A 53800-nucleotide genomic window follows, 5' to 3' on the forward strand; every position below is an offset into this window, starting at 1 on the left:
GGAAAGTATAAAAATGAAGAGTTTTAAAAATTTTATTATTATTAATGGATATAAAGAATTGAACAGTAAAGATTCAGATATTGATATTTTATTACGAAAATCTGATTTTAAAAGAGTTGAAAAGCTTTTAAAGGAAAATTTTAAAAATGAAAAATTAGTTCAAATATATCATCATGATTTATATGCTAAGAATTGTTTCTTATGGAATAAAGAAAAAAAAGAACTGTTAAATTTAGATATTTACGGAAGGCTTGAAAGAAGAAAAGTAGTGTTTTTTAATGAAGATGAGATTTTTGAAACTCTTAGATTTTATAAAAAAATTCCAATATTGTCATCGGAAAAGGAATTTATTTATTATTTAATAAAAAAACTTGATAAAAATGATTTTAATGAGAAAGTTTTTAATTATTTAAAAGAGCTTTATTTTGAATCAGAAGAAAAATCTATAAAAGTAATTAAAAAATTTTTAAAAAATGAAGCGGTGAATATAATAAAAGCATTTGAAAAAAATAATATTAATTTAATTAATAGGGAAAAAATTTTAAAGGAATTTGATAAAAATAAAAAGACTAATTTTTTTGAAAAAATTTTAAATTTTTTTAGAATAATAAAAAGAATTATAAGACCAACTGGGATTAGTATTGCATTTTTAGGACCTGATGGAAGTGGAAAATCCACTATTATTAATGAATTAAAAAAAAGGCAGTTACCTTTTAGAAGAATTGATTATTTTCATTTAAAACCTTTAAAAAGAAGAAATAATGATCTACAAATTGTGGAAGAACCTCATAAGTATCCTCCATATAGCAAAATTAAATCGTTTGTTAAATTAGTTTATTTTGTTTACCAATACAATATAGGCTGGATAAAAAATATTTTGCCTCTAAAAATTAGATCGTCTCTTATTATTTTTGATAGATATTATGATGATATTTTGGCGGATAAAAAAAGATATAGAATTAGTTTGGGTGACTTTTGGATTAAATTTTTTAGAAATTTTATTCCAAAGCCTGACTTATATTTTATATTGGTAACTGAGCCTGAAATTGTTTATAACAGAAAACAGGAAGTTTCTTTTGAAGAATTAAAAAACCAAGTAAAAAAATATGAACGATTAGTAGATAATAAAAAATATATAAAAATCGATGTAAATAAAAAGCCTGAGGAAATTGTAAATGAAATAATAAATATTTTAATGGAGAAAATGAGTGAAAGATATAAATAGTTTTTTTTCAATCAATAAATATATTGTTTTACCTTCGCCGAAAAAACCAAAAGTATTTTTGGTTGTTGATAATGATTTAATTGCTGACAATTCATTTAGGTTATATAATCCGTTTAGTAAAAAAGCTAAATTTTTGAAAAGTTCTGTATTTAAAATATTGCCTTTTATTAGGCCTTTTTTAAAAAGAAAAAAAAGGGGTGATTTTATTGAATTTTTAGAAAATGAATTTAAAAAGCCGTTGATTTCATCTGTTTATATTGCTACGGATAATAATAAAGTTGTTTTGCAGCTTCAAAATAAGGGTATTTTAGGATATGTGAAAGTTCCTTTAAATAATGAAGGAGAAAAAAATATTATAAATGAAATAAAAGCTTATGAAATTTTAAGAGAAAAAGAAATTTTAAATTATAAATTTTTTCATTTGAAATATAACCAAAAAAATTGTTTGTTTATTGAAAATATTGAAGGGCATAGCGAATTTATACCTATTGATTTGGACTTTGAATTTTTAAAAAGACTTAAAAGAAATAAAAAATATGTCCTTAATAAACATCCGAGAATAAGAGGTCTTTTAGAAAATAGTGAAGAGTGGTTAAAAGAGGTAATTTTAAAAATTATAAATAATTCTAAAAATGAGTATGAGTTGGTGTATGAACACGGAGATTTTGCTCCTTGGAATATTAAGTTTAAAAATAATAGGTTTTATATATTTGATTTTGAATATTTTATTGAAGATGGCATAGAATTCTTTGACTTTATAAAATACTATTATCAATATCTAAAACTTCTTGAAAATAAGCAAATTGATGAAATTTATAAATTTCTAAATAAGAAATTTAAAATTCCAAAAGAGATTTTTGAGCTGTTTGTAATTAAGGAATATTTACAAGAAAGGGGAGAAATGGAATTAAAATATTTAAGGGGGCTTAGTGGAAAATAAAAATATTTTGCTTATTGCTTATGCTTGTGAACCTGATAATGGAAGTGAGCCTGAAGTTGGATGGCAAGTAGTAAATCATATTGCAAAGCAACTACCAAAGTCAAATATTTATGTAATTACAAAAGCAAACAATAAAGAAAAAATAGAGCAAAAGCCATATCCCAAAAATATAACTTTTTTATATTATGAACTTCCGAAATGGGCATCATTTTGGAAAAAAAAGCAAAGAGGTATCAGAACATATTATTATTTGTGGATGATTGGTGCTGTTAAGTTTCTTAAAGGTAAAAATATAAGATTTGATTTAATTCATCATGTGACATTCGTAAATGATTGGCTTCCTTCTATTTTTATTTTATTGAAAAATCAAAGAAATAAATTTATTTGGGGACCGATAGGAAGTCATGATTTTATAGATTTTAGATTTTTAAAAACAAAAAAACAAAAAATTGTGGAATTTATAAGAAGAAGTTTGCAATTATTTTTTAGAAATTTTGATCCGTTTTTTTATATGTGTAAGAAAAAAAGCGACTGTGTAATTGGCATAAATCAAAATGTAAAAGAGAAAATTGGATTAAAAAATAAATGTTTTATAGCTGAACCGGCAATAGGGGTTGAGAGGGAATTGGTAGAGAGTATCAAGTGTAAAGAAAAAGATGAGTTTAATATTATTTCAGTAGGGAGATTAATATATATTAAAAATTTTGAGATGAGTATAAGAGCGTTTAGTGAATTTATAAAAAGAAATAAGTTATCAGATATTAAACTTAATATTATTGGAGATGGTTCGGATAGAAAATATTTAGAAAATTTAGCAAAAGAATTAAATATTGAAAAACAAGTGGTTTTTAAAGGAAAAATTCCTTTAAAAAAGGTTTATGAGGAGTTTTCAAAATCTTCTGTTTTTATTTTTCCGACTTTTGAAAATGCAGGTTTTGTGTTTTTGGAGGCTATGATGAATTGCTTGCCTGTTGTGGGATTGGACTATGGCGGAGCTTCTCAGTTTGTTATTTCTAAGAAAGAAAAACAATTAGTAGATATAAATCAACCATATGAAAAAATAGTAAAAGATTTGTCATTAAGGCTTGAAGATTTTTATAAAAATGAAAATTTAAGAAAAAAAGTAGGGCAAAAAAACAGGGAAGATGTTTTAAATAATTTTACATGGGATAAAAAAGCACAAAAATTTATTGAAATTTACAAAAAGGTTTTAAATGAAAAATAAGATACTTTTTATTTTACATTTACCTCCTCCAAATCATGGAGCTTCAAAAGTTGGTGAATTTATAAAAAATTCAAAGATTAATAATGTTGCAAAATGTGAATTTATCCCGATAAAATCATCTGAAAACATTGGAGAAATAGGGAAATTTAATTTCAAAAAAATCTATTATATGGCTGAGCTTTATTTTAAGACTTTAATAAATATCTTGAAGTTTAGACCAAACAAGGTTTATTATACGGCTTCGATGGGGAAAATTGCTTTTTTTAGAGATTATTTAGTTACATCTCTAATAAGAATTTATCAAGAAATAAATCCAAGTGTAGAAGTATATTATCATTATCACACAAAAGGTCTTGATAGATTAAAAAATAATAAGTTGACAAAATTTTTATTAAGAAGATTTTTGAAAAACAGTAATTTAATTTTACTTAGTCCTTTATTAAAAAATGAATTTGAAGAGTTTGAATATAAAGAAGTTTATTATTTACCAAACGGGGTGGAAAATAATTTAAGTGAAGAAGAATTTGAAAATATTTTGGAAAATAGATTTAATAGTGAAAAAATTCAAGTTTTATATCTTAATCATTTAATTGATATGAAGGGATATATGGAAACACTTTTTTTGGCAAAAGAGTTTCGAGATGTAATTTTTAACTTTGCTGGAAAGTTTGGTACTAAAGATGATGAAAATTATTTTTATGATTTTTTGAAAAAAAATAATATGGAAAACGTAATATATCATGGGTTTGTGATTGGAGAAAAGAAAGAGGAGCTTTTAAAGAAATCACATGCTCTTTGTTATATAAGTAAAAATGATGCTTTTCCTTTGACATTACTTGAAGCTTTTTCTTATGGTATTCCAGTTTTTACTACAAATGAAGGTTCAATTTCTTATATTGTTGATGAAAAAAGCGGGATGATAGTTAATAGTTTGGATGAAGAAAATTTAAAAAATAAATTCAGAGAATTTTTAGATAAATATATAAATAAAGAAACTTCACAATATTGTAGGAAAAGATATTTAGAAAACTTTACATTGGAAAAATTTGAAAAAAATTTAATAAGGATACTTGGATGAAATTAATGGGGTATGAAGTTTATGATAAAACTCTGGATAAGTTAAATTTGGATATTAAAAAATTGAATAGATTTATTATAAATACTATTAATCCACACTCTTATGTGGTAGCAAAAGATGATGAGTTATTTCAAAAAGCTTTAAAAAGAAGTGATGTATTAGTGCCTGATGGCAGTGGAATTGTACTTGCGGCTAAATTTATTAATGGAAAAAGAATACAAAAAATAGCAGGAGCGGATGTTCATAAATTTTTGCTTGAAAAAGCCAACAAAGAAAGTATTAAGGTTTTTTATATGGGTTCAAGCCAAAAAACACTTGATAAAATAAAAGAAAAATTAAAAAAAGAATATCCAAATATACAAGCCGGTTTTTATTCTCCTCCTTTTAAACCAGAGTTTGATGAAGAAGATAACAAAAAAATAATTGAAGCAATAAACAATTTTAACCCTGATATTTTATTTGTCGGTATGACGGCTCCAAAACAAGAAAAATGGCTTTATACACATAAAGAAAAAATTAATTTTAAAGTGGCTTCATGTATTGGAGCTGTATTTGATTTTTATGCCGGGAATGTAAAGAGACCTCCTGAATATATTATAAATTTGCATTTGGAGTGGTTATTTAGATTTATACAAGAGCCAAAAAGACTTTGGAGAAGGAATTTTATTTCTACTCCTTTGTTTTTGTGGGATATGATTAAATATAAATTTAAAAAATCATAACCCCTTTCTCCCAAGCATTACCAAAATAGTTTTAATAATAGTTTTTATTTCAAGAGCTAAATTCCAGTGTTTTATGTAGTAAAAATCGTACATTAGTTTTTGTCTTGTATCTTCGATATTTCTGCCGTAAGGATAATTCACCTGAGCCCATCCTGTAATTCCGGGAGCCACTTTATGTCTTTCGTGATAAAACGGGAACGTTTTTTCGTATTCTTTTACGAGTTCGTCCCATTCAGCTCTTGGTCCTATCATATGCATTTCGCCTTTGAATACGTTGATTAGCTGAGGTAGTTCGTCGATGCGCGTTTTTCTCATGAATGCACCCCAAGGAAAGATTCTCGGGTCGTTATCTTGTGTGTAATGACTAAAAAACTCAACATCCGTTCTCATTGAGCGGAACTTGTAACATTTAAATGGCTTGCCGTCTTTTCCTATTCTGTATTGAGTAAAAAATATTGGTCCGTCCGGGGATTCTTTTTTTATTCTAAATGCCGAATATGCCATAATAGGAAATGCCAAAATAAAAAGAGTTCCGCCTGTCAAAAAATCTATGATTCTTTTTTGTAAATATTGAAATTTTGTGTATGGTTTCATAACGGGAAAGTATTTTTCACTTTTGAAAGGTACGTAGTATTTTTGAAATTCTTTTTCTAAATATTCTTCAATAGTTATGACATTGGGATGATCTATTTGAGATAATATTTTTTGAGTAAATTGATAAGGAGTATTTAAAATTATTGTTTCATCAGGATTTTGTTTTATTATCTCTAAAACCTCTTCTTCACTGTAAAAAATCTGTTTTTTTAATCTTTCTTTTTTTTCGATTATATTTTTTTCGTGTTCTAAAAAGCAGTATTTATTACCTATTACTATCATCCACCCTCTTTTTCATCCTTTTTTCATTGAAATTATATTATAATTTTATGAATTTTTGTTTAGATGAGAAAGGTGGGGGTATATGAAAAAATATTTTTTATTTGTAATTGGGACTATTTTATTTTTAGGTTGTAGTGCGAAAAAAGAATATCTTCTTTTTCAAGATGTCAATAAAACCACCAAGCAACCTCAAAAACCAATAAAAAAATCGACTACAAAATATATTTATGAATATAAAATTTTGCCTGGCGATAGATTAAGTATTACAGTCTTTAATCATCCGGAACTTAGTACCGATAATAAAACCGATTTGAGTGGAATTAATGTTTTTCCTGACGGTACTATTAATTTACCTCTTGTAGGAAATGTAAAAGTTGCAGGTTTGACAGAAGAGCAAGCTACGAAAAAGCTCGAAAAATTATATTCCGAATATCTTAAACATCCTTATATAAAACTCGAAGTTTTAACTAAAAAAGTATATGTTTTAGGAGAAGTAAAACAGCCGGGAGTTGTGCAAATCAGCGGGAATTACACTACTTTGATAGAAGCGATTTCTCAAAGAGGCGGTTTTAACGATATGGCGAGGAGAAATAATATTTTGATTATAAGCGGGGGGCTTAATAATCCTCAAATTCGTCAGATTGATTTGACTAAAATTTCTTCGTTAAACTACAAAAATCTTGTATTAAAACCGAATGATATCGTATATGTACAACCTATGAATATGAAACCGCTTGACGTTCAAATTCAAGGAGTTAGTCCTATTGTTAGTTTTGTGAATTCAATATTATCTACATTTGTTAATGTGAAAATTTTAAGTCAATAAGGTGAATAATGAGTAGAGAAATTCAAAATACTGAAGAGATAGATTTAAGGGAACTTTTTTCTATTCTTAGAAATAATAAACTTTTAATTTTTTTATTTTTGTTTTTGGGAGTTTTGTTTAGTGCGATTTTTGTTTATTTTGCTACACCTCAATATAAAACAAACGCTACCATAGAAGTTACTCCGGCACCTAAACAATTGAATGCGCAGGATTTAATATCTCAGGCATTAGGTATGGATAATTCTGCATCTTTAGAAACGGAGCAATATATTATTACATCACGTTCTATGATAGCAAAAACTCTTGATAAAGTGAATTTTACTAAAAGATATTATATAACTAAAAATTTGAAAACAACCGAAATATATTATAAAAATTCTCCGTTTAAAGTCGAAATAAAAAAAGGGAAAAATTTAGTATTTAAAATTGTACCTTTAAATGATGTAACGTTTGTTTTGAAAGTAAAAAATGATAAATTGAATATTGATTTTAATAATGAATATAAATTTAATGAATGGATAAAAACTCCATATTTTGAATTAAAAGTTATAAAGTTAAAACCTCTTGACGATAGTGCTACTTATAAATTTGTATGGCTTGATAAGATTGAAACTGCAAAAAATTTACAAAAAAAATTGTCGGCTTCTCCCGTATCAAAAAATGCTGATATTTTAAATATAATTTTTAGTGACAATATTCCGCAAAGAGCGGCAAATTTTGTAAATGAGCTTATTAATATTTATATTCAACAAAGTGTAAAATTAAAGACAGCTCAAGCAAATCAAACTTTAAAATTTATTGATAATCAATTGAAAATCATTTCAAAAAAACTTGCAGAATCCGAACTTGCTCTTGAGAATTTTAAAAAGAAAAACAAAGTTGTTGATTTAACGATAGAAGCTCAAGGAATTATTCAAAAACTTAATGATTTGGATACGAAAATTAATGAACTTATATTAAAAGAAAACACTATTGACTTTATTGAAAAACAGATTCAGGGAAATAATGATATAAAATTAATTTCTTCAGGACTTGTTGATGATCCGATTTTAAGTGATTTGATTACTCAGCTTCAACAGTTGATTTTGAAAAAAGAGACTCTTTTAATAGAATATACTCCTAAACATCCGGATGTAATAAAAGTAAATGATCAGATAAGAAGTCTTGTTGAGATGATTAAAAATAGAATTAACTCTATAAGAGTATCTATTCAAAATCAAATGCAAACTCTTCTTAAAATAAAAAAAGAATATACAAAAATGCTTGAAAATCTGCCTCAAAACGAAAGAAAACTTGCAGACTTGCTTAGAACATACCAAGTAAATGAAAAAATTTATTCATATCTTCTTGAAAAAAGAGCTGCTACAGCAATAGCAAAAGCGAGTATTGTAAGTAATAATAGAGTAATTGATCCGGCACTTGTTCCACAAAAACCTTATAAACCTAAAAAAGTTTTAATTCTTGTAATAGGATTTATTTTAGGACTTATTTTAGGAATTGTAGTAGCATTAGTAAAAGAATTTTTAAGTACTAAAATAAAATCAAAAGAAGATGTTGAAAAATTAACTGATGTACCGATTGTAGGTACCGTGCCTCATTTTAAGAAAAAAGATACCGTGTTAAAAACTCTAAATGCTCCTAAATCCGCGGTTGCAGAAGCTTTTAGAGCAATTAGAACTAATTTGAAATTCATATCCCCTGAAAAACTTCAAGTGATTGTAGTTACATCAACTATCAGTGGAGAAGGAAAAACTACAGTGGCATCAAATTTAGCAGGTATTTATTCGTTGAGTGGTAAAAAAACGCTTTTGGTTAATCTTGATATGAGAAAACCTACTCTTCATAAAGTTTTTAATGTTGATAATAATATAGGTATCAGTAGTGTACTTGTTAATGAAAAAACAGTTGATGAAGTAATTAAAAAAACTAAATATTCTAATTTAGATATTATAACTTCCGGACCTATTCCGCCAAACCCTGGAGAACTTATTCAAAGTAGAAAAATGGATGAGGTAATAGAAGAATTGAGAGGAAAATATGATATCGTAATATTCGATACGCCGCCGGTCGGACTTGTAGTGGATGCTATGCATTTGTTGGAAAAGTCGGATGCAAATATTTATCTTTTTAGAGCTGAGTATTCAAAAAAAGATTTTGTAAAAACACTTAATGATTTAAAACAAAAAGGCTTTAAACATCTTTCAATTGTAATAAATGATATCAGTAAAAAACACGGAAATTATTACGGATATGGATACGGATACGGAGGGTATGTGGAAGAATGATATTTTTTTTTAAAAAAATAGAACCTTTAAAATTGAAAGTGGATATTCACTCTCATTTACTTCCTGGTATTGATGACGGAAGTAAAGAGATGAGTGAGAGTCTTGAAATAATCGAAAAATTCTTAGAATTGGGGTATGAGAAGTTAATAATAACTCCTCATGTTATGGAAGATAGTTATAATAACTCTACCGATATTATTTTAGAAAAATATAAAAAACTACAAAAAGCCGTAAATGAAAACGGTATGAATATTAAGCTCGAGGTTTCTGCGGAATATTATGTGGATGAGGAGTTTTTAAAAAGACTTGAAAATAACGATTTATTACCGATTGGCGGAAAATACATTCTTTTTGAGACATCTTATTACGAAAAACCTTTAAATTTGGAATTTATAATTTTTCAAATTCAATCTAAAGGGTATGTTCCTATTTTGGCTCATCCGGAAAGATATAGATATATCGAAGATATGAAGTATTATGATTTGCTAAAAGAAAAGGGTGTGCTTTTTCAGTGTAATATTAACTCTTTTGGAAACTTTTATGGGAAAACAGCTTTTAAAAAGGCTAAATATCTTGCAAAAAATAATATGATTGACTTTTTGGGAAGTGATTGTCATTCAATGAAATATATGGATTCATTGAGTAAAGTGTTAAATGAAAGAAGTTTTATTAAATTAATCGAAAAAAATAGCATTAAAAATATAGAACTTCTATAAAAGGTTTTATTTGAAAAATTTCTTTAATAAGCTTTTTTCTCTTTTATCTAAACGTGATAAGCAATATTTGTTGTTTTTAATGCTTTTATCGATTGTTTTGTCTTTTATAGAAACTATCGGAGTCGGGATTATAATGCCGTTTATTTCTATTGCTACTGATTTCAATAAAATTTTTACAAATCAATACATTTACTATTTTTATAATCTTTTTGACTTTAAAAGTTCTTTGTATTTTGTTGTTTTCTTTGGTGTGGTATTAATATTTTTTTATATTTTCAGAGCAATTTTTACACTTTTTTATTTTTATATGCTTAGTCGTTTTGCTCAAAGTAGATATCATATTATCGCCTATAGATTGTTTGAAAATTATATAGGGTTGGAATATAAAAAATTTATTGATATGAATAGCTCTTTAATGACAAAAAATATTATTACCGAAGCTAATAATTTAGTGGAGTTGATAACAAAATTACTTTTTTTATTAAGTGAAAGTTTCGTTTTGATTTTTATTTATTCCATGCTTTTATATGTGAATTGGAAAATGACAATTTTATTGACTATTTTATTGGGAATGAACGTTTTATTTTTAAAGCTTTTCGTATCCAAAAAAATTAAAAAAGCCGGTATCGATAGAGAAGCTTTTCAAAGCAGATTTTATAAAATTATCTCTTCTGCATTCGGTAATTTTAAAATTATAAAGCTAAAATCCAAAGACGAAGTAATTTTAAACGAATTTGAAAATGCAAGTATTAATTTTGTAAAGGCTAATATTAAAGCCCAAACTCTTTTTCACTTTCCAAGAGTTTTTCTTGAAATGATAGGTTTTAGTTTGATTGCATTTATTGTTATATATTTGGTATTGAAATATCATACAGATATTAAGGCTGCTTTGCCTATATTGATGGTGTTTGTTTTGGGACTTTATAGGCTATTGCCAAGTGTTAATAGAATTTTTGGGGCTTATAATGAGATACTTTTTAAGCTTCAGGCTTTGAATATTATTCATAACGAACTGATTTATGAAAAAGAGAATTTAGGTGATGAGAAAATTGATTTTAAAGAAAAAATAGAATTAAAAAACGTCAATTTTGCTTATAATCCGAAAAAATCCGTGCTTAAAAATATAAATTTAACTATAAAAAAGGGTGAAAAGTTAGGAATAATAGGAGAAAGCGGAAGCGGAAAATCTACTTTAATCGATATTATATCCGGCCTTTATAAACCTGTAAGCGGAGAGGTATTGATAGATGAAGAGCTGTTGAATGATAAAAATGTAAAATCATGGCGTAAAAAAATAGGATATATTCCTCAAAATATCTATCTTATCGACGGAACTGTGGCGGAGAATGTTGCGTTTTTGGAAGAAATTGATGAAGATAGGGTAAAAGAGGCGTTAAAAAAAGCGAATATTTTGGATTTTTTGGAAAAACATCACGAAGGTATTTATACTAAAATAGGAGAAAACGGAATTAAGCTAAGCGGAGGTCAAAGGCAGCGTCTTGCTATTGCCAGAGCTTTATATCACAATCCGGAAGTTTTAATTTTAGACGAAGCGACAAGTGCTCTTGATAGTGAAACCGAGAAAAAAATAATGGAAGAGATTTATAAAATCGGAGAAAATAAAACGATGATAATAATCGCTCATAGAATCTCAACGCTTGATAAATGCGATAGAATCGTAGAAATAAAAAACGGAGAGATTAATAATTAAAAAATTGCTTAATTTAATAGTTGAAAAGAAGAGCTAAATTTATTGAGCGAAAAAAAAATTTTTAAATACAAGAGGAGAAATATATGAAAATTTTATCAATTTATCCGGGACATTGTTCTACGGTAGCTTATTTAAAAGATGGTGAAATAATTGATTGTATTAGTGAAGAAAAATTTAATAATATAAAAAATAGTTTATCTTTCCCTCTAAAGTCTATTAAATGGATTTTAAAAAAGAATAATTTGAATATTAATGATTTCGATAAAATAGGAATAGTTGGGAAAACTACGGTATTTTATGATATTAGAACTAGTGAGAATAATAGTTTTGAGAGTGTTTTAAATGAAAAAGAAAATTTATTAAAAAAAATTTATAGATATATAGATGTAAATTTGAAGTTTGAAACGAAAGAGAATATTTTAAAAAAATTACAACTAAAAAAATATAATAAAAATTTCCCTCGAAGAAAAAAATATTATTTTAGAAAAATTATGGAGTTATTAGAATTAAAAGATGAAAATAAGCTTGAATTGATTGATCACCACGAATGTCATGCATTTGGTGCATATTATGGTTTAAAAAATAATGTTAATAATGCTCTAGTTTTTACTTTAGACGGACAAGGGGATTTTAGTTGTGCGAAAATATATAAAGTTGTTGATAATCAATGGACATTATTGGCAAATACCTGGTGGAAATATTCTATAGGCGAGCTTTACAGCAGTGTTACGAAAGTTATGGGAATGAAACCACTTGAACATGAATATAAAATTATGGGTTTAGCGGCATATAGCAATAAAAAGTATTTTCAAAAAGCAAAAAAAGATATTTTTGAAGGGTTGTTTTGGCTGGAAGGTTTAGAGTTTAGATCTAAAATTCCTTCTTATGCGTTTAGTGATTATCTTTCTAAAAAGATACCTTATCATAGATTTGATAATATTGCTGGTGCGTTGCAAGATTACTTAGAAGAATTAGTTATTGAATGGATTAAAAAAGCAATTAAAAAAACAGGAATTAAAAATATATATTTAGGCGGCGGTGTTTTTATGAATGTAAAACTTAACAAAAAAATTCAAGAGTTGCCAGAAGTTGAAAACGTAAATTTTATGCCGAGCTGTGGAGATGAAAGTACTCCCATAGGAGGAGCGTACTATTTATATAACAAGTATAAAAGCATTCCCAAACCATTTAAAAATATATATTTTGGTATAAGTTATACTAACGATGAAATTGAAGAATTTATAAAAAGTAAAAAATTAGAAAATAGATTTAAAGTCGAGTTTGTTCAAGATATAGAAAAAAGAATAGCAACTTTGCTGAGTGAAAATAAAATAGTTGCCAGATTTAGAGATAGGTGTGAATGGGGTGCTAGAAGTTTGGGTAATCGTGCCATTTTAGGTAATCCGAGTAGAATGGAGACTTTTTTTGAGATTAATGATAGAATTAAACAAAGAGATTTTTGGATGCCGTTTGCTCCTACTATTTTAGATAAATATGCAAAGCTTTATTTAAAAAATCCCAAAAATATTAAAGCGCCATATATGATTACAGCTTTTGATTCTACGGAGTTAGGAAGAGAAAAATTCAAAGCTGCAATGCACCAGCGTGATAAAACGCTTCGAGCTCAAATACTAGAAAAAGAATTTAATGAAAAGTATTATAATTTAATAGAATATTTTTATGAATTAACAGGAATTGGAGGAGTGTTGAATACAAGTTTTAATTTACACGGTTATCCTTTAGTAGCTACGCCAGAACAAGCTTTATTTACTTTTGAAAATTCAAATTTAGAATATTTGGCTTTAGAAAATTTTTTAATTATTAAAAAGAAATAAAATGACGATTTTAATATCTTCTTATTCGAAAGCATACGATATTTGGCCGATAACGGACTATTTTTTGAAGAAAAATTTTAATTGCGAAACCGAGTTTTATTTGGGAGCGAACGGAGAGAATAAAAAAGAGTTCGTTCCCGAGAGATGGAAATATATAAATAAAGGTGAAGATGTCACTTTTTCAAAAAGTTTAAATGATTATCTTGAAGAGATTGAGGATGAATATTTTATTTTGATGTTGGATGATTTTGCAATTTTGGAGCCTGTGGATTGTTCTTTGATAAAAAGAGCTTTTGATTTTATTAAAGAAAAAAACGGAGTTTATTTAAGGCTTGCTCCGAATCCTGGGGGAGATGAAAAAATAGACAGATATTTTTCAAGAATCGCCGTTGAAAAAAAGGTGCCTTATGTGACCTCTTTGCAAATGGCTATTTGGAAAAAAGAGTTTTTAAAAGAGCTTTTGAAATATGATTTTAACCCGTGGGAATTTGAAACGAAAGCTGGGAAAACTTCTGAGAGTTTAACTAATTACGATAAGTTTTTTGTGACTAATTTTCCTTTTGTAAAATATACTCATTTTGTGGAAAAAGGTAAATTTTTTCCGGTTGTTAAGAGTTGGCTTAATCAAAAAAATATTATTATTGATTCAAGTAGAAGTTTTTGGAGTGAAGAAGAGATAAAAAAAATGCAAGACAGCTTTTTAAAGAGAAATCTTAGAAAATTAATACCTAAAACTATTTATAATAAGCTTAGAAATACGTTCGGATTGGGAGAGTTATGATTTCGGTATTAACACCTACGTATAATAGAGCCGATAAACTTCATAGAGTTTTTGAGAGTATAAAAAATCAAACTTTGAAAAAAATAGATGATAAATATATTTTCGAATGGGTAATAGTTGATGACGGCAGTAGTGATAATACGAAAGAGCTTGTAAAAAAGTGGCAAAAAGAGGTTGATTGGCCAATAAGATATATTTATCAAGAAAATAAAGGAAAGTGGCGAGCAATTGCAAAAGGATTGGAAAATATCGATAACGAATTGACTTTGATTGCTGACAGCGATGATAAATTTTTGCCTGAAACTTTTGAGACATTCTATAATATTTGGAGTTCTTTTAGCCAAGAAGAAAAAGAAAAATGCGGTGGAATAGGTGTGTTGTGTCAGGATCAATTCGGTAAAAGAGTTGGTTGTGATTATCCTATAGAAAATGAGCTATTACCTACATTAGATGTGTTATTTAAATGGAAAAACATTGGACTTGGAGAGACTTGGGCAATTTTAAAAACTGAGAATTTAAAATATGCTTTTTTGAGCCTTCCAAAAGAATTTGAAAAGTTACAGTTTATACCAGAAAGTTTTTTTTGGAACAGGATTGCTTATGAATTAAAACCGTATTCTTATTATATAAATAAGGTTTTAAGGATATATTATAAGGAAGAAGAGGACAATATTAGTCATAATATTAGAAAAAAATATCCAGAAGGTTTTTTTATCGAATCAAAATGGTTTGTAACTAAATATATTAATATTTTTTGGCAATATCCTAATATATATTTTAAATATCTTATTAAATTAATATATTTTTATTTTTTAAAAGGAAAAAAATGAATTGTAAAAAAGTGGCTCCTTTTTTGGGGATGGATAAAAAAAAGCCTTTATATTATAAAAATATTAGAATGAAAACAGATACTTGTTTGCATGAACAAATAGTGGATTATATAAATAAAATTAGCGGGAATAAGAAATTAAAGATATTGGATTGGGGGTGTGGAGAAGGAGCATTAGCTCAAAGGTTATTTGATTTAGGTCATGATGTTATAGGAGTTGATATAGATGCTAAAAACTTTAAAGCTGAATGTGAGTTTTTTCAACTTGATTTTAATAATAAAAATGAGGTGGAAAAATTTATTAATAAAAATTATAAGTTTGACCTTATTTTGGGAATAGAAGTAATTGAACACGTTAAGTCTCCTTATGAATATTTGGATTATATTTATAGACTTTGTCAAAAAGATACTATCGTAATAGTTTCAACTCCAAATATTGCATCGTGGTGGGGAAGATTTTGGTTTTTATTAACTGGTGAACTTTGGGGTTTTTCGTATGATAGTTGGGATGATCCTGGTCATATAAATCCAATTAGTGAAATTGAGATGAGAAGAATATTAGAAGAAAAAAATTTCGAATTGCTTGATATATGGGAAGGTGGTAAATTACCTATTGTTTGGTTTTACAATATAAAAAGATTTTTTATAAGTTTATTTATGTTGCCTTTTCAAATTATTATGAAAGGAAGAAAAAAAGGTTGGGTATTGGTATATGTTTTTAAAAAAGGTAAGAAAGACTAATGAGAATTACATTTATTATTTCATCGTTAAGTGCAGGAGGAGCTGAGAGAGTATTAGTTAATTTGGCAAATTATTTGGTTAATAAAAATCATGAAATATATATTGTTACATTTTCAAAAGAAAAACCTTTTTATCATTTAGATGAGAAAATAAAGTTAGTTCAACTTGGTTTGTTAAAACATTCAAGAAATAAGTTTGAGACTTTGCTGAATACTATAAAAAGAGTTTTGATTTTAAAACAAATTCTGAAAAATATTTCGGCGGATGTAAATATTTCTTTTATGACACAGATGAATATATTAAGTATTATTGCTTCAAGATTAAATTTACAAAAAATTATTGTTTCTGAGGATATAGAATATTTTTTTTATTCAGATAAAAAAGCTTTGATGATTATTAGAAAATTAGTATATAAACTGGCAGATATGTTAATTGTAAAAACAATGAGTGATAAAAAAAATTATTATTTTTTAAAAAAAGTAAAAGTGATAAACAATCCTTTACCGGAAATTCCTTTAAATAATTTTAAGAAAGAGCATTTTATTTTAGCAGTGGGTAGATTAGAAAATCAAAAAGGTTTTGATACTCTTATAAAAATTTATTCAAAAATTGAAACCAGTTGGAAGCTTTATATTGCTGGTGAAGGTAGTGAAAGAAAAAAATTAGAAAGTTTAATAAAGAAATTAAAATTAGAAAAAAAAGTAATACTACTTGGAAATGTTAAAAATATTGAAGAGTGGTATTTTAAGGCTTCAATATTTGTTTTGTCATCAAGAAAAGAAGGTTTTGGTAATGTTTTAATAGAAGCTATGGCTTGCGGGTGCGCTTGCGTTGCTTTTGATTGTCCGTACGGGCCGAGTGAAATAATCGAAAATTATAAAAACGGGATTTTGGTAGAGAATCAAAATGAAGAGAAGTTAAAAGAATCGATAGAGTTGCTTATAAAAGATGAAAATTTAAGAAAAAAATTGGCAAAAGAAGCTGTGAAAGTAAAAGAAAAATATAGTATTGAAAAAATAGCTCGAGAGTGGGAGAATGCTATTGAAGAAGTTTTGAAAAAAGGCGGAAATTGAACAAAATTAAATTGCTTCTTAGTATCCGCTCTTTAAATATCGGCGGGGCGGAGCGTCAATTTATAGAGCTTGTAAAAAATATCGATAAGAAAAAGTTTGATGTTTATGTTGTGACGATGTACGGAGGTGTTTTGGAAGATGAAATAAAAAAAATACCCGGTATTAAATATTTCAACCTCCAAAAAAACGGACGTTTTGATGTTAAATTTTATTTTCGGTACAAAAATCTCCTAAAAAAGATATCTCCCGATGTTATTTATTCTTGGATGGGGGAGATGAATCTTTTTTCTTATTGGTGTAAGCCAAAAAATGCGAAGCTTATTTGGGGATTTAGAGCTTCGAATATGGATTTGCAAAAATACGGGTTGTTTAGTAAGATTTTGTTTGATTTACAAAAGTTTTATTCAAAAAATGTAGATATGATAATCTCCAATTCGAAAGCTTCAATCGATTTTCATAAAAAATCCGGTTTTTTTATGGAAAAATCCGAAGTGGTTTATAACGGAATAGATATTGAGAGATTCAAAAAGAAAATGAGCGATTTCAAAGACAAATATAACCTAAAAACGCCTGTTATTGCTATGGTAGCGAGGCTTGACCCTATGAAAGGTTATGATGTTTATTGTAAAGTCGCAAGTGAACTGAAAAATATCGACTTTATAGGTGTAGGTGAGGGTGATGAAAATATCAAAAAAAGATGTGAAAACGTAAAATTTTTAGGGTCTTTTTTTGATATTGAAAATGTCTATAACGGAATTGATGTTTTGGTGTCGAGTTCCGTTTTTGGAGAGGGGTTTAGTAATTCTATCGCCGAAGCGATGGCTTGTGAAGTACCATGTATCGTGACGGATGTTGGGGATAGTAAGATAATCGTAGGTGATACGGGAATAGTAATAAAACCAGGTTCGCCTGAAGAATTGAAAAAAGCAATAAAAGAAATGCTAAACAAAGATTTAACTGAACTCGGTAAAAAAGCTAGAAAAAGAATTGAAGAGAACTTTTCTATCGAAAAAATGGTGGAAAAAACAGAAAATATAATTCTAAAAATGATAGGGAAATAATAAATGTGCGGAATAGTAGGATTTAATTTTCAAAACAGAGAATTACTCGAAAATATGAAAACCTCCATAAAACACAGAGGTCCTGATGATAACGGAAGTTATATTGATGAATTTATGAGTTTAGGACATGTGAGGCTCTCTATTTTGGAGCTTTCAAAACTCGGACATCAGCCTATGAGTTTTGAGAATTACGTTTTGGTTTATAACGGAGAAATTTACAATTTTGAAGAGATAAAAAAAGAGCTTGAGAGTTTCGGATATACGTTCAAATCCCACAGCGATACCGAAGTGCTGCTAAAATCATATCACAAATGGGGTAAAAGGGCCGTTGAAAAATTTAGAGGAATGTTTGCTTTTGCGGTGTATGATAAAGAATCTAAAAAGCTGATTATTTTTCGAGATAGGGTGGGTGTTAAGCCTTTATATTATTTTTTTGACGGAAATAATTTTTTATTTGCAAGCGAGCTTAGGGCTTTAAGGGTTTATAAAAAATTCGATATCGACAAAACCTCTTTGGCAAAATTTTTTCAATACGGATATATCGGTAGGGACAAATCGATATTTTCAGGTATAAAAAAGCTATTGCCAGGGCATTATTTGGAGTTCGATTTAAAAAATAAGAGCCTTAAAATAGAAAAGTATTGGGATGTTAAGGAATATTTTAGAGAAAATAAAAAAAGCGAAGAAGAGATTATCGACGAGCTTGAGAGTATTTTGATAGAGGGTATTAAATACCGAATGAAAAGTGACGCGCCGGTGGGCGTTTTTTTAAGCGGAGGGGTCGATAGTTCTCTTGTGGCGGCCGTTTTGCAAAAACATTACGGAAATATACATACTTTTACCATAGGTTTTAAAGAAGAAAAATACAACGAAGCACACTATGCGAAAAAAGTTGCGCGTCATATCGGTTCAAATCATACAGAGCGTTTTTTGGAGATGAGCGAAGCAAAAGAGATATTAAAAAACTTTGTCGATATCTATGACGAGCCTTTTGGCGATAGTAGCGGAATTCCTACTTATTTGGTATCAAGAGTTGCTAAAGAAAACGGAGTTAAGGTTGTTTTGAGTGCGGATGGCGGGGATGAGCTTTTTTGCGGATATGAGAGGTATTGGTGGAGCTACGGATTAGGTGGGAAGTTTGAAAAATTGCCATTTAAAAAGCTTTTTTCAAAAGCGATAGGTTTAAGCGAAAATCTTTTATTAAACGTCCCGATTAAAAATATGGAGCATAAACTCGGCTTTTTAAAAGAGCTCTTAAAGAGTGATTCTTGGGAGGATATTTATGAAACTATTCTTAAACAATACAGAGAGGATATAAAACTTTTAGGTTTGGATGAGGTAAAAGAGCCGAAAGATTATTTCCGATTTGGTGAAAAAATACATCCTATGCAAGCGATGATGCTATGGGATTTTTACAATTATCTGCCCGATGATATTTTAGTGAAAGTCGATAGGGCGACTATGGCAAACTCTATAGAAGGTAGAGAACCTTTGCTTGATAATAAGCTTATTGAATATACCGCTTCTATTCCTTTTGAGTACAAATACAAAAACAACGAAAGCAAATATATTTTGAAAAAAGTACTTGAAAGATATCTTCCAAAAGAGTTAATTTATAGGAAAAAACAAGGATTCGGGATACCGATGACTGAGTGGTTTAGGAGCGATTTGATTAAACTTTTTGAAGAGTATTTCAGTAATGATGAAATTATAAACATGGAATATCCGCGAAAGCTTTTAAAAGAGTTCAAAAGTGGAAAATATGTAAATATCAACAAACTCTGGTTTGTGCTTGTATATAAAATGTGGAAGGAGAAGTATTATTGAAAATTTCGATTTTAATTTACTCTATGGCAAGCGGAGGTGCCGAGAGGGTTGTTTCTTTGTTGCTAAAACACTTAAATCAAAAATACGAAATAGAACTTGTACTTATGAACGATACTATATTTTATGAAATTCCCGAAAATGTAAAAATTACTTTTTTAGAAAAATCAAACCCCACAGAGCCCGGATTGATAAAACTTCTCAAACTTCCGTTTTTGGCGTATAAATATTCGAAAATCAAAAGCGATATTAGTCTTTCGTTTATGAATAGACCCAATTATATCAATGTTTTAAGTAAGTTTTTTGGAAAAAAATCGAAAATCATCATATCCGAAAGGGCTATGCCATCAAAACAGCACTCTTTAGGACTTCAGGGCAAAATCAATAGGTTTTTGATAAAAACTTTTTATAAAAAAGCGGATTTGGTAATAGCGAATTCAAAAGGCAATAGTTACGACTTGCAAAAAAACTTTTGCGTAAAAAAAATAAAAACTATATATAATCCCATCGAACCGAAAGAGTGTCAAAAAACAAAAAATGAAAAATTTATGTTCGTAACTATCGGTCGTTTGGATGAAGGAAAAAATCACGCACTTTTGATTAAGGCTTTAAAAGAGTCGAATTTAAACGCAAATCTTTTGATTATTGGAGACGGTCCTTTAAGAAAAGAGCTGGAAGATTTGAGTAAAAGTTTAAATTTGAAAGAAAAAGTAAAGTTTTTAGGTATTCAAAAAGATGTCTATAGGTTTTTGTCAAAAGCAGATTGTTTTGTTTTTTCGAGCAATTACGAGGGGTTTCCCAATGTACTTCTTGAAGCTCTTAATTGTTCTTTACCCGTTATTTCAACCGATTGTAAATCCGGACCGAGAGAGATTTTGGCACCTGAAACGTATTTTTTAAAAGAGACGGAAAGTGTGGAGCTTGCCAAATACGGCATTTTGGTAAAACCTAAAAGTGTCGAAAACTTTGCTAAAGCTATGAAATTAATGTATCAAGATAAAGAGTTGAGATATAATTATGCAATCAATTCTAAAAAAGCGATAGAAAATTTTAAAATCGAAAAAATAATAAAAGAATGGGAGAGGATTTTAGATGAATTTGAATCATAGAAGTGAAATTTATAATGTAATTATTGCGATTTTGCTTGCATATACTTTTGCAATCGCACTTAGGTTTATTTATGTTTCGGAGATTATACACGTAAAAGCTTTTTATTGGCACGGACAACTTATGATAAATAATGTCGACGGGTACTATTATGCCGAGGGTGCTCGCGATATTATCGACGGAGTAAAATCCAATTATCTCTCACCGACAAACGCTCCTTTATCTCTTTTGACGGCGTATTTAGCAAAGTTTTTTCATATTCCGCTTGACGTTTTGATTTTTTATATGCCCGGAGTTTTCGGAGCTCTCATCGTTGTACCTTTGATATTGATTGGTAGGGCTCTTGGAAATCTGTGGATGGGCTTTTTGGCCGCACTTCTTGGCGGTGTTGCTTGGAGTTATTATCACAGAACGATGTTCGGGTATTACGATACCGATATGCTAACGGTAGTGCTTCCTACTTTTGCCGTTTGGGCGGTTGTTTGCGCTTTTACTCAAAAAAATGAAAAATTCTTTTTCTTAGCGCCTTTATTTATGAGCGTTATGCAGTGGTGGCACGACGGGCTTTATAATGTTACAAACGGAATTTTTATAATGAGTTTTATTTATGTTTTATATTTGAAGTTTTTTAAAAAACAAGATATATATAAAGAGACGATTTTCGTTTTGTTTTTGATTATTCCGCTTTTAAAGATAGGACTTTTACCTCAACTCGCTTTAATTTTGATATATCAAATCGCTATTTTAAAATTTAAAGTTTCATATTTTCAAGAAAACGGCATTAAGTTTTTGCTATTCGTATTTTTTATTTACTTTTTATTTGTAGGATTGCCTTGGCTTAGTTCTATTATTAAAAACAGCTATTTTACAAGAGCCGTTTCGAAACAAGAAGGCGGTATTCACTATTTCGATGTCGTAAATACCATTAGAGAAGCTTCGAAAATAGATTGGGACGTTTTTGTTCATAGAATTAGCGGAAGTTGGATAGGCTTTATTTTGGGTGCGATAGGATATTTGGCTTTGTTAATCAGATATCCGATAATGATAGTTTCCATACCTATGGTAGTGCTCGGTTTTTTTGCATTAAGAGGCGGGCTTAGATTTACTATTTTCGCAGTTCCTTTTTTTGCTCTTGGAAACGCTTATCTTTTTGTTTTATTAGCAAAATTCATATCGGATTCTATAAAAGATAACGTCAAACATTATGCATATTACGGGCTTTCTTTATTGTTTATGTTGGGAGTGATATATCCGAATTATAAGCATATGTTTAAATATGTCGTGCCTCCTACTTTTAATGCGAACGAAGTGGCGGTATTAAACGAACTGAAAAAAACGGCAAAACCATCCGATTACGTACTTACTTGGTGGGATTACGGATATCCCGTCAGATATTATGCGAAAGTATCTACGTTAATAGACGGAGCAAAACACAGCGGAGATGTAAACTGGCCTGTGAGTTTTGCGCTGACTCGTCCGCAGCTACCGAGTTATAATGCCGCTATTTTAGACGTTTATCTGACTCAAAAAGATTATGAAGAGCATAAAAAATTCGACTTTATCAAGCAGGTTATGGAGATGTATCATTTGAAATCTCCTACTGAAGTGGAGAAATTTTTGTATAACAAAATCAACCTCCCGAAAATCAAAAACGACATATATTATTATCTTCCGTTTAGAATGTTAAATATATTCCCGACGGTTGCGCTTTTTAGTTATATAGATATAAACACCGGAGAAGTGAATGACAGACCGATTTTTATGCAGTTGTTAATAAAAGGTGTTGATAACAGAGGACTTGTATTGGCAAAAGGGCTTATCCTTTCGAAAAACGGATATTTAATTCAAGACAATCAAAAAATTCCTATTAATAAGCTGATTTTGACTTATTATGATGAAAAAGGAAAACTTGTTAAAAAAGAAGAGACTCTAAATCCGAAAAGCCAATTGAACGTCATAATTATGAGGTCTTTTGGTAGAGTGTTGATTTTGGGTAATAAAATGCTAAACTCAACTTATATTCAATTATACGTGCTTGAAAATTACGATAAAAAACTCTTTAAGCCGGTAATATTAACGCCTTGGGCGAAAGTGTATAAAGTGGTGAAATAATGTGCGGAATTGCCGGGTTTAATTTTGAGGTTGATAAAAAAAGGGTTTTAAAAACTCTTTTTCACAGAGGTCCGGATGAAAATTCTTGTGTGAGAGTTGATAATTTTAACTTTTTTCATACTCGTTTGGCGATTCAGGATATAAAAAACGGCTCTCAGCCGTTTTTTTATAACGATTGGATGATTGTTTTTAACGGAGAAATTTATAATCATTCTCAGCTTAGAAAAAATCTTAAAGAGTTTGACTTCAAAACAAACTCCGACACCGAGACTTTACTCTATCTATTTTTAAAATATAAAGAAAAAATGTTTGATTTTATAGACGGGATGTTTGCTTTTGCGATATATGACAAAAAAAACAAAAAACTTTTTTTAGCAAGAGACAGAGCCGGGAAAAAACCTCTTTATATCTATAAAAAAGATAAAAAATTTGCTTTTGCAAGTGAAATAAACGTTTTTAAAACCCTCAATCCAACGATTGACGAAGAAGACATCAAGCTTTTTTTATCCACCGGTTTTTGCGAGAGCGGGTATAAAGAGATAAGGGAGTTTCCGGCCGGACATTTCGGGTATTATGACGGAGAATTAAAACTAAAACGCTATTTTGACATAGCCGAATATTATAAAGCTCCTAAAATCAAAAATCCTTTGAATGAGCTTGAAGGGTTGTTAAAAATTTCAGTCAAAAACAGACTTTTTTCAAGCGATGTGGAAGTCGGGGCATTTTTGAGCGGTGGAATTGACAGCTCTTTGATTGTAGCGATAGCAAGCGAATATACCGATATTAAAACTTTTACCGTTAAGTTCGAAGGAGCGTATGACGAGTCGTATCTTGCTTCTTTGGTGGCTAGAAAATACGGCTTAAAGCATGAAATTATCGATATAAAAATGAATGTCAAAGATAATATTGAAAAAATTTTGCTAAATTACGGCAAACCTTTTTTTGATAGTAGCGCAATACCGAGTTATTTCGTAAGTAAAGCGGCAAGAGAGCATGTGAAAGTTGTGCTAAACGGAGACGGAGCGGATGAGCTTTTCGGAGGTTATCGTAGATATGTGCCTTTTATAAAAGGGTGGGATAAGATAGCTAAACATTTCACTTTTTTACTGCCTCTTTTAAAACCTAAATCAAGAGGTGAGTTGATGTTTTTATATAGACTTTTGAGAGCCGCGAGTAAAGAGGGGATTCATTGGTACAATGTGCTATTGAACGATTTGTTTGAAGATATTTATGATTTTCACGGCGAAAAAATAGAAAAGTTGGATAAATTTATAAAAAGCATCGATTTTGAAGGCTTTGAAAAACTCTCTTATCTCGATTTTGAAATAAACTTAAAAAATCTTTTAATGAAAATGGATATTGCGTCTATGAGTAATTCTCTTGAAGCGAGAAGTCCTTTTTTGAGTAAATATATGCTTGAATTCGCTCCAAAAATCGACAAAAACGACAAGTTGTTAAAAAAGATTTTAAGAGAGCTTGCAAAAAAATATTTGCCATTAGAGATTGTAAACGCTCCAAAAAGAGGCTTTGAAATACCGCTTGTTAGCTGGGTGGACGGGGAGCTTAGAGATGTGATTTTCGATTATTTAAACTATGGCTTTTATAAAAATTTTGTGGATGAAAAATTGGTAGAAAAAATAAAAAATAAAAAACTGCAAATTCCTGAAGAGAAAAGAGCTAAAATTTTATATCTTCTTTTTGCGTTAGAGGTGTGGCATGAAAATAGCGTTTCTTAGTCATTTGGATTTGAATTTGTATCTTTTCAGGCTTCCGATTATGAAGGAGCTGGTAAAAAGAGGTTATGACGTCTATGCGGTAATGCCAAGAGGGGAAGTCTTTGGGGAGTTTGAAAAATACGGAATTAAAGCCGTAGAATATAAAATTGACAGAAGCAGCTTGAATGTTTTAAAAGAGTTTAAAAGCATAGGTGAGATAAAAAAAGTTATTCGAAAAATCAACCCGGATATCCTTCATACTTTTATGCACAAACCAAATATTTACGGAAATCTCACCGGTCACAAAAACAGAATAAATACCATTACCGGTCTGGGTAGTTTTTTTATTTATGATGATTTTAAAAGTAAAACAATTAGAAAAATAATAGAAACGCTTTATAAATTTACAACGAAATCCACAAAAAAAGTGATATTTCAAAATAGTGACGATTTGAGATATTTTGTTGAAAAAAAAATTGTCCCTCCCGAAAAATCGGTACTTATAAAAAGTAGCGGAATAGATACGAAAACTTTCGCTCCTATGCAAAAATCTCAAAAACTCTTAAAAGAACTTGATATTAAAGATAAACCGGTAGTTTTAATGATAGCGAGAGTTATTAAAGATAAAGGCGTGGAGGAGTTTATAAAAGCGGCCGAGATTCTTAAAGAAAAGGCAGAGTTTTTATATGTCGGAAATATAGACAAAGGAAACAAAAACGCCTATTTGCCGAATTGGAAAAACGTAAAATATTTAGGGTTTAGAAGGGATATTAAAGATTTGATATCTATTTGCGACGTTTTTGTGTTACCGAGTTATAGAGAAGGTGTGCCAAGGACTCTTTTAGAGGCCGCAAGCATGACAAAACCTATAGTTACGAGTGATGCACCTGGATGTCGGGAAGTAGTGGAGGATAATAAAAACGGCTTTTTAGTGCCTGTTAGAGACTATAAAGCACTTGCCAAAAAGTTGGAAATCTTAATCGACAACCCTCAAATGAGGGAAAAAATGGGCGAATATGGTAGAATTAAGGTATTAAAAGAGTTTGATATAGAGGTTGTGGTGAGTCAATATATAAAAATTTATGAGGAATTGAATGTATAAAAATTTTTTTAAGCCGCTTTTTGATAGGGTTTTGGCTTTGATTTTGATAATTTTATTTTTGCCCGTTATGGCGGTTGTGGCGATTTTGATATATTTATGGGACGGAAGGCCTGTGATATTTACACAAGAGCGTCCCGGATATAAAGGCAAAATTTTCAAAATATACAAATTCAGAACGATGACGAACGAAAAAGATGAAAACGGAAATTTATTACCCGATGAAGAGAGATTAAAAGGAGTGGGGAAAGTAATCAGGTCTTTGAGTCTTGATGAACTCCCTCAGCTTTTTAACGTCTTAAAAGGCGATATGAGCTTTGTGGGACCAAGACCGCTTTTAGTGGAATATTTAGAACTATACGACGAAGAACAAAAACGCCGACACGACGTAAAACCGGGAATAACCGGGCTTGCTCAGGTTATGGGCAGAAACGCAATAAGTTGGAGGGAGAAATTCAAATACGACGTTTATTATGTTGATAACGTCTCTTTTTTGCTGGATATGAAAATACTTTTTTTGACCGTGCTGAAGGTTTTAAAAAGAGAGGGAATAAGCCAAGAAGGCAGAGCTACTATGGAGAAATTCAATGGGAAAAATTAACGTTTTAATAACAAGCGCCGGAAGAAGAGTGAGTCTTGTTAAAAATTTTCAAAAACACGCAAAAGTTTTTACGTGTGATATGAACCCTTTTTTAAGCGCGGCCTCTCAGGTAAGCGATAAATTTTTTAAAGTACCGAGAGTTACGGATGAGAGTTATTTGCCCACTCTCCTTGATATATGCCTAAAAAACGATATCAAAATCATAGTCCCTACAATAGATACCGAACTTGGCGTATTGGCAAGAGCTAAAAAGGATTTTTTAAAAAAAGGCGTTTTAATCGCCGTATCCGATGAAGAAATAGTAGATACTTTCGCGCTAAAAACTACGACCGAAGAGTTTTTTCTAAAACACGGCTTTAAAACACCCAAAATCATAAAAGATTTAAAAAACGCAAACTATCCGCTTTTTGCAAAGCTTGACAACTCTTCTTTATCGGTAGGGGCAAGAAGAGTCGATTCGTATGAGGAAGCAAAAATTTTAAAAGGTAATTATGTTTTTCAGGAGTATATCGAAGGGACTGAATACACAATAGACGCTTTTTTTGATAACGATTCCAATTTAATATGCGCAGTACCAAGAGAAAGGGTTGAGGTTAGATGCGGAGAGGTTAGCAAAGCTAAAACTACAAAAGACAAGATGATTTTGGATGAAATAAAGAGATTATCAAAACACTTAAAAGGTGCTTTCGGTACTCTGACAATTCAGCTTTTTAAAAGAGGAAATGAAATCTTTTTTATAGAGATAAACCCGAGATTCGGAGGAGGGTATCCTCTGAGTTTCCTTGCAGGGGCCGATTATGCTAAATTTTTAATCGATTGTTTTAATGGAAAAGAGCTTAGATATTTCGAAGAATGGAGAGATAATTTGATAATGCTAAGATACGACGCGGAGGTTATTGTAGATGGTAATAGTCTTTGATTTGGACGATACTCTATATAACGAAATAGATTTCGTAAAAAGCGGTTTTGAGGAAGTTGCTAATTTTTTGGGAGATAAAAACTATTTCGATTTTATGATGAACGAGTTTCAAAAAAACGGAAGCGGCAAAATTTTTGATAAACTGATAGAAAAATACGACCTAAACGTATCCAAAAACAAACTTATAGAAATTTATAGGTTCCATACTCCGAAAATTTCTTTAAGTAACGAAACAAAAGAAATTTTGGGATACTATAAGCGAAAATATCCGATAGCTTTAATAACTGACGGGCATTATATTTCTCAAAAAAATAAATTTTTCGCTTTAGGGCTTGAGAAATATATAGATTTTCCTATTTTTACGGATTTTTATCACACGAAAAAGCCTGAAAAAAAAGCTTTTGAAATGGTTATGAAAAAATACAAAAACAAAAATTACGTCTATATTTCCGACAATCCGAAAAAGGACTTTTTCGCACCTATCGAGCTTGGTTGGCAAACTATCAGGTATAAAAATCCGCTTGGAATTTATAAAGATTACGAAAATAATGCTGATATCGAAATTAACGATTTAAAAGAGATTTTAAAGGTAATAAAATGATTTATCTCTCTCCTCCTCATATGAGCGGAAAAGAGCTTGAGTATATAAAAAAAGCGTTTGAGAGTAACTATATAGCGCCTGTTGGGGAATTTATAGATAAATTCGAAGAAATGGTAAAAAATTATACAGGCGCTAAACACGCTTTGGCGGTCGTTAACGCCACAAGCGCTTTACATCTCGCACTTAGGGTTCTTGGTATAAAAGAGAATGATAAAGTTGCCGTTTCGACATTTACTTTTATAGGAGGTGTTAGTCCGATACTTTATCAAAATGCCGAGCCTATATTTATCGATAGTGACGAATATTGGCAGATGGATGTTAATTTGCTCGAAGAAGCTCTTAAAAAAGAGAGACCAAAAGCGGTTATCGTAGCTCATCTTTACGGACAAATCGGAAGAATTGAGGATATTGCGTATTTATGTAAAAAATACGGAGCTTTTTTAATAGAAGACGCCGCCGAAGCGCTTGGAGCGTATAAATATACAATGGATAATGGAAAATGGAGAATGGATAATGGACAATTGACAATGGACAATGGGGAATATGCAAACGAGAGCGAAAAATCCTCTTCTATTGTCTATAAACACGCCGGGACATTCGGAGATATAGGAATATATAGTTTTAACGGAAACAAACTTCTAACGACATCCGGCGGAGGAATGATGATAAGCGATAACGAAGAATGGATTAAAAAATCGAAATTTCTATCAACCCAGGCAAAAGAGGATTTTCCTTGGTACGAACATGAAACTTACGGGTATAATTACAGAATGAGTAATATTCTTGCGGCAATAGGTGTCGGACAAATGGAAGTTGTTGAAGAGCGAATAAAAAGAAAAAGAGAAATTTTTAATCTTTATAAAAAAGAATTATCTGATATTGCCGAATTTATGCCCGAAATTAATAATTCTCGAGGAAACAGATGGCTAACCACTCTGCTTTTTAACCAAAAAGAGCCTCTAAAAGTTATGGAGTATCTTTTCGAGCGAAAAATCGAAAGTCGTCCTCTTTGGAAACCTATGCATTTACAACCGCTTTTTAAAAACGCAAAAAGTTATATTAACGGTAGAAGCGAAGAGTACTTCAAAAAAGGATTGTGTCTTCCAAGCGGTACCGCTATGAGCGATGAGGAAGTTTTGAAAATTGCAAAACTTATTAAGGAGAATTAGTTGAATATGATTTTTAAGCCGACGAAATTCAAAAGAGCGCTTTTTTTTATGATAGGCGATTTTGTTTTGTCTTTTATAACTCTTTATCTTGCATATCTTTTGAGATTTAATTTCTTTATTCCGAAAGAGTATTTAAAAAACTTTTTTGAGATATTTTTTATTTTTGCAGGTTTTAAAATATTTTTTTATTTTATTTTCAAATTATACTTTGTAAGTTGGCGATTTTTTTCTATTTACGAGCTTAAAAGATTTTTTTTAGCGACGACTCTTGCTTATCTTTTTAGCGGTTCGATTCTTTTGTTATTTAGGGACTATTTTTTACCTTTTCCAAGAAGTGTGATTTTTATTGATTATTTTTTCTCTTTGCTGTTTATAGGGGGATTTAGAATATCAAAAAGACTCTTTTTAGAAAAACTATCCACTCAAAAAACTCCGGCGGTTATAATAGGTGCAAACCAAAAAGCGCTTTTGATTTTAAAACAAGACACTCCGTATTCGGTCGTTGAAATTTATGATGACGAAGAGAGCAATATCGGAAGCTATATTTACGGCTTTAAAGTAAAAGATTTACAAGATATCGATTCGTCGGTCAAAAGTGCGATAATCGCCAAAAATATGTCCCAAGAAGATTTGAATAGATTGGTTGATTTTTTAACTCAAAAAGGTTTTGAAGATATCAAAATCTATAATCCTTTCGAAGAAAAAATCAAAGACGTATCAATTGAGGATTTGCTTGCAAGAAAGCCGAAGGACTTGGATAAAAAGGCTATAAAAGAGTTTATAAAAAACAAAAAAGTTTTAATTACCGGAGCAGGAGGAAGTATAGGTAGTGAAATCAGCAGACTTTGTGAGAAGTTTTTGGCAAAAGAGCTTGTTTTGGTGGATAATTGCGAATATAACCTATACGCCATAAACGAAGAGTTGGAGATTAAAAGAAAAAGATATTTAATCGATGTAAGCAGATATGATGATTTAAAAGAGGTTTTCGAAAAGGAAAAACCCGATATCGTAATTCACGCGGCGGCATATAAACACGTGCCTTTATGTGAAGAAAATCCGAAAAGTGCGGTTATAAATAATATTTTGGGTACGAAAAATTGTATCGATTTGGCTATTGAATATAAAGCCGAGAATTTTATTTTAATCTCCACCGACAAAGCCGTCAGACCTACTAATGTTATGGGAGCTACAAAAAGAGTTTGCGAAATATACGCCCAAAACGTTCCTTCAAACGATACTAAAATTTCAGCCGTGAGATTCGGTAACGTTCTTGATAGCAGCGGGAGTGTGGTGCCTAAATTCAGACGGCTTATCAAACAAAACAAACCTCTAACCGTTACACATCCTGAAATTACGAGGTATTTTATGTTGATTCCCGAAGCTTGTCAGCTTGTACTTCAAGCCGGGTCGTTGGCAAAAGATAGAGAAATTTTTATTCTTGATATGGGAGAACCGGTAAAAATTGTGGATTTGGCAAAAAAAATGTTAAAACTTAGCGGAAAAGATGAAAACAATATAATTTTTACTGGTCTTAGAGACGGAGAAAAGCTTTATGAAGAGCTTTTGATAGACGATGCTCAGAAAAAAACGATATACGATTCCATATTTATTGGTGAAACGACATTTTACGATTTTGAAAAACTTCAAAAAGATATCGAAATTTTAACTTCACTTAATGAAAAAACTGCTATAATAAATAAACTGAAAGATATCGTAAAAGAGTATAATCCTAAATAAAAATAAATAAAAAAAGTTGATATGTCAAAGGTGAGGAATGAAAAAGAAAATAGCTTTAATAGTTTTTGTAATTTTGATTGTTGCGAGTGCGTACGGGTTGTATCGCTATATCGTTTTTAATGAAAACTACTCTTCAAGTAACGCGGTTTTTGTAAAATCGGACACTCTTACTTTTTTAGCGTTTAAACTTCCGGGAAAAATAGAAAAAATATACGTTAACGAAGGTGATGATGTAAAAAAAGGCGAGCTTTTGGCAAAACTCGATACGAAAGATTTGGAGATAAAAGCAAAAGCTCTTAAATTTCAAATTTCGGCTTTGCAAAATAAAATCAACTCTTTAACTTTACAAAAAGAAAAACTCCAAAACGACATAAAAAACAACCTAAACATCAATCAAAATCAAATAAACAAACTGCAAAAAGCGATAGAAGCTAAAGCTTTTGGAATTCAGGCTAAAAATTATCAGCTTCAAAAACTAAAAAGCGATTATGAAAGGTTTAAAAAATTATATCTTCAAAAAAGAATTTCAAGAGAAAAATACGAAAGCGTAAAAGTGGCTTATTTTGCACTTAGAGATGAGATAAAAGCCGATGAAAAACTACTTGAGGGTATGAAATTCGATAAAAACTCTTTAATCACAAAAGCGAAACTTATCCAAAATAACGAAAAAGAAGTCAAAAGATTAACCCAAGCGATAAAATCGGCGGAAGATAATTTAAAAGCGTTAAAAGAGAATTTGAAACTTGTAAATCAAAATATAAAAGATAGCTATTTATATTCTCCGATAAACGGAAAAGTGGCTAAAAAATTCGTAAATAACGACGAAGTCGTTGATGCGGGTACACGAATTTTAAGTGTTGTAAATCCAAAAGAGGTATATGTTTTGGACCTTTTGGAAGAGACAAAACTAAAAGGAATAGCTCCTGGATGTAAAGCGAAAATCCATATCGACGCACTCGATAAGGATTTTGACGGAGTGGTTACTAAAATTTTACCGGCGAGCGCCGCTACTTTCGCTCTTGTACCAAGAGATATAAGCTCGGGTGAATTTACTAAACTTGCTCAAAGATTTTATGTAAGAATAAAATTCGATAAAGTACCAAAAGGCGTACTTGTGGGAATGAGCGGAGAAGTTACGATAGAAAAATGCAAGCGCAAAAAATAATGAAAAGTAAAAAATTAAAAGTGAAAAGTAATATGGAAAAAGAAAAAGTAATTGAAAATAAAAGTTATGATTTTGCAAAAAGAATTATAAAAGTATATAGATATTTAACGGATAAAAAAGAATTTGTATTATCAAAACAACTTTTAAAAAGCGGAACATCAATAGGAACGAATGTTGTGGAAGGCCAGTATTCAATATCAAAAAAAGATTTTAAAAATAAAATGTCAATTGTATTAAAAGAAGCAGTTGAAAGTAGATATTGGATAAACTTATTAAAAGATAGCGATTATATTTCTGAAATGCAAGCTAATAGTTTATTGCAAGATTTGAAAGATATTATAAAAATCTTAACAAAGATTGTGAAAAATGCAAGCTAAAAAAACATTTTCCATTATTCATTTTACATTATTAATTATTCTTGTTGTTTTAGGCGCTTTTATGGCCGTTTTGGATACGACGGTAGTGGATATTATCGTACCTCGTCTAAAAGGTCCGCTTTCTACCGATATTTACGGCGTTCAGTGGGTTATTACGGCGTATATGATAGCCGCGGCGGTAGGGCTTTTGGTAGTTGAGTGGCTTATAAAACATTACGGAAACAAAATCATCTACGTAATAGGAGTGGCGGCTTTTACTCTTGCGTCTTTCGGATGCGGGATGTCTCATACATTGCCCGAGATTATAATTTTTAGGACGATTCAAGGTTTTGCCGAAGCTCTTGTGATGGTTACGGCTCAGGCTATGCTTTTTAGTTTTTTCCCTCCCGAAAAAAGAGGGATAGCCATGGGAATATTCGCTTTAGGTGTTGCTTTTGCCCCGGCAATCGGTCCGACGCTTGGAGGATATTTGACAGAGTGGTTTTCTTGGAGGGCGGTATTTTTCGTAAACGTGCCTATAGGAATAGTGCTTGTAGTTTTTAGTGCTTTGTTGCTGCCTGATAATTCAAAACGCTCGCCTTATCCTTTGAATTTCGTCTCTTTGACGTTTTTGACCGTTTTTACAGTTTCGTTGTTGATACTTCTTAGCAAAGGACAGCAATACGGCTGGTTTAATTCGCCTTTTATCGTATATTTGGCTTTTGCTTCTTGGTTTGGGCTTTTGGGCTTTATAATAAGCGAATATTTTTCAAAAAACTCTCTTTTTGATTACTCTTTGTTTAAAAATCCGTATTATTCGATAGGGATAATGGTCTATTTCATACTGCTCGGGTTTTCGATGTATCAATATTTTTATCTCATTCCGATGTATTACGAACATCTAAAAGGACTAAGCTCTATTCAAACGGGGCTTGGGGTGTTGGGATTTGGTATTTGGATAGGGGTTTTTAGTATTATAGCCGGTGCTTTGAGCGATAAATTCTCACCGATTCCCGTTTTGATAGCGGCGGCTGTTATTTATTTGTATAGCGGATACGTATTGTTTCCGAGTCTTAATTACTACACTCCTTTTTATGAAGCTGTTTTAAAAACTATGCCTTTTGGAATTGCGATGGGGCTTTTTTTCGCTCCTATTACCGTACTTGTTATGAATAACTCAAACGGAAAAATAGAACAGGGTATAATGACAATGGACTATGTCAGATTTATCGGAGGGAGTTTCGGTACGGCGATAGCTACGAATAACCTTGTGTTTTATAAAGATAAAGAATTCGACGCAATGGTAAGCTTGCAAAATCACGAAGTCGTAAGCTCGTTTTTAGCCAAAATGGAGCAAATATACGGAATTGTTGCAAAGGTTATATTTAGGATGTTTGAGGATTTTATGAGTTTCAATTACGGCTTTAAATACGTATGGCTTGATGCGGCTTTTTGGGGAGCTGTGGGAAGCTTTTTTATCTTTATGCTTTTATTTGTCAAAAGGAGAAAATATGAAAAAAGTTAGTTTAGTTTTGATAGCGACAGGGATTTTGTGGGCGGAAAACTTCACTCAGATAAAAAACGAAATAACAAACTCTCTAAGTTATAAATTAGCTCAAAAAAAAGTGCAAATTTACGAAAAAAAACTAAAAGCCGTAAAAGCCAAAAACTACGGCTCTTTGGATTTTGAATACAATGCCGTACATTTTTTCAATCAACCGGAAATGAAACTCACATCCCCTCAGCCCGTGGCCGTTGCGCCTGATGGGATACATCTGATTTATCAGGACGTAAAAGCTACGCTTCCAATGGCTGATAAGAACCATTTCATTGGAGAGATTAAATACTCATATCCTCTATTTACCGGATTTGGTATTTCAAATCTTATTAAAAAAAGCGAACTTGAGCTTATAAAACAAAAACTCGAACTAAAAAACGTAAAAAGAGAACTTATTTTGAATGCTGCTAAGCTTTATAGCTCCATTTATGCTCTAAAATGCAATATTAACGCCCTGAAATTTGCAAAAAACGCACTAAATACCGCCAGAGAAAAAGCCGACGCTCTTTATAAAGAGGGGCTTATTAACAAATCAAGCGTAGATGAGATAAATGCAAAATATTACGAAGTAATAGCCGATATCAAAAATCTGAAATCCCAAAAAGAATCGCTTTTGAATATGCTGAGTTATCTTTTGAATAAAAAGATAGACAAAATAGACGGCATAATTGTGAAAAAAATCAATTTTTCTCCCGACTTTCAAAAAAGACCGGATGTTAGGGCTATAAAAGAGACTTTAAAAATTTCTGATGTGGATATTAAACTTGCAAAATCAAAACTCTACCCTCAAATCGGATTTGTGGCCGGATTAAAAAGAGAAGCCGATAATTTGATTCTTACAAAAAACGACTATCAAAATATCGACAAATCATATCTCGGTATCGGAATAAAGTATAATATCTATAACGGAGGTGCCACAAAAAACGAAATCGAAATGGCGAAAATCGCAAAGGCAAGCGCTTTGATTTATTATAAAAACTACCTAAACAAAGTAAAAACGGATTATCAAAACGATTTAGCAAACTATAAAGCTCTCTTTTTCAGACTAAAAGCGGCAAAAGAAGAAGTAAAAGCAAGAGAGAGTTATTATGAGTACATAAAAGCGAAATTCAATGAAGGCTTGGCCGACAGCAGCGACCTAAACGACGCAATCGCAAAACTCGCCGCGGCAAAAGCCAAAAGAGACGCTATCAAAGCTCAAATTTTCTTTTTGGGCGTAAAACTGAGATATGACGGAGGCGAAAATGAATAGAAAAATTATAATCGCAATCATAACCGCACTTGTGATAATAAGCGGATATTTAATCTATAAAAAACTGAATCCAAAAAAACTGCCTCCGTATTTAGTCGCGGCTGTTGGAAGAATTGACGGAGATGATATCCTCATAAACACAAAATACCCCGGACGCGTCTTATTGCTTAGAGTAGATACCGGAGATGAGGTAAAAAAAGGCGAAGTTGTAGCAAAACTCGATTCAAAAGAGTTTGAAGACAAACTAAAAGCGCTTGAATATCAGATAAAAGCAAAAGAAAAAGAGCTTGAATTTACAAGTGAAAAAGTAGATAAAACAATCAAAAAAGCCACTCTTAACGTAAAAATCAAAACCGACGAGCTAAACGCTCTAAACGCGCAAATCGACGCATTTAAAAAAGTAATAGCCCAAGATATCAGAGATGAAAAAAGAATAGCCTCTCTTGTAAAAAGAAAACTTGCAAAAGAACACGATTTGGAACTTGCAAAACTAAAAACAAAAACCGACAAAGACAAATTAAAAGGACTTGAGGCTAAAAAAGAGGCACTAAAAAAAGCCGTAAAAGTAGCAAATAAAGACTTACAAATCGCAAAAGCGGCGACTAAAAACGTAGAAGCTTTAAAAGATGCTATAAACGCACTAAATTCACAAAAAAACGAAGTCCAAACAATCATAAACGAGCTTACTTTAAAATCTCCCGTAAACGGATATGTCGATACCAAAATAGCAAACGTCGGAGAGGTTGTAGGTGCTGGGATGCCTGTAGTTTCGGTAATAGACCCTAAAAGTTTTTATTTAAAAATCTACGTGGACGAATTAACCAACGGAAAAATAAAAGTAGGTCAAAAAGCCGAAATTTTCCTTGATTCGTTTCCGAATCGTCCTATAAAAGCGGTTGTTAGTAAAATTGCCAAAAAGGCCGAATTTACGCCAAAAGAGGTGGAAGTTAGGAGTGATAGAATCACAAGGGTTTATGAAGTGCATTTGAAACCTCTTGAGAGCTGTAAATATTTTAAATTAGGACTTCCGGCAATCGGAGTTATTTTAACGGGCAGGGGAAATTTGCCGGGGTCGTTAAAAGAATTGCCTGAGATGTAGAGATGTTAAAAGCGAATGTAACGGTAAAATATAAAAACAAAATCGCAATCAAAGACGCTCATATAGAAGTGAGAGAGGGTGAAATAGTCGGTCTCATAGGGGCTGACGGAGCTGGTAAAAGCTCGACACTTCACGCAATAGCTGGGGTGCTTAGTTTCGAAGGTTTTGTAGAGCTTGACGGATACGAATACCGCTCCCCCAAAGAAGCCGAAAAAGTTAAAAGTAAAATAGGTCTTATGCCCCAAGGACTCGGGCTTGTTTTGTATGATACTCTAAGTGTTAAAGAACATATCGATTTTATAAGGGACTTAAGAGGCATCAAAAAAGATAGAGGCTATGAAGAGAGGCTTTTGAAAATGGCCGGGCTTTATAATTTTCAAGACAGACTTGCCAAAAATCTAAGCGGAGGTATGAGACAAAAACTCTCTTTAATCCTCACACTTCTTCATAGACCTCGTCTTTTGATTCTTGATGAGCCGACAACCGGAGTTGACCCTATAAGCCGCGCGGAACTTTGGGAGATAGTGGACGATATCAGAAAAAAAGAAAATATCATGGCTTTGATTTCTACGGCTTATATGCAAGAAGCTTCCAAAATGGATAAAGTATTGCTGTTTGACGAAGGGGAGATTATCGCAAAAGGAAAAGCCGAAGAACTTACAAAAAGCGTTGAGAGTTATGTATATGAGGGCGAGATTGAGAGTGAAGAGTGTTTTAGTTTTAATCAAAGGACTTATTGTTTAAAACCTCTTGATATGCCACACGCAAAACCGACTCTTGAAGCTCTCTTTTTCGTAAACGCCCTAAAAAAAGGCAAAAAACCTATAAAAATAGATATTCCTAAAAAAGAGCTTGAAATACCCGAAATTATCGTAGAAGCTAAATGTCTTACCAAAAAATTCGGCAGTTTTATAGCTGACGATTGTATAGATTTGACTCTTAAAAAAGGTGAAATTTTAGGGCTTTTAGGAGCAAACGGAGCCGGAAAAACGACTCTTATTAAAATGCTTCTTGGGCTCTATCCGATAGATGCGGGTGAATTGAAACTTCTTGGAACTCCAATTAAGTCTTATAAAGACAGAATAAAACTAAAAAGCAAAATCGGATACGTCTCTCAGCTTTTTTCATTGTATAAAGATTTGACTATTATCGAAAATCTCAAATATTTCGGTAAAATGTATAAACTCTCAAACAGCGAAATAAACAAAAGAATAGAGGAATATTCAACGCTTCTGGGGTTTAAAGAATACCTGAACTACTTTCCAAAAGACGTCCCTCTTGGGATAAATCAGCGTTTTTCGGTAGCGGCCGCTTTGATGCACGACCCGGTTGTTTTGTTTTTGGACGAACCTACAAGCGGAGTGGATACGATAGCAAGGGCCGCTTTTTGGAAGATGCTTAGAAAAATAAAAGAGAATTGGAAAATCGCTATTTTGATTACTACTCATTATATGAGCGAAGCGGAATACTGCGATAGAGTCGTTGTATTAAAACAAGGCAAAAAAATAGTGGACGAAGAGGTAAAAAAACTTCACGAACAATTCCCGGGACTTAGTTTTGAAGAGATATTCCTTGAATTTTATAAGGAAAACCGATGAGACTTCATGTAATAAAAGCGTATTTGAAAAAAGAGTTTATAGACCTTGTAAGAAGTAAAATGATTATTCTTGTCTATTTTGTGCCGAGTTTGATTATTTTCCTTTTCGGATACGGGCTTAAACTCGAAATTACCCACGCAAAAACGATGATTATCGATAGAGACAACACTCCTTTGTCTCTTAAAATTGTCAATTCTTTCGAGCATTCCAAATATTTCGATACTCAGGTAAAAGCCATAAGCGACAACGAAGCCCTTAAACTTTTCAAAAAAGCCAAGCTTGACGTTTTGATAATTATTCCTCCTTCTTTTCAAAAAAAACTGTTACATCAAAAAAAAGCCCGGGTCGGTGTCTATATCGACGGGTCGTTTCCTCTTAGAGCCTTGACTCTTGAAGGGTATGTTAAGGGGATGTTTTTGCATATTTTAGGAGACAAAGCGCCCGTTAAAAAAATAATTTTAGTCAATCAAAGAAATATGTTTAACGAATCCTTGCGCGATGCAAACGCTTTTATTCCGGGGGTTATAGGTCTTGTGCTGCTGATTGCTCCGGCGGTTTTGGCGGCTCTTGTAATAGTCAAGGAAAAAGAACAGGGTACTATTTTTAATTTTTACTCTTCTCCAGTTAGTAAAACCGAATTTTTGATAGCGAAATTAACTCCTCCATTTTTACTTCACAGCGTTAATATTTTTATTCTGTTTTTGTGGGCGACTTATTATTTTGACGTGCCTTTTAGGGGAAGTTTTCTTCTTTTTTGGATAGCGGCTGAGATTTTTGTGTTTGTGAGTGTTGGAATCGGGCTTTTGGTATCGGTTTTTACTTCTACGCAAATTGCCGCACTGATTTTGACGGTTATTTTGACCGTAGTGCCCGGATTTTTGTATTCGGGGATTTTGATGCCGATATCTTCTATGGATAAAATTTCTCAAATCGAATCTCACGCGTTTCCGATTATGTATTTCAATCATATCTCTTATGACAGCTTTTTGGTGGGAGCCGGTTTTTCTTCGGCGCTTAATTTGGAATATTTGGCTGTGCTTTTTGTATACGGAGCCGTTTTATTTTTGCTGGGACTTTTATTTCTCAAAAAGGCTATCAAATGAGATTTTTAGCCATTATGAAAAAAGATATTTTGATACTTCTAAGAAATACGGCTTTAATGCTTTTTTTGATTTATATTTTTACGCTTGATATTTATCTGGCCGGAATAGGCATAAAAATAAAGCCTCAGCATGTAAGTGTAGGGTATGTCGATTATTCCAATTCTTTAATAGTAAATAAAATCTTAACTCATCTCCATAAGCCCGAATTTCAAACACCAAAAAGATTTCTAAACGAAGAAGCACTAAAAAAAGCGATAGAAAACAAAAAAATAATGGTCGGACTTGTATTTGACGGCGATTTTGCAAAAAACTACTATAAAACCGGAAAATCCCAAGTAAACGTACTCATAGATTCAACCGCCGCAGCCCAGGCGCAAGTGACGGTAATTTATCTAAACGAAATTTTAGCTCGGTTTGTAAATTTGCACTTTCCTCTTTCCATTCAAACACATCGGCTTTTTAATCAAAACTCAAACTCCACCTGGTTTATGAGTCTGGCGGAGCTTATGAGCGATGTGGTGCTTTTGGTGCTTTTGCTGGTAGCCACCGTTTTTGTAAAAGAAAAAGAAGAAGGGACATGGGATATTATGCTTTTAATGCCGGTGAGTTCCATTTTAACGATTTTTGCAAAGATGTTTTCTCAGGTGGTTGTAATTTTGGTAGGAGTTTGGGTGAGTGTGGGACTTATACTTTTTGGAGTGTTTGATATGCCGATTAACGGAAATTTATGGCATTTCTTTTTGCTGAATTTACTTTTTGCCTTTTCATTAGGAGGTATAGGGCTTGTGATTGCCGCAATAAGCAATACCGTTACGGAAGTCGGGCAGTATTCTTTTATGCTTATGATGCCTCTTATTTTCCTAAGCGGTGCGTGGACGCCTATTAGCTCTATGGCGCCTTGGCTTCAAAAACTTAGTATCATCTCACCTGTAAGATATTACATAGAAGCGAGCGAATCGATATTTTTCAGGGGTGCGTCGTTTTATGATTTGATTCCGTATTTTGTTGCGCTTTTGATTATCGGTATGGTACTATTTTATATAGGCTACAAAAAAATAGGAAGACTTTTTTAAGGAGATAGGATGCATAAAGATATACAAAAAGAGTTTTTGGATAATAGAGATTTAAACAAAGACGTTTGGAGGATGTTCAGGGTTATTAGTGATTTTACGGACGCTTTTGAAGAGCTTGAAGATATACCGCCGGGAATTTCGATATTCGGAAGCGCAAGAGAAAAACCGGGTAATTACTATTACGAAAAAGCGACCGAAATTTCAAAAAAATTAAGCGATAAAGGGTTTGCTATTATAACCGGCGGAGGTCCCGGAATTATGGAAGCGGCAAATAAGGGGGCCAAAATCAGCGTAGGGTTAAATATAGAATTGCCTCACGAACAAACTACGAATCCTTATGTAAAAATTCCTCTTAGATTCAGATACTTTTTTACGCGAAAAGTGACGTTTTTAAAATATAGCGTGGGAACCGTAATGATGCCGGGAGGTTTCGGTACGCTTGACGAGCTAAGCGAAGTGCTCGTGCTTATTCAAACCGGAAAAATGACAAAAATACCGGTAGTGTTTTTCGGAAAAGAGTTTTACGAACCGCTTTTGAAGTTTTATGAAGTAATGCTAAAGCACAATTATATTGAAAAAAAAGACCTTGAATTGTTTATCGTAACAGACGATGTAGATGAGGCGGTTGAGTATATCGTTAAAAATGCATATCATCCGAAAATTACGCATTCTTAAAAGTTACGCCTTTTATCTTTTTCCTTTCAAAAAGGAAAAAATACCCTCTTTTTCTCTTGCAAAATAACTCGATTTCTCATATAATTTCAACTCCAAATAGCGTGGAAAAACCACGAGATCTTTAAAAAGGAAGGCTAATGGAAAAAATTAGAATCAAACTTCAAGCATATGACCACAGAGTGCTTGATAAAGCTGTTAGCATCATTACGGATGCGATTAAAAGAACCGGAGCAGAAGTAAAGGGACCAATTCCTCTACCTACTAAAATCAGAAGATATACGGTTTTAAGATCACCTCACATCAATAAAGATAGTAGAGAACAATTCGAAATTAGAATTCACAGAAGACTTATTGATGTTGTGAATGCATCGCCTGATACTGTTGATCAACTTATGAAACTTGAGTTGGCACCAGAGGTTGATGTAGAAGTTAGGGCACTAAGTTAAGGAGATTTGAATGGAATTTATAGTTGAAAAAATAGGAATGAGTAGGACTGTAGGAACTAAAAGTATCCCTGTTACTCTATTAAGAGTAGTACCTGCAAAAGTTTGTGAAGTAAAAGAAAACGGAAAAGCGCTTGTAGCGTATCCGCACGGTAAAAAAATTAATAAACCTATCGAAGGTATGCAAAAAAAATACGGACTTGATAAAGAGTTCAACAGATTCGTAGAACTTGCTGTTGCAAACACTGAGGCTGGTGATTTATCAGTAGAGCCTCTTAAAGAAGCTAAAAAAGTAAAAATTACTTTCAAAAGCAAAGGAAGAGGTTTCCAAGGTGTTGTAAAAAGATACGGATTCGGTGGTGGACCTGGAAGCCACGGTAGTAGATTTCACAGAGCACCTGGTTCAATCGGTAACTGTGAATTCCCGGGTAGAGTTATGCCTGGTAAAAAAATGCCTGGACATTACGGAAACAAAAACGTAACTGTAAATGCTGAGGTAGTTGAATTCGACCCGGATATGGGTGTACTTGTAATTAAAGGAAGTGTTCCTGGAGCAAACGGTAGCTTAGGAAAAGTAAGGATTGTGAAATGAGCGTAGAGATTAAACAAATTAACCAATTACCTGAAGATTTTCAAAACATTAATCCGCACAACCTTTATTTGTATGTAAAAGCTTACCTTGCTAATCAAAGAGCGGGTACGGCTCATACGAAAACAAGAGGTGAAGTTAGCGGTGGTGGTAAAAAACCATTCAGACAAAAAGGTTTAGGTAGGGCAAGACAAGGTTCTATCAGAGCACCTCATTTCGTAGGTGGTGGTGTAGCTCACGGACCGAGAAACGAAAGAGATTGGTCTCAAAAAATTAATAAAAAACAAAAAAGAGTTGCACTAAAATATGCACTTAACGAAAAAGCTGAAAACGGAAAAATTTACGTTGTTGATTCAATCAAAATCGACAGCGGAAAAACTAAAGACGCTGTAAAATGGCTAAACAACATCAACGAAAGAGATTATCTAATCGTTGTTGATGAAATGGACGAAAAAACATTTTTAGCATTTAGAAACATTCCAAACGTATACATTATTACACCGGAAGAATTAAACGCATACTATGCAAGCGTTTTCAAAAGCATTATTTTTGATAAAGCTGCATTCGATAAAGTTATAAAGGGCTAAGCTATGGCAGATATTACAGATATCAAATCAATCGTTTATACTGAAAAAGCACTTAACCTTCAAGAGCAAGGTGTTTTAGTAGTTCAAACGTCACCAAAAGTGACTAAAAATCAATTAAAAGAAATTTTCAAAGAATATTTCGGTGTAACACCAATCAAAATCAATTCACTTAGACAAAAAGGTAAAGTGAAAAGATTCAGAGGAATCGAAGGTAAAAGACCTGATTATAAAAAATTCTATGTTAAATTACCTGAAGATGCAAAACTTGAAAGCCTAAGTGTATAAGGATAGAAGATGGCAGTAAAAACATATAAACCATATACACCGTCAAGAAGATTTATGAGTACGCTTGATAATAGCGACATCACTTCTAAGCCGACGGTTAAAAAATTACTTATTAAACTTCCGGCAAAAGCCGGTAGAAACAATATGGGTAGAATCACTTCTCGCCATAGAGAAGCTGGTCATAAAAAACTTTACAGAATTATCGACTTTAAAAGAAATAAATTCGGTGTTCCTGGTAAAGTAATGACTATCGAATACGATCCGTACAGAAACTGTAGAATTTGTCTAATCAGCTATGCTGACGGAGACAAAAGATACATTATCCAACCTGAAGGTCTTAAAGTTGGTGATACTGTAATGGCGGCTGAAGCAGGTCTTGATATTTTACCTGGTAACGCTATGAAACTTAAAAACATTCCTGTTGGTACTGTAGTACACAACGTTGAAATGAAACCTGGAAAAGGCGGGCAAATCGCAAGAGCTGCGGGTAACAGCTGCCAAATTATGGGTAGAGAAGGAAAATACGTAATCCTTAGACTTCCATCAGGTGAAATGAGAAAAATTCTTGGTGAATGTATGGCGACTATCGGTACTGTTGGTAACGCTGATTACCAAAACATCACTATCGGTAAAGCCGGAAGAAGCAGATGGCTTGGAATCAGACCTCAAACAAGAGGTATCGCAATGAACCCGGTTGACCATCCACACGGTGGTGGTGAAGGTAGAAGTAAAGGTAACCATCCTGTTACACCTTGGGGTATGCCGACTAAAGGTTACAAAACTCGTAAGAAAAAACAATCTGATAAATATATCATTTCAAGAAGAAAGAAATAAGGATAGCTCATGGCTAGAAGTTTGAAAAAAGGTCCTTTCGTAGACGACCATTTAATGAAAAAAGTTCTTAAAGCAAAAGAAGAAAAAAACCCAAAACCAATTAAAACTTGGAGTAGAAGAAGTACAATCGTTCCTGAAATGATCGGTTTAACTATTAACGTTCATAACGGAAGAGATTTCGTTCCTGTTTATATCACTGAAAGACACGTAGGATTCAAACTTGGTGAATTCGCACCTACAAGAACTTTTAGAGGTCATAAAGGTTCTGTTCAAAAGAAAATTGGTAAGTAAGGATAGGTGATGAGTAAAGCAACATTAAAATTTATCAGACTTTCACCAACTAAAGCAAGACTTGTTGCAAGAGAAATTCAGGGAATGAACGCTGAAGAAGCTCTTGCAAAGCTTGAATTTATGCCGAATAAAGCGGCAAGGGTTATCGCAAAAGTTATTGCAAGTGCGGTAGCAAACGGCGGATTTGACGCTAATGAAGTTGTAGTTAAATCTTGTAGAGTTGATAGAGGTCCTTATCTAAAAAGATTTAGACCAAGAGCAAGAGGTATGGCAAGCAGAATTCAAAAACCAACAGCTCACATTTACGTAGAAGTTGAAAAGGAAAGCTAATGGGTCAAAAAACGAATCCAATCGGACTAAGATTAGGGATAAATAGAAACTGGAGAAGTAGATGGTTTATCAACTATAATACTATGCCTGAGAATGTTCTAAACGACTATGAACTTAGAAAATTCTTAAAGAAAAAACTATACTATGCCGGAATCAGCGATATTATTATCGAAAGAACGGCTAAAAAAGTAAGAATTACAATTTTCGCGGCAAAACCTGGTATCATCATCGGTAAAGGTGGTAGCGAAGTTGAAGCTCTTAAAAAAGAACTTCAAAAATTAATCGGTGGTAAAGAACTTATTCTAAACATTAAAGAAGAAAGAAAACCACAACTAAGCGCACAACTTGCGGCTGAAAACGTAGCTACTCAAATCGAAAGAAGGGTAGCGTTCAGAAGAGCTATGAAAAAAGTTATCCAATCAGCTCTAAAAGCCGGAGCTAAAGGTATTAAAGTTCAAGTTTCTGGAAGATTAAACGGTGCCGAAATGGCAAGAACTGAATGGTATCTTGAGGGAAGAGTTCCTCTTCATACGTTAAGAGCTAAAATCGATTACGGTTTTGCCGAAGCTTTAACTACATACGGAATTATCGGTGTTAAAGTTTGGATATTCAAAGGTGAAGTATTACAAAGAAAAGGTAATAATCAAGTAGCTTCTACTGAGGAGAGAAAACCTCAAAGAAGAAGAAAAGGACGCAGAAATGTTAATGCCAAAAAGAACTAAATATAGAAAACAACAAAAAGGTAGAAACAGAGGTAAGGCATACAGAGGTAATAGCCTTGCGTTCGGAACATACGGACTAAAAGCGATCGAGCTTGGTAGAATCAATTCAAGACAAATCGAAGCTGGAAGGGTTGCCCTTTCAAGAACAATGAAAAGAACAGGTAAAATTTGGATTAGAGTATTCCCTGATAAACCTTTAACTGCTAAACCTGTCGGTGTGAGAATGGGTAAAGGTAAAGGTAGCGTAGAAGAGTGGGTAATGAATATTAAACCTGGTAGAATTATTTTCGAAATCACTGGTGTAAACCATGATACGGCAATCAGAGCTTTAACTCTTGCAGCTGCAAAATTACCATTTAAAACAAAAATTGTAACAATGGAGAGTGAAAATGAGCTATACTAAACTAAATGTAGCGGAATTAGTTCAAAAATCAGAAGCTGAATTACAAGAGCTTCTGAAAAATAAAAAAATGGAACTTTTCGAAACAAGAATGAAATTAAAAACTATGCAGCTACAAGATACGTCTCTTGTTTCTAAAATTAGAAAAGACATCGCAAGAATCAAAACTGCGATGAGACAAAAAAGGGGTAACTAATGCCTAAAAGAGTTATTCAAGGAAAAGTTATTAAAAAAACCGGAGATAAAACTATCAACGTTTTAGTTGAAAGAAAAGTTTTACATCCTAAATATCATAAAATTGTAAAAAAATTCAAAAAATATCTTGTTCATGACGAAAACAACGAAGCAAACGTTGGTGATATCGTTACTGCTATCGAGCATAGACCAATTTCTAAAAGAAAAAGTTTCGTTCTTAAAGAAATTGTTGAAAGAGGAGAATAAGAATGATTCAACCATTTACAAGACTAAAAGTCGCTGATAACAGCGGTGCTAAAGAAATTATGTGTATTAAAGTTTTGGGAGGGTCAAAAAGAAGATATGCAAGAGTAGGTGACATTATCGTTGCCTCTGTTAAAAAAGCCCTTCCAAACGGGAAAATTAAAAAAGGTCAAGTTGTAAAAGCTGTTGTTGTTAGAACTAAAAAAGAAGTTCAAAGAGAAAACGGCTCTTTAATCAGATTTGATGATAACGCGGCAGTTATCATCGATGCTAAAAAAGAACCTGTTGGAACTCGTATTTTCGGACCTATCGCGAGAGAAGTTAGATATGAAGGGTTCCAAAAAATTACATCATTAGCTCCGGAGGTGTTATAATGGCGGCAAGAAAAAATTTACCTCCAAAATTCAAAATTAAAAAAGGCGATACTGTAAAAGTAATCGCCGGTGACGATAGAGGTAAAACTGGTGAAGTTTTAAAAGTAATTCCTAAAGAAGCTAAAGTAATCGTTAAAGGTGTGAACGTAGTGAAAAAGGCTGTTAAGCCTACAGAAGCTAACCCTAAAGGCGGGTTCGAATACATCGAAAAACCAATTCACATCTCTAACGTAAAAAAAGTAGAAGGTTAAGGCAATGGCTAGAACATTTGAAGTAAAAGAGAGATACTATAACGAAGTTAGACCTAAACTTGTTGAAGAGTTTGATATTAAAAACCCTATGCTTATTCCGAACCTTGAAAAAATTGTAGTAAGTGCAGGTGTTGGTGAAGGAAGTAGAGATAAAAAATTCCTTCAAAGCGTTGCTGATACTTTAACTCTTATTACAGGACAAAAAGCAGTTATTACTCCTGCAAGAAAATCTGTTGCAGGATTTAAAGTAAGAGAAGGTATGCCTGTTGGTGTAAAAGTTACACTAAGAGGCGATATGATGTGGAACTTTTTACAAAAACTTATTTCAATCGCTCTTCCGAGAGTTAGAGACTTTAAAGGTGTAAAAAGAGACGGTTTTGACGGAAGAGGTAACTTTAACTTCGGTCTTACCGAGCAACTTGTATTTACTGAAGTTGACTATGATAACATTATTAAAGTTCACGGTATGAACATTAATATTTCTACAACGACTGAAGACGATAAACAAGCTGAAAGAATGCTTGAACTTATCGGATTCCCATTTACAAAAGGAAAGTAAAATGGCAAAAAAAAGTATGATTGCTAAAGCTAAAAGAAAACCAAAATTCAAAGTTAGAGCATATACAAGATGCTCTATTTGTGGTAGAGTACACTCTGTATATAGAGACTTTGGAATTTGTAGAATTTGTCTAAGAAAAATGGCAAACGAGGGATTACTCCCTGGTGTTAAAAAAGCAAGCTGGTAAAAGGATGCCGCAATGATGAACGATATTATCGCAGATGGATTAACAAGAATTAGAAACGCTGCTATGAGAGGTTTGGAAGTTACTAAACTAAACCACTCAAAACTTATGGAAGACGTTTTAAAAGTATTTGAAGAAAAAGGTTATATTGAAAGCTATAAAGTTATCGAAGATGGAAATAAAAAATTCATCAACGTTACTTTAAAATATGATGAAAACGGAAATTCTGTAATTAACGAAGTTAAAAGAATTTCTAAACCTGGTAGAAGGGTTTATAAAGGATACCAAGATATTAAAAACTTTAAAAACGGTTTTGGTACTTTGGTTGTTTCTACAAATAAAGGCGTATTGCCGAATGATGAAGCTTACAAATTAAAAGTTGGTGGCGAAGTTATCTGTAGTATTTGGTAAAAATATATAAGGAGCATATTAATGAGTAGAATCGGTAAGCAACCCGTAAAGTTAGCTTCTGGCCTTGAAGCTAAACTTGAAGGGAATAAATTAATTATTAAAAAAGGCCAAGATGCAAAAGAAATCGACACTAAAGGTGTTGTAAAAGTTAATATCGAAGGTGATACTTTAACATTCGAACCTGCAGAAGATAGCAAATTCGCTAAAGCTATGTGGGGAACTGTTAGAGCACTTGCTAACAACGCCGTAATCGGATTAACTCAAGGTTTTGAAAAGAAACTTGAAATCAACGGTGTTGGTTACAGAGCGAACGTTCAAGGAAACAAATTAGTACTTAACCTTGGATATTCTCATCCGATCGAATATGAAATTCCTGCTGGAATTACTATTACTGTTGAGAAAAACATTATTACCGTAAAAGGTAGCGACAAACAACAAGTGGGGCAAGTAGCTGCTGAAATCAGAAGCTTTAGAAAACCTGAACCTTACAAAGGTAAAGGTGTTAAATATGTTGATGAACATATTATTAGAAAAGCTGGTAAAACAGCTAAAAAATAAGGGTGAGAGATGAGAAGAAGTAAAGCATTAGCAAAAAGAGATTTAAGAAGACTTAAAAGAAAAAGAAGAGTAAGAGGTAGAATCAGCGGTACTGCTGATATGCCAAGAGTTACTATTTATAAATCAAACAAATATATTATCGTTCAAGCTATTGACGATACGGCTGGTCATACACTTGCACACTTAAATACTGCTCATCTTGATGAAAAGCTACCTTCAAATATCGAAGGTGCTAAAAAAGCAGCAGCGATTTTCGCTGAAAAATTAAAAGCTGCTAATGTTGAAAAAGTGGCTTTTGACAGAAACGGATATAAATATCACGGTGTAGTTGCAGCATTTGCAGATACTCTAAGAGAAAACGGCATAAAACTATAAGGAAGGCAAATGGCTAAAAAACCTCAAGTAATTAGAGATTATAATAGAGAAGAATTTGAAGAAGTAGTTGTTAATATCGGAAGAATTACTAAAGTTGTTAAAGGTGGTAGAAGATTCAGATTTAACGCTTTAGTAGTAGTTGGTAATAAAAAAGGTATCGTTGGTGTAGGAACAGGAAAAGCTAAAGAAGTTCCTGATGCAATCAGAAAAGCTATTGACGACGCATTTAAAAACCTTGTTAAAATTGAAGGTATTCATGGAAACACTATTAACCATGACGTTCAAGCTAAATTTAACGCATCAAAAATTTTACTTAAACCTGCAAGTGAGGGTACGGGGCTGATCGCAGGTGGTGCGGTGAGACCGGTACTTGAGCTTGTTGGTATTAAAGATATTCTTTCTAAATCACTTGGTTCGAACGAACCTCATAACCTTGTAAGAGCTACAATCAAAGCTCTACAAATGATTAAAAGTAAAAAGGCGTAATCATGGCGTTAGAAAACTTAAAACCGGCATGCGGCGCTACTCATAAAACTAAAAGAGTAGGGCGCGGACCTGCAAGCGGATACGGAAAAACTGCTACAAGAGGTCAAAAAGGTCAAAAAAGTAGAACTGGTTATTCTAAAAAAAGAGGTTTTGAAGGTGGACAAACTCCACTTCAAAGAAGATTACCAAAAGTTGGTTTCACAAGTAGAAGAGAAAAACCTCAAGCGATTAACGTAGATAGAATTACAGCAATTGCTGAGCTTAATGAAATTACTATTGAAAATTTAAGCAAAATTATTAAAATCAAATCTAAAAAAGTTAAACTGATCGGTTCTAAAGCGAAAGAACTAAAAGATAAAATAAAAGACGCTAACATCACAACTTCTGGAAAGTAAGGGTATGAATCCGATAGCTAAAAAAATCTTAATTACCCTTGGCTTTCTTCTTGTTTATAGAATCCTTGCCTATGTACCGGTACCAGGGGTAAATATAGATGTAATTAAAGACTTCTTTTCAGGTCATCAAAACGACGCATTAGGTTTACTTAATATGTTCAGCGGTAATGCGGTAAGTAGAATGAGTATTATCGCACTTGGTGTAATGCCTTACATTACCGCTTCGATTATTATGGAGTTACTTGCGGCAACTTTCCCAAGACTCGGAGAGCTTAAAAAAGATTCTCAAGGTTTCCAAAAATATATGAAAATCATTAAATACGCAACTGTGGGTATTGCATTCGTACAAGCGATCGGTATTGCGTTAGGTTTAACTTCAATGACCGGTAAAATGGGCGAGAGCGCCGTTATGATCGATAAAACTACATTTGTTATTTTAGCGGCATTTACAATGCTTGCGGGTACTATGATTCTTGTATGGATTGGTGAACAAATTACTCAAAGAGGTATCGGAAACGGTATTAGTTTAATTATCTTTGCAGGTATTGTCAGCGGAATTCCGAGTGCAATTGTCGGTACTTTAAATTTAGTGGATGTGGGAGAGTTAACTGTTATCGGTTTAATTTTCATTCTTGCTATTGTAGTAGCTACCGTATCATTTATTATTTATGTAGAACTTGCGGAGAGACGTATACCTGTTTCATATCAAAGAAAAGTTTTAATGCAAAACAGATTTAAAAGAATTATGAATTATATTCCTATTAAATTGAATTTAAGTGGTGTAATTCCTCCGATTTTTGCAAGTGCAATTTTAATGTTCCCATTAACTGTACTTAGCGGAGTTAGTAATCCTATTTTAGTTTCAATAAGAGACGCATTAAATCCGAACGGATATCTTTTCCATGTTATTGAATTCGTATTAGTTATTTTCTTTGCATATTTTTACGCATCAATCGTATTTAATGCAAAAGAAATTGCCGAAAACCTTAAAAAACAAGGCGGATTTATTCCCGGAATCAGACCTGGTGAGCAAACCGCTAAATTTTTAAATGACGTTGCAAGTAAATTAACTTTTTGGGGTGCGATTTATTTAGGAATTATTACGGTACTTCCATGGTTACTTGTAAAACTTATCGGTATTAATTTTTATTTCGGTGGGACTGCCGTACTTATCGTCGTACAAGTTGCGATCGATACTATGAGAAAAATCCAAGCCGAAATGCAAATGCAAAAATACGATACATTATCAGTTACGGGAATTTAATTCCCTTGCTTTATTTTTAGGAGAGTAAATGGCGATACCAATTAGAAAACCAAGTGAAATCGAAGAGATTAAAAAGCCTGCGAAATTAGTAGCGAAGACTCTAAAGCTTTTAAGAGAACACACAAAACCCGGAATTACCCCTCTTGAACTTGATAAAATAGCCGAAGATTTTATAAGAAGCAACGGTGGAAGACCTGCTTTTAAAGGTTTATATGATTTTCCAAATAGTGTATGTATCAGTAGAAACGGTGTAGTAATACACGGTATTCCTGATGATGAACCTTTAAAAGAGGGTGATGTTGTCGGTTATGATGTCGGAGTTGAAATAAACGGGTGGTACGGAGATGCCGCTATTACTGTGGGAGTAGGTAAAATTGATGAAAAATATCAAAAAATGATAGAAGTAGCAAGAGATGCAATTTATCATGCCGTAAAAAATATCAAACCGGGAATGAGATATAAACAAATAAGTAAACTTTTAGAAGAATATATAACTTCTCACGGATATGTGCCTTTAAAAGGTTATAGCGGGCATGGTATAGGTAGAAAACCGCACGAAGAGCCTCAGATATTAAATTATGTAGAAGGCAAACCGAATCAAGGCGAAAAAGTTAAAAACGGACATGTTTTTTGTTTGGAGCCTATGCTTTGTCATAAATGCGGAGAGCCGATTTTGGCTGAAAACGGCTGGGATGTTTATTGTGAAGATATGGAAGTGGGTGTTCATTATGAACATCAAATAGCAATACTAAATAACAAACCAATTATATTAACGGAGGAAGAGTAATGGCAAAAGACGTATTAGAAGTGGATGGAATTGTAAAAGAAGCACTTCCTAACGCAATGTTTAAAGTGGAACTTGAAGGTTTAGGGAAAGAAATACTTTGTCATATAAGTGGTAAAATTAGAATGAATTACATTAAAATCGTACCGGGAGATAAAGTAAAGGTTGAAATAAATCCTTATAGCCTGGACAAAGGTAGAATTACATATAGATACAAATAAAACAATCGAAGGCAAAGCTATGAAAAAATTACTTTTTTTTCTTTTATTAACTCCTCTTTTTGCCTCTCAAATTACAATAGCAGTAGCTACAAACGTTTCTTATGCTATAAAAAGTTTGGTTAAAGATTTTAACAAGTTATATCCGGATGTAAATGTTAGAGTTGTACTCGGTAGCAGTGGAAAATTAACGGCGCAAATAAAAAATCATGCTCCTTATGATGTTTTTTTATCTGCGAATATGAAATATCCATGGTATTTGTATAAAAACGGATACGCTTTTACAAGACCGGTTGTATATGCAAGAGGTGCATTGGCATTTTTTGCCCCAAAAAAAACAGTTAATTCAATAGAGGATATTAAAAATCTAAATAAAATAGCAATGCCGAATCCTTCATTAGCACCTTACGGAAAAGCGGCACAAGAGTTTTTACATAATAAATGGTGGGATTTGCATGATAAAATCGTTTTTACCGAGACGGTCACTCAGGCTTTATCATATGCATTAGCGGCAACCGACGGCGCTTTTGTGGCTAAATCCGCTTTATTTTCTCCGAAAATGAAAAAATATAAAGAAGGGGTTCATTGGATTGAAATACCTTCAAAATATTATGAACCTATTAATCAAGGTATCGTTTTGTTATCAAGAGCAAAATCAAATAAAAACGCCGCGGCATTTTATACGTATATGTTAAGTAAAAGAGCGGCTGAAATATTAGAAAAATATGGATACATTGTTAAATAAAGTAAGTCAACTTGACTTTACTCCTCTTCTTTTATCTTTTAAACTTGCTTTTATTACTACTTTGATTCTTTTTTTTATCGTATTACCTCTTGCTTGGTTTTTATCTCAAACAAAATCTAAAATCAAACCTTTTTTAGAAGCATTTTTTGCTTTACCCATCGTTTTACCTCCTACGGTTTTAGGTTTTTATATTTTATGGGCTTTTTCACAAAACTCTCCTCTTGGAGAATTTTTTCAAAAATATTTCGATATTTCTTTAGTCTTTTCATTTCCCGGAATTGTCGTTGCAAGTTGTATTTATTCTCTTCCGTTTATGCTACAGCCTATTCAAAGCGGTATCGAAAGTTTAAACAAAAGTATCATAGAAGCTTCATATACACTAGGAAAAAATAAAATCGAAACACTTTTTAGAGTTGTACTGCCGAATATAAAACCTTCGATAATTACTGCATTAATTATTACGTTTGCGCATACAATCGGTGAATTCGGTGTTGTTTTGATGGTCGGAGGATCAATTCCGGGAGTTACTAAGGTTGCAAGTATTGCTATTTATGAATATGTCGAAAATTTAGATTATTTTTCGGCACATATTTATAGTTTAATATTATTGATTTTAAGTTTTATAGTTTTATTTTTCGTATATGTTTATAACTATTCAAAAAAATATAAAGAAATATGATGATAGAAATTAACATTGTTAAAACATTTAAAAATTTTACGTTAAAAATAAACGAAACTTTTAAACAATATGAGTTTTATGCTCTATATGGTAAAAGCGGTAGTGGAAAAACTACATTTTTTAGAGTGCTTTCTGGACTTGAAAAAAGTGAAGGCATTATAAAGGTTAATAAAAAAATTTGGCAAGATAAAAAATTTTTTTTACCTCCTCAAAAAAGAGATATCGGTTATGTATTTCAAGATTACGCACTTTTTCCGAATATGAACGTTTTAGAAAATCTTTTGTTTGTAAAAAAAGATAAAAAACTTGCTATGAAGCTTTTGGATATTGTCGAAATGACACCATTTATAAATAGAATGCCAAATACTCTTAGCGGAGGTCAAAAACAAAGAGTCGCTTTAGTAAGAGCTTTAATGAAAGAACCTAAAATATTATTATTGGATGAGGCTTTAAGCGCACTTGATGAAGAAGTTAAAGAAAAAATAAAAAAAGAGATTTTAATTATACATAATGAGTTTAAACTTACGACATTTATGATTTCTCATCAAAAAGAAGATATTCACGATTTAGCAACAAAAGTTATTAATATAAATAATGGTAATATTGTTTCTATTGAGAAAGTACAAAAAACAATTCATTTATCTCCTACAATTATAAATGACCAACTTGTCTTTATACCTAATGAAAAACTTTCTTCGGATTCTATTAAAAATTCACATTTTAAAATAACAACTTAAACTCCCCAAAACTTGGGAATTCACAAGTATAATGTGAAAGGTGAAGAGAAAAAAGTGAAAAAAAGTGAAAATTTTTCAGAAAAACTCTTGACAAGAGGGTAGGAATATTATATACTTTCAGTCCCAAAACGCGGGAGAGCGTTTGAGATGATTGATAACTTAGATATAAGTTGC

General features: G+C 32.1%; 62 protein-coding genes (1 of these 62 cut by a window edge). 61 read left to right on the forward strand and 1 reads right to left on the reverse strand.

Features of this window, described 5'->3' with window-relative positions:
* The 6 genes in view from EDC58_RS08170 to EDC58_RS08195 are tightly spaced (each overlapping or abutting the next) and all read left to right on the forward strand, a layout consistent with a single transcriptional unit that may run on beyond the window.
* Positions 1-27, forward strand: the 3' end of a protein-coding gene (locus EDC58_RS08170) for an O-antigen ligase family protein (RefSeq protein WP_123353023.1). 1233 nt of this gene lie to the left of the window's left edge; only the last 27 of its 1260 coding nucleotides appear in the window; the start codon falls outside the window, past its left edge; its stop codon occupies positions 25-27.
* Positions 14-1225, forward strand: coding sequence for a hypothetical protein (locus EDC58_RS08175; RefSeq protein ID WP_123353024.1), 1212 nt, complete (start codon positions 14-16; stop codon positions 1223-1225). Before EDC58_RS08170 ends, EDC58_RS08175 begins: the two co-directional genes overlap by 14 nt.
* Positions 1209-2165, forward strand: coding sequence for a hypothetical protein (locus EDC58_RS08180; RefSeq protein ID WP_123353025.1), 957 nt, complete (start codon positions 1209-1211; stop codon positions 2163-2165). The genes EDC58_RS08175 and EDC58_RS08180 overlap by 17 nt, the downstream gene beginning before the upstream one ends.
* Complete coding sequence (locus EDC58_RS08185) at positions 2155-3390, forward strand: glycosyltransferase family 4 protein (RefSeq protein ID WP_123353026.1); 1236 nt, start codon at positions 2155-2157, stop codon at positions 3388-3390. The genes EDC58_RS08180 and EDC58_RS08185 overlap by 11 nt, the downstream gene beginning before the upstream one ends.
* A complete protein-coding gene (locus EDC58_RS08190; protein WP_123353027.1) occupies positions 3380-4468 on the forward strand; it encodes a glycosyltransferase family 4 protein in 1089 nt (362 codons plus the stop codon). Before EDC58_RS08185 ends, EDC58_RS08190 begins: the two co-directional genes overlap by 11 nt.
* Positions 4465-5190 (forward strand): WecB/TagA/CpsF family glycosyltransferase, encoded by a 726-nt coding sequence (locus tag EDC58_RS08195; protein ID WP_123353028.1) that lies wholly within the window; start codon positions 4465-4467, stop codon positions 5188-5190. The genes EDC58_RS08190 and EDC58_RS08195 overlap by 4 nt, the downstream gene beginning before the upstream one ends.
* Here the strand turns inward: EDC58_RS08195 and EDC58_RS08200 are convergent.
* Positions 5185-6066 (reverse strand): sugar transferase, encoded by an 882-nt coding sequence (locus EDC58_RS08200; RefSeq protein WP_123353029.1) that lies wholly within the window; start codon positions 6064-6066, stop codon positions 5185-5187. The two genes, EDC58_RS08195 and EDC58_RS08200, sit on opposite strands and share 6 nt — an antisense overlap.
* Positions 6067-6148: 82 nt before the next feature.
* On the opposite strand from EDC58_RS08200, the gene EDC58_RS08205 reads away from it, so the two are divergent.
* The 55 genes from EDC58_RS08205 to EDC58_RS08475 all read left to right on the forward strand — a co-directional run bounded on the left by EDC58_RS08205 (position 6149) and on the right by EDC58_RS08475 (position 53626).
* A complete protein-coding gene (locus EDC58_RS08205; protein WP_123353030.1) occupies positions 6149-6892 on the forward strand; it encodes a polysaccharide biosynthesis/export family protein in 744 nt (247 codons plus the stop codon).
* An 8-nt stretch (positions 6893-6900) separates the two neighbouring features.
* On the forward strand, positions 6901-9177 hold the full coding sequence (locus EDC58_RS08210; RefSeq protein ID WP_123353031.1) for a GumC family protein: 2277 nt from the start codon (positions 6901-6903) through the stop codon (positions 9175-9177).
* Entirely contained in the window at positions 9174-9893 is a 720-nt protein-coding gene (locus EDC58_RS08215) for a tyrosine-protein phosphatase (protein ID WP_123353032.1), read from the forward strand. The genes EDC58_RS08210 and EDC58_RS08215 overlap by 4 nt, the downstream gene beginning before the upstream one ends.
* Before the next feature lie 10 nt (positions 9894-9903).
* Positions 9904-11604, forward strand: a complete 1701-nt coding sequence (locus EDC58_RS08220; RefSeq protein WP_211325244.1) for an ABC transporter ATP-binding protein/permease — start codon at positions 9904-9906, stop codon at positions 11602-11604.
* Between the two features lie 83 nt (positions 11605-11687).
* Positions 11688-13439 carry a carbamoyltransferase C-terminal domain-containing protein gene (locus EDC58_RS08225; protein WP_123353033.1) on the forward strand — a complete coding sequence of 584 codons (1752 nt, stop codon included), beginning with the start codon at positions 11688-11690 and terminating at the stop codon, positions 13437-13439.
* Between the two features lies 1 nt (position 13440).
* Positions 13441-14220, forward strand: a complete 780-nt coding sequence (locus EDC58_RS08230) for a hypothetical protein (protein WP_123353034.1) — start codon at positions 13441-13443, stop codon at positions 14218-14220.
* A complete protein-coding gene (locus tag EDC58_RS08235) occupies positions 14217-15050 on the forward strand; it encodes a glycosyltransferase family 2 protein (RefSeq protein ID WP_123353035.1) in 834 nt (277 codons plus the stop codon). The genes EDC58_RS08230 and EDC58_RS08235 overlap by 4 nt, the downstream gene beginning before the upstream one ends.
* Entirely contained in the window at positions 15047-15790 is a 744-nt protein-coding gene (locus EDC58_RS08240; protein ID WP_123353036.1) for a class I SAM-dependent methyltransferase, read from the forward strand. Before EDC58_RS08235 ends, EDC58_RS08240 begins: the two co-directional genes overlap by 4 nt.
* Complete coding sequence (locus EDC58_RS08245) at positions 15790-16863, forward strand: glycosyltransferase family 4 protein (RefSeq protein ID WP_123353037.1); 1074 nt, start codon at positions 15790-15792, stop codon at positions 16861-16863. Before EDC58_RS08240 ends, EDC58_RS08245 begins: the two co-directional genes overlap by 1 nt.
* The gene (locus tag EDC58_RS08250; protein ID WP_123353038.1) at positions 16860-17924 is read left to right on the forward strand and encodes a glycosyltransferase; all 1065 of its coding nucleotides are present in this window, start codon (positions 16860-16862) and stop codon (positions 17922-17924) included. The genes EDC58_RS08245 and EDC58_RS08250 overlap by 4 nt, the downstream gene beginning before the upstream one ends.
* A gap of 3 nt (positions 17925-17927) precedes the next feature.
* On the forward strand, positions 17928-19751 hold the full coding sequence (asnB, locus tag EDC58_RS08255; RefSeq protein WP_123353039.1) for an asparagine synthase (glutamine-hydrolyzing): 1824 nt from the start codon (positions 17928-17930) through the stop codon (positions 19749-19751).
* The gene (locus EDC58_RS08260; RefSeq protein ID WP_211325245.1) at positions 19748-20857 is read left to right on the forward strand and encodes a glycosyltransferase; all 1110 of its coding nucleotides are present in this window, start codon (positions 19748-19750) and stop codon (positions 20855-20857) included. The genes asnB (EDC58_RS08255) and EDC58_RS08260 overlap by 4 nt, the downstream gene beginning before the upstream one ends.
* Positions 20841-22967 carry an STT3 domain-containing protein gene (locus EDC58_RS08265; RefSeq protein WP_123353040.1) on the forward strand — a complete coding sequence of 709 codons (2127 nt, stop codon included), beginning with the start codon at positions 20841-20843 and terminating at the stop codon, positions 22965-22967. Before EDC58_RS08260 ends, EDC58_RS08265 begins: the two co-directional genes overlap by 17 nt.
* Complete coding sequence (asnB, locus tag EDC58_RS08270) at positions 22967-24703, forward strand: asparagine synthase (glutamine-hydrolyzing) (RefSeq protein WP_123353041.1); 1737 nt, start codon at positions 22967-22969, stop codon at positions 24701-24703. The genes EDC58_RS08265 and asnB (EDC58_RS08270) overlap by 1 nt, the downstream gene beginning before the upstream one ends.
* Positions 24684-25784, forward strand: coding sequence for a glycosyltransferase family 4 protein (locus tag EDC58_RS08275; protein WP_123353042.1), 1101 nt, complete (start codon positions 24684-24686; stop codon positions 25782-25784). The genes asnB (EDC58_RS08270) and EDC58_RS08275 overlap by 20 nt, the downstream gene beginning before the upstream one ends.
* Positions 25777-26382 (forward strand): sugar transferase, encoded by a 606-nt coding sequence (locus EDC58_RS08280; RefSeq protein WP_123353043.1) that lies wholly within the window; start codon positions 25777-25779, stop codon positions 26380-26382. The genes EDC58_RS08275 and EDC58_RS08280 overlap by 8 nt, the downstream gene beginning before the upstream one ends.
* Entirely contained in the window at positions 26369-27301 is a 933-nt protein-coding gene (locus EDC58_RS08285; protein WP_123353044.1) for an ATP-grasp domain-containing protein, read from the forward strand. The genes EDC58_RS08280 and EDC58_RS08285 overlap by 14 nt, the downstream gene beginning before the upstream one ends.
* Positions 27285-27902 (forward strand): HAD family hydrolase, encoded by a 618-nt coding sequence (locus tag EDC58_RS08290; RefSeq protein ID WP_123353045.1) that lies wholly within the window; start codon positions 27285-27287, stop codon positions 27900-27902. The genes EDC58_RS08285 and EDC58_RS08290 overlap by 17 nt, the downstream gene beginning before the upstream one ends.
* Positions 27899-29071 carry an aminotransferase class V-fold PLP-dependent enzyme gene (locus tag EDC58_RS08295; RefSeq protein WP_123353046.1) on the forward strand — a complete coding sequence of 391 codons (1173 nt, stop codon included), beginning with the start codon at positions 27899-27901 and terminating at the stop codon, positions 29069-29071. Before EDC58_RS08290 ends, EDC58_RS08295 begins: the two co-directional genes overlap by 4 nt.
* A 6-nt stretch (positions 29072-29077) precedes the next feature.
* A complete protein-coding gene (locus EDC58_RS08300; protein WP_123353085.1) occupies positions 29078-30808 on the forward strand; it encodes a polysaccharide biosynthesis protein in 1731 nt (576 codons plus the stop codon).
* A 37-nt stretch (positions 30809-30845) separates the two neighbouring features.
* Positions 30846-31973: an HlyD family secretion protein gene (locus tag EDC58_RS08305; RefSeq protein ID WP_123353047.1), complete on the forward strand. Its 1128-nt coding sequence runs from the start codon at positions 30846-30848 to the stop codon at positions 31971-31973.
* Between the two features lie 32 nt (positions 31974-32005).
* Positions 32006-32350, forward strand: a complete 345-nt coding sequence (locus EDC58_RS08310; protein ID WP_123353086.1) for a four helix bundle protein — start codon at positions 32006-32008, stop codon at positions 32348-32350.
* Positions 32340-33854 (forward strand): DHA2 family efflux MFS transporter permease subunit, encoded by a 1515-nt coding sequence (locus EDC58_RS08315; protein WP_123353048.1) that lies wholly within the window; start codon positions 32340-32342, stop codon positions 33852-33854. The genes EDC58_RS08310 and EDC58_RS08315 overlap by 11 nt, the downstream gene beginning before the upstream one ends.
* Entirely contained in the window at positions 33841-35139 is a 1299-nt protein-coding gene (locus EDC58_RS08320) for a TolC family protein (RefSeq protein WP_123353049.1), read from the forward strand. The genes EDC58_RS08315 and EDC58_RS08320 overlap by 14 nt, the downstream gene beginning before the upstream one ends.
* Positions 35132-36238, forward strand: a complete 1107-nt coding sequence (locus EDC58_RS08325; RefSeq protein WP_235823208.1) for an HlyD family secretion protein — start codon at positions 35132-35134, stop codon at positions 36236-36238. The genes EDC58_RS08320 and EDC58_RS08325 overlap by 8 nt, the downstream gene beginning before the upstream one ends.
* A gap of 2 nt (positions 36239-36240) precedes the next feature.
* The gene (locus EDC58_RS08330) at positions 36241-37836 is read left to right on the forward strand and encodes an ATP-binding cassette domain-containing protein (protein ID WP_123353051.1); all 1596 of its coding nucleotides are present in this window, start codon (positions 36241-36243) and stop codon (positions 37834-37836) included.
* On the forward strand, positions 37833-38939 hold the full coding sequence (locus EDC58_RS08335; RefSeq protein ID WP_123353052.1) for an ABC transporter permease: 1107 nt from the start codon (positions 37833-37835) through the stop codon (positions 38937-38939). The genes EDC58_RS08330 and EDC58_RS08335 overlap by 4 nt, the downstream gene beginning before the upstream one ends.
* Positions 38936-40012, forward strand: coding sequence for an ABC transporter permease (locus tag EDC58_RS08340; RefSeq protein WP_123353053.1), 1077 nt, complete (start codon positions 38936-38938; stop codon positions 40010-40012). Before EDC58_RS08335 ends, EDC58_RS08340 begins: the two co-directional genes overlap by 4 nt.
* A 9-nt stretch (positions 40013-40021) precedes the next feature.
* On the forward strand, positions 40022-40687 hold the full coding sequence (locus tag EDC58_RS08345; RefSeq protein ID WP_123353054.1) for an LOG family protein: 666 nt from the start codon (positions 40022-40024) through the stop codon (positions 40685-40687).
* Between the two features lie 137 nt (positions 40688-40824).
* The gene (gene rpsJ / locus EDC58_RS08350; RefSeq protein WP_007475550.1) at positions 40825-41133 is read left to right on the forward strand and encodes a 30S ribosomal protein S10; all 309 of its coding nucleotides are present in this window, start codon (positions 40825-40827) and stop codon (positions 41131-41133) included.
* A gap of 10 nt (positions 41134-41143) precedes the next feature.
* Positions 41144-41722 carry a 50S ribosomal protein L3 gene (rplC, locus tag EDC58_RS08355; RefSeq protein WP_123353055.1) on the forward strand — a complete coding sequence of 193 codons (579 nt, stop codon included), beginning with the start codon at positions 41144-41146 and terminating at the stop codon, positions 41720-41722.
* A complete protein-coding gene (rplD, locus tag EDC58_RS08360; RefSeq protein ID WP_123353056.1) occupies positions 41719-42306 on the forward strand; it encodes a 50S ribosomal protein L4 in 588 nt (195 codons plus the stop codon). The genes rplC and rplD overlap by 4 nt, the downstream gene beginning before the upstream one ends.
* Before the next feature lie 3 nt (positions 42307-42309).
* Positions 42310-42591 carry a 50S ribosomal protein L23 gene (locus EDC58_RS08365; RefSeq protein ID WP_123353057.1) on the forward strand — a complete coding sequence of 94 codons (282 nt, stop codon included), beginning with the start codon at positions 42310-42312 and terminating at the stop codon, positions 42589-42591.
* Positions 42592-42600: 9 nt separating this feature from the next.
* Complete coding sequence (gene rplB, locus EDC58_RS08370) at positions 42601-43425, forward strand: 50S ribosomal protein L2 (protein WP_123353058.1); 825 nt, start codon at positions 42601-42603, stop codon at positions 43423-43425.
* A gap of 9 nt (positions 43426-43434) precedes the next feature.
* Positions 43435-43716: a 30S ribosomal protein S19 gene (gene rpsS / locus EDC58_RS08375; protein WP_123353059.1), complete on the forward strand. Its 282-nt coding sequence runs from the start codon at positions 43435-43437 to the stop codon at positions 43714-43716.
* Positions 43717-43725: 9 nt separating this feature from the next.
* Positions 43726-44046 carry a 50S ribosomal protein L22 gene (gene rplV / locus EDC58_RS08380; protein WP_123353060.1) on the forward strand — a complete coding sequence of 107 codons (321 nt, stop codon included), beginning with the start codon at positions 43726-43728 and terminating at the stop codon, positions 44044-44046.
* Complete coding sequence (rpsC, locus tag EDC58_RS08385) at positions 44046-44768, forward strand: 30S ribosomal protein S3 (RefSeq protein WP_123353061.1); 723 nt, start codon at positions 44046-44048, stop codon at positions 44766-44768. Before rplV ends, rpsC begins: the two co-directional genes overlap by 1 nt.
* Positions 44746-45171: a 50S ribosomal protein L16 gene (gene rplP, locus EDC58_RS08390; RefSeq protein WP_123353062.1), complete on the forward strand. Its 426-nt coding sequence runs from the start codon at positions 44746-44748 to the stop codon at positions 45169-45171. Before rpsC ends, rplP begins: the two co-directional genes overlap by 23 nt.
* Positions 45158-45364, forward strand: a complete 207-nt coding sequence (gene rpmC / locus EDC58_RS08395) for a 50S ribosomal protein L29 (protein ID WP_007475800.1) — start codon at positions 45158-45160, stop codon at positions 45362-45364. The genes rplP and rpmC overlap by 14 nt, the downstream gene beginning before the upstream one ends.
* Positions 45364-45609 (forward strand): 30S ribosomal protein S17, encoded by a 246-nt coding sequence (rpsQ, locus tag EDC58_RS08400; protein ID WP_123353063.1) that lies wholly within the window; start codon positions 45364-45366, stop codon positions 45607-45609. The genes rpmC and rpsQ overlap by 1 nt, the downstream gene beginning before the upstream one ends.
* A gap of 2 nt (positions 45610-45611) precedes the next feature.
* Positions 45612-45980, forward strand: coding sequence for a 50S ribosomal protein L14 (gene rplN / locus EDC58_RS08405; protein WP_123353064.1), 369 nt, complete (start codon positions 45612-45614; stop codon positions 45978-45980).
* Complete coding sequence (gene rplX, locus EDC58_RS08410) at positions 45980-46231, forward strand: 50S ribosomal protein L24 (protein ID WP_123353065.1); 252 nt, start codon at positions 45980-45982, stop codon at positions 46229-46231. The genes rplN and rplX overlap by 1 nt, the downstream gene beginning before the upstream one ends.
* A 4-nt stretch (positions 46232-46235) precedes the next feature.
* A complete protein-coding gene (gene rplE / locus EDC58_RS08415; RefSeq protein WP_123353066.1) occupies positions 46236-46790 on the forward strand; it encodes a 50S ribosomal protein L5 in 555 nt (184 codons plus the stop codon).
* Between the two features lies 1 nt (position 46791).
* The gene (locus EDC58_RS08420; RefSeq protein WP_007475795.1) at positions 46792-46977 is read left to right on the forward strand and encodes a type Z 30S ribosomal protein S14; all 186 of its coding nucleotides are present in this window, start codon (positions 46792-46794) and stop codon (positions 46975-46977) included.
* Between the two features lie 12 nt (positions 46978-46989).
* Positions 46990-47385, forward strand: a complete 396-nt coding sequence (gene rpsH, locus EDC58_RS08425) for a 30S ribosomal protein S8 (RefSeq protein ID WP_123353067.1) — start codon at positions 46990-46992, stop codon at positions 47383-47385.
* 21 nt (positions 47386-47406) lie between these two features.
* Positions 47407-47943 carry a 50S ribosomal protein L6 gene (rplF, locus tag EDC58_RS08430; RefSeq protein ID WP_123353068.1) on the forward strand — a complete coding sequence of 179 codons (537 nt, stop codon included), beginning with the start codon at positions 47407-47409 and terminating at the stop codon, positions 47941-47943.
* A gap of 9 nt (positions 47944-47952) precedes the next feature.
* Positions 47953-48318 carry a 50S ribosomal protein L18 gene (gene rplR, locus EDC58_RS08435; protein ID WP_123353069.1) on the forward strand — a complete coding sequence of 122 codons (366 nt, stop codon included), beginning with the start codon at positions 47953-47955 and terminating at the stop codon, positions 48316-48318.
* A 9-nt stretch (positions 48319-48327) separates the two neighbouring features.
* Positions 48328-48804, forward strand: coding sequence for a 30S ribosomal protein S5 (gene rpsE / locus EDC58_RS08440; RefSeq protein ID WP_123353070.1), 477 nt, complete (start codon positions 48328-48330; stop codon positions 48802-48804).
* A gap of 2 nt (positions 48805-48806) precedes the next feature.
* A complete protein-coding gene (rplO, locus tag EDC58_RS08445) occupies positions 48807-49199 on the forward strand; it encodes a 50S ribosomal protein L15 (protein ID WP_123353071.1) in 393 nt (130 codons plus the stop codon).
* A gap of 4 nt (positions 49200-49203) precedes the next feature.
* Entirely contained in the window at positions 49204-50463 is a 1260-nt protein-coding gene (gene secY / locus EDC58_RS08450) for a preprotein translocase subunit SecY (RefSeq protein WP_123353072.1), read from the forward strand.
* A gap of 28 nt (positions 50464-50491) precedes the next feature.
* Entirely contained in the window at positions 50492-51250 is a 759-nt protein-coding gene (map, locus tag EDC58_RS08455) for a type I methionyl aminopeptidase (RefSeq protein WP_123353073.1), read from the forward strand.
* Entirely contained in the window at positions 51250-51468 is a 219-nt protein-coding gene (gene infA, locus EDC58_RS08460) for a translation initiation factor IF-1 (protein WP_123353074.1), read from the forward strand. Before map ends, infA begins: the two co-directional genes overlap by 1 nt.
* Before the next feature lie 19 nt (positions 51469-51487).
* Positions 51488-52210, forward strand: coding sequence for a molybdate ABC transporter substrate-binding protein (gene modA, locus EDC58_RS08465; protein WP_123353075.1), 723 nt, complete (start codon positions 51488-51490; stop codon positions 52208-52210).
* Entirely contained in the window at positions 52191-52889 is a 699-nt protein-coding gene (modB, locus tag EDC58_RS08470) for a molybdate ABC transporter permease subunit (protein ID WP_123353076.1), read from the forward strand. The genes modA and modB overlap by 20 nt, the downstream gene beginning before the upstream one ends.
* Entirely contained in the window at positions 52889-53626 is a 738-nt protein-coding gene (locus tag EDC58_RS08475) for an ATP-binding cassette domain-containing protein (RefSeq protein ID WP_170151136.1), read from the forward strand. The genes modB and EDC58_RS08475 overlap by 1 nt, the downstream gene beginning before the upstream one ends.
* Positions 53627-53800 lie beyond the last annotated feature (174 nt).

This window comes from Caminibacter pacificus (assembly GCF_003752135.1).
Lineage (GTDB): Bacteria > Campylobacterota > Campylobacteria > Campylobacterales > Nautiliaceae > Caminibacter > Caminibacter pacificus.

Excerpts from the sequence above, each read along its gene's own strand:
- EDC58_RS08175 (WP_123353024.1), top strand. The coding sequence starts at position 14 with ATGAAGAGTTTTAAAAATTTTATTATTATTAATGGATATAAAGAATTG.
- EDC58_RS08190 (WP_123353027.1), top strand. The coding sequence starts at position 3,380 with ATGAAAAATAAGATACTTTTTATTTTACATTTACCTCCTCCAAATCAT.
- EDC58_RS08195 (WP_123353028.1), top strand. The coding sequence starts at position 4,465 with ATGAAATTAATGGGGTATGAAGTTTATGATAAAACTCTGGATAAGTTA.
- EDC58_RS08200 (WP_123353029.1), bottom strand. The coding sequence starts at position 6,066 with ATGATAGTAATAGGTAATAAATACTGCTTTTTAGAACACGAAAAAAAT.
- EDC58_RS08205 (WP_123353030.1), top strand. The coding sequence starts at position 6,149 with ATGAAAAAATATTTTTTATTTGTAATTGGGACTATTTTATTTTTAGGT.
- EDC58_RS08210 (WP_123353031.1), top strand. The coding sequence starts at position 6,901 with ATGAGTAGAGAAATTCAAAATACTGAAGAGATAGATTTAAGGGAACTT.
- EDC58_RS08215 (WP_123353032.1), top strand. The coding sequence starts at position 9,174 with ATGATATTTTTTTTTAAAAAAATAGAACCTTTAAAATTGAAAGTGGAT.
- EDC58_RS08225 (WP_123353033.1), top strand. The coding sequence starts at position 11,688 with ATGAAAATTTTATCAATTTATCCGGGACATTGTTCTACGGTAGCTTAT.
- EDC58_RS08230 (WP_123353034.1), top strand. The coding sequence starts at position 13,441 with ATGACGATTTTAATATCTTCTTATTCGAAAGCATACGATATTTGGCCG.
- EDC58_RS08235 (WP_123353035.1), top strand. The coding sequence starts at position 14,217 with ATGATTTCGGTATTAACACCTACGTATAATAGAGCCGATAAACTTCAT.
- EDC58_RS08240 (WP_123353036.1), top strand. The coding sequence starts at position 15,047 with ATGAATTGTAAAAAAGTGGCTCCTTTTTTGGGGATGGATAAAAAAAAG.
- EDC58_RS08245 (WP_123353037.1), top strand. The coding sequence starts at position 15,790 with ATGAGAATTACATTTATTATTTCATCGTTAAGTGCAGGAGGAGCTGAG.
- asnB (WP_123353039.1), top strand. The coding sequence starts at position 17,928 with ATGTGCGGAATAGTAGGATTTAATTTTCAAAACAGAGAATTACTCGAA.
- EDC58_RS08265 (WP_123353040.1), top strand. The coding sequence starts at position 20,841 with ATGAATTTGAATCATAGAAGTGAAATTTATAATGTAATTATTGCGATT.
- asnB (WP_123353041.1), top strand. The coding sequence starts at position 22,967 with ATGTGCGGAATTGCCGGGTTTAATTTTGAGGTTGATAAAAAAAGGGTT.
- EDC58_RS08275 (WP_123353042.1), top strand. The coding sequence starts at position 24,684 with ATGAAAATAGCGTTTCTTAGTCATTTGGATTTGAATTTGTATCTTTTC.
- EDC58_RS08280 (WP_123353043.1), top strand. The coding sequence starts at position 25,777 with ATGTATAAAAATTTTTTTAAGCCGCTTTTTGATAGGGTTTTGGCTTTG.
- EDC58_RS08285 (WP_123353044.1), top strand. The coding sequence starts at position 26,369 with ATGGGAAAAATTAACGTTTTAATAACAAGCGCCGGAAGAAGAGTGAGT.
- EDC58_RS08290 (WP_123353045.1), top strand. The coding sequence starts at position 27,285 with ATGGTAATAGTCTTTGATTTGGACGATACTCTATATAACGAAATAGAT.
- EDC58_RS08295 (WP_123353046.1), top strand. The coding sequence starts at position 27,899 with ATGATTTATCTCTCTCCTCCTCATATGAGCGGAAAAGAGCTTGAGTAT.
- EDC58_RS08300 (WP_123353085.1), top strand. The coding sequence starts at position 29,078 with ATGATTTTTAAGCCGACGAAATTCAAAAGAGCGCTTTTTTTTATGATA.
- EDC58_RS08305 (WP_123353047.1), top strand. The coding sequence starts at position 30,846 with ATGAAAAAGAAAATAGCTTTAATAGTTTTTGTAATTTTGATTGTTGCG.
- EDC58_RS08310 (WP_123353086.1), top strand. The coding sequence starts at position 32,006 with ATGGAAAAAGAAAAAGTAATTGAAAATAAAAGTTATGATTTTGCAAAA.
- EDC58_RS08315 (WP_123353048.1), top strand. The coding sequence starts at position 32,340 with ATGCAAGCTAAAAAAACATTTTCCATTATTCATTTTACATTATTAATT.
- EDC58_RS08320 (WP_123353049.1), top strand. The coding sequence starts at position 33,841 with ATGAAAAAAGTTAGTTTAGTTTTGATAGCGACAGGGATTTTGTGGGCG.
- EDC58_RS08325 (WP_235823208.1), top strand. The coding sequence starts at position 35,132 with ATGAATAGAAAAATTATAATCGCAATCATAACCGCACTTGTGATAATA.
- EDC58_RS08330 (WP_123353051.1), top strand. The coding sequence starts at position 36,241 with ATGTTAAAAGCGAATGTAACGGTAAAATATAAAAACAAAATCGCAATC.
- EDC58_RS08335 (WP_123353052.1), top strand. The coding sequence starts at position 37,833 with ATGAGACTTCATGTAATAAAAGCGTATTTGAAAAAAGAGTTTATAGAC.
- EDC58_RS08340 (WP_123353053.1), top strand. The coding sequence starts at position 38,936 with ATGAGATTTTTAGCCATTATGAAAAAAGATATTTTGATACTTCTAAGA.
- EDC58_RS08345 (WP_123353054.1), top strand. The coding sequence starts at position 40,022 with ATGCATAAAGATATACAAAAAGAGTTTTTGGATAATAGAGATTTAAAC.
- rpsJ (WP_007475550.1), top strand. The coding sequence starts at position 40,825 with ATGGAAAAAATTAGAATCAAACTTCAAGCATATGACCACAGAGTGCTT.
- rplC (WP_123353055.1), top strand. The coding sequence starts at position 41,144 with ATGGAATTTATAGTTGAAAAAATAGGAATGAGTAGGACTGTAGGAACT.
- rplD (WP_123353056.1), top strand. The coding sequence starts at position 41,719 with ATGAGCGTAGAGATTAAACAAATTAACCAATTACCTGAAGATTTTCAA.
- EDC58_RS08365 (WP_123353057.1), top strand. The coding sequence starts at position 42,310 with ATGGCAGATATTACAGATATCAAATCAATCGTTTATACTGAAAAAGCA.
- rplB (WP_123353058.1), top strand. The coding sequence starts at position 42,601 with ATGGCAGTAAAAACATATAAACCATATACACCGTCAAGAAGATTTATG.
- rpsS (WP_123353059.1), top strand. The coding sequence starts at position 43,435 with ATGGCTAGAAGTTTGAAAAAAGGTCCTTTCGTAGACGACCATTTAATG.
- rplV (WP_123353060.1), top strand. The coding sequence starts at position 43,726 with ATGAGTAAAGCAACATTAAAATTTATCAGACTTTCACCAACTAAAGCA.
- rpsC (WP_123353061.1), top strand. The coding sequence starts at position 44,046 with ATGGGTCAAAAAACGAATCCAATCGGACTAAGATTAGGGATAAATAGA.
- rplP (WP_123353062.1), top strand. The coding sequence starts at position 44,746 with ATGTTAATGCCAAAAAGAACTAAATATAGAAAACAACAAAAAGGTAGA.
- rpmC (WP_007475800.1), top strand. The coding sequence starts at position 45,158 with ATGAGCTATACTAAACTAAATGTAGCGGAATTAGTTCAAAAATCAGAA.
- rpsQ (WP_123353063.1), top strand. The coding sequence starts at position 45,364 with ATGCCTAAAAGAGTTATTCAAGGAAAAGTTATTAAAAAAACCGGAGAT.
- rplN (WP_123353064.1), top strand. The coding sequence starts at position 45,612 with ATGATTCAACCATTTACAAGACTAAAAGTCGCTGATAACAGCGGTGCT.
- rplX (WP_123353065.1), top strand. The coding sequence starts at position 45,980 with ATGGCGGCAAGAAAAAATTTACCTCCAAAATTCAAAATTAAAAAAGGC.
- rplE (WP_123353066.1), top strand. The coding sequence starts at position 46,236 with ATGGCTAGAACATTTGAAGTAAAAGAGAGATACTATAACGAAGTTAGA.
- EDC58_RS08420 (WP_007475795.1), top strand. The coding sequence starts at position 46,792 with ATGGCAAAAAAAAGTATGATTGCTAAAGCTAAAAGAAAACCAAAATTC.
- rpsH (WP_123353067.1), top strand. The coding sequence starts at position 46,990 with ATGATGAACGATATTATCGCAGATGGATTAACAAGAATTAGAAACGCT.
- rplF (WP_123353068.1), top strand. The coding sequence starts at position 47,407 with ATGAGTAGAATCGGTAAGCAACCCGTAAAGTTAGCTTCTGGCCTTGAA.
- rplR (WP_123353069.1), top strand. The coding sequence starts at position 47,953 with ATGAGAAGAAGTAAAGCATTAGCAAAAAGAGATTTAAGAAGACTTAAA.
- rpsE (WP_123353070.1), top strand. The coding sequence starts at position 48,328 with ATGGCTAAAAAACCTCAAGTAATTAGAGATTATAATAGAGAAGAATTT.
- rplO (WP_123353071.1), top strand. The coding sequence starts at position 48,807 with ATGGCGTTAGAAAACTTAAAACCGGCATGCGGCGCTACTCATAAAACT.
- secY (WP_123353072.1), top strand. The coding sequence starts at position 49,204 with ATGAATCCGATAGCTAAAAAAATCTTAATTACCCTTGGCTTTCTTCTT.
- map (WP_123353073.1), top strand. The coding sequence starts at position 50,492 with ATGGCGATACCAATTAGAAAACCAAGTGAAATCGAAGAGATTAAAAAG.
- infA (WP_123353074.1), top strand. The coding sequence starts at position 51,250 with ATGGCAAAAGACGTATTAGAAGTGGATGGAATTGTAAAAGAAGCACTT.
- modA (WP_123353075.1), top strand. The coding sequence starts at position 51,488 with ATGAAAAAATTACTTTTTTTTCTTTTATTAACTCCTCTTTTTGCCTCT.
- modB (WP_123353076.1), top strand. The coding sequence starts at position 52,191 with ATGGATACATTGTTAAATAAAGTAAGTCAACTTGACTTTACTCCTCTT.
- EDC58_RS08475 (WP_170151136.1), top strand. The coding sequence starts at position 52,889 with ATGATAGAAATTAACATTGTTAAAACATTTAAAAATTTTACGTTAAAA.